This is a genomic window from Kitasatospora sp. NPDC004745, from assembly GCF_042873275.1.
GTDB lineage: Bacteria > Actinomycetota > Actinomycetes > Streptomycetales > Streptomycetaceae > Kitasatospora.
In genome coordinates, this window is sequence record NZ_JBIALK010000042.1 from 1 (window position 1) to 52,923 (window position 52,923).

The 52,923-nt window shown below is 73.5% G+C and carries 49 protein-coding genes and 1 tRNA gene; 10 read left to right on the forward strand and 40 right to left on the reverse strand.

From position 1 onward, the window contains the following. Nucleotides 1-172: 172 nt before the first annotated feature. From ACFYUY_RS37940 to arc, 19 genes are all read right to left on the reverse strand, one after another. Nucleotides 173-1,108 (reverse strand): dihydrodipicolinate synthase family protein, encoded by a 936-nt coding sequence (locus ACFYUY_RS37940; RefSeq protein ID WP_387907763.1) that lies wholly within the window; start codon nucleotides 1,106-1,108, stop codon nucleotides 173-175. Nucleotides 1,109-1,166: 58 nt separating this feature from the next. Next, nucleotides 1,167-2,618, reverse strand: coding sequence for an NAD(P)/FAD-dependent oxidoreductase (locus ACFYUY_RS37945; protein WP_360208637.1), 1,452 nt, complete (start codon nucleotides 2,616-2,618; stop codon nucleotides 1,167-1,169). After that, complete coding sequence (locus tag ACFYUY_RS37950; RefSeq protein WP_360208635.1) at nucleotides 2,599-2,916, reverse strand: (2Fe-2S)-binding protein; 318 nt, start codon at nucleotides 2,914-2,916, stop codon at nucleotides 2,599-2,601. Before ACFYUY_RS37950 ends, ACFYUY_RS37945 begins: the two co-directional genes overlap by 20 nt. A gap of 124 nt (nucleotides 2,917-3,040) precedes the next feature. Further along, a complete protein-coding gene (locus tag ACFYUY_RS37955; protein WP_387907767.1) occupies nucleotides 3,041-4,216 on the reverse strand; it encodes an NAD(P)/FAD-dependent oxidoreductase in 1,176 nt (391 codons plus the stop codon). A gap of 204 nt (nucleotides 4,217-4,420) precedes the next feature. Continuing rightward, nucleotides 4,421-5,311 (reverse strand): twin-arginine translocase subunit TatC, encoded by an 891-nt coding sequence (gene tatC / locus ACFYUY_RS37960; protein WP_387907803.1) that lies wholly within the window; start codon nucleotides 5,309-5,311, stop codon nucleotides 4,421-4,423. A gap of 127 nt (nucleotides 5,312-5,438) precedes the next feature. Further along, nucleotides 5,439-5,738, reverse strand: coding sequence for a Sec-independent protein translocase subunit TatA (gene tatA, locus ACFYUY_RS37965; protein ID WP_360208627.1), 300 nt, complete (start codon nucleotides 5,736-5,738; stop codon nucleotides 5,439-5,441). A gap of 202 nt (nucleotides 5,739-5,940) precedes the next feature. Beyond that, complete coding sequence (locus ACFYUY_RS37970; RefSeq protein ID WP_360208624.1) at nucleotides 5,941-6,117, reverse strand: hypothetical protein; 177 nt, start codon at nucleotides 6,115-6,117, stop codon at nucleotides 5,941-5,943. A 20-nt stretch (nucleotides 6,118-6,137) separates the two neighbouring features. Further along, nucleotides 6,138-6,368, reverse strand: a complete 231-nt coding sequence (locus tag ACFYUY_RS37975; RefSeq protein ID WP_387907770.1) for a hypothetical protein — start codon at nucleotides 6,366-6,368, stop codon at nucleotides 6,138-6,140. A 3-nt stretch (nucleotides 6,369-6,371) separates the two neighbouring features. Continuing rightward, on the reverse strand, nucleotides 6,372-7,346 hold the full coding sequence (locus ACFYUY_RS37980; protein WP_360208619.1) for a WYL domain-containing protein: 975 nt from the start codon (nucleotides 7,344-7,346) through the stop codon (nucleotides 6,372-6,374). Further along, nucleotides 7,343-8,329, reverse strand: a complete 987-nt coding sequence (locus tag ACFYUY_RS37985) for a helix-turn-helix transcriptional regulator (RefSeq protein WP_387907773.1) — start codon at nucleotides 8,327-8,329, stop codon at nucleotides 7,343-7,345. Before ACFYUY_RS37985 ends, ACFYUY_RS37980 begins: the two co-directional genes overlap by 4 nt. Before the next feature lie 165 nt (nucleotides 8,330-8,494). Next, complete coding sequence (locus ACFYUY_RS37990) at nucleotides 8,495-8,869, reverse strand: FKBP-type peptidyl-prolyl cis-trans isomerase (RefSeq protein ID WP_360208614.1); 375 nt, start codon at nucleotides 8,867-8,869, stop codon at nucleotides 8,495-8,497. Between the two features lie 159 nt (nucleotides 8,870-9,028). Beyond that, nucleotides 9,029-10,345: an FKBP-type peptidyl-prolyl cis-trans isomerase gene (locus ACFYUY_RS37995; RefSeq protein WP_360208611.1), complete on the reverse strand. Its 1,317-nt coding sequence runs from the start codon at nucleotides 10,343-10,345 to the stop codon at nucleotides 9,029-9,031. 261 nt (nucleotides 10,346-10,606) lie between these two features. Then, nucleotides 10,607-11,596 carry an FKBP-type peptidyl-prolyl cis-trans isomerase gene (locus ACFYUY_RS38000; RefSeq protein WP_387907777.1) on the reverse strand — a complete coding sequence of 330 codons (990 nt, stop codon included), beginning with the start codon at nucleotides 11,594-11,596 and terminating at the stop codon, nucleotides 10,607-10,609. Nucleotides 11,597-11,718: 122 nt separating this feature from the next. Further along, nucleotides 11,719-13,080, reverse strand: a complete 1,362-nt coding sequence (gene pafA, locus ACFYUY_RS38005; RefSeq protein ID WP_360208606.1) for a Pup--protein ligase — start codon at nucleotides 13,078-13,080, stop codon at nucleotides 11,719-11,721. Nucleotides 13,081-13,201: 121 nt separating this feature from the next. Further along, on the reverse strand, nucleotides 13,202-13,957 hold the full coding sequence (gene prcA, locus ACFYUY_RS38010) for a proteasome subunit alpha (protein WP_360208603.1): 756 nt from the start codon (nucleotides 13,955-13,957) through the stop codon (nucleotides 13,202-13,204). A gap of 28 nt (nucleotides 13,958-13,985) precedes the next feature. After that, nucleotides 13,986-14,828, reverse strand: a complete 843-nt coding sequence (gene prcB / locus ACFYUY_RS38015) for a proteasome subunit beta (protein ID WP_360208600.1) — start codon at nucleotides 14,826-14,828, stop codon at nucleotides 13,986-13,988. Between the two features lie 165 nt (nucleotides 14,829-14,993). Beyond that, nucleotides 14,994-15,212 carry a ubiquitin-like protein Pup gene (locus ACFYUY_RS38020; protein ID WP_360208597.1) on the reverse strand — a complete coding sequence of 73 codons (219 nt, stop codon included), beginning with the start codon at nucleotides 15,210-15,212 and terminating at the stop codon, nucleotides 14,994-14,996. Between the two features lie 174 nt (nucleotides 15,213-15,386). Further along, nucleotides 15,387-16,898, reverse strand: a complete 1,512-nt coding sequence (dop, locus tag ACFYUY_RS38025; RefSeq protein ID WP_360208594.1) for a depupylase/deamidase Dop — start codon at nucleotides 16,896-16,898, stop codon at nucleotides 15,387-15,389. Nucleotides 16,899-17,127: 229 nt separating this feature from the next. Next, nucleotides 17,128-18,894 (reverse strand): proteasome ATPase, encoded by a 1,767-nt coding sequence (gene arc, locus ACFYUY_RS38030; RefSeq protein ID WP_360208591.1) that lies wholly within the window; start codon nucleotides 18,892-18,894, stop codon nucleotides 17,128-17,130. Nucleotides 18,895-19,177: 283 nt separating this feature from the next. Here arc and ACFYUY_RS38035 point away from each other — a divergent pair, with 283 nt between their 5' ends. Next, nucleotides 19,178-19,480 carry a ferredoxin gene (locus ACFYUY_RS38035; RefSeq protein ID WP_360208588.1) on the forward strand — a complete coding sequence of 101 codons (303 nt, stop codon included), beginning with the start codon at nucleotides 19,178-19,180 and terminating at the stop codon, nucleotides 19,478-19,480. A gap of 25 nt (nucleotides 19,481-19,505) precedes the next feature. Here ACFYUY_RS38035 and ACFYUY_RS38040 read toward each other — a convergent pair whose 3' ends face one another. The 3 genes from ACFYUY_RS38040 to ACFYUY_RS38050 all read right to left on the reverse strand — a co-directional run bounded on the left by ACFYUY_RS38040 (nucleotide 19,506) and on the right by ACFYUY_RS38050 (nucleotide 22,523). Next, the gene (locus ACFYUY_RS38040; RefSeq protein WP_360208585.1) at nucleotides 19,506-20,114 is read right to left on the reverse strand and encodes a hypothetical protein; all 609 of its coding nucleotides are present in this window, start codon (nucleotides 20,112-20,114) and stop codon (nucleotides 19,506-19,508) included. A 137-nt stretch (nucleotides 20,115-20,251) separates the two neighbouring features. Next, a complete protein-coding gene (locus ACFYUY_RS38045; RefSeq protein WP_360208583.1) occupies nucleotides 20,252-21,208 on the reverse strand; it encodes a tRNA (adenine-N1)-methyltransferase in 957 nt (318 codons plus the stop codon). Between the two features lie 82 nt (nucleotides 21,209-21,290). Next, nucleotides 21,291-22,523: a site-2 protease family protein gene (locus tag ACFYUY_RS38050; protein WP_387907806.1), complete on the reverse strand. Its 1,233-nt coding sequence runs from the start codon at nucleotides 22,521-22,523 to the stop codon at nucleotides 21,291-21,293. Nucleotides 22,524-22,685: 162 nt separating this feature from the next. On the opposite strand from ACFYUY_RS38050, the gene ACFYUY_RS38055 reads away from it, so the two are divergent. Beyond that, the gene (locus ACFYUY_RS38055; RefSeq protein ID WP_360208578.1) at nucleotides 22,686-23,594 is read left to right on the forward strand and encodes a RecB family exonuclease; all 909 of its coding nucleotides are present in this window, start codon (nucleotides 22,686-22,688) and stop codon (nucleotides 23,592-23,594) included. Further along, nucleotides 23,595-24,266, forward strand: coding sequence for a response regulator transcription factor (locus ACFYUY_RS38060; RefSeq protein ID WP_063346919.1), 672 nt, complete (start codon nucleotides 23,595-23,597; stop codon nucleotides 24,264-24,266). It abuts the gene before it with no gap. 105 nt (nucleotides 24,267-24,371) lie between these two features. Here ACFYUY_RS38060 and ACFYUY_RS38065 read toward each other — a convergent pair whose 3' ends face one another. The 3 genes from ACFYUY_RS38065 to metH form a co-directional block, all read right to left on the reverse strand. Then, entirely contained in the window at nucleotides 24,372-25,988 is a 1,617-nt protein-coding gene (locus ACFYUY_RS38065) for an ABC transporter substrate-binding protein (protein WP_360208574.1), read from the reverse strand. A gap of 356 nt (nucleotides 25,989-26,344) precedes the next feature. Further along, on the reverse strand, nucleotides 26,345-27,049 hold the full coding sequence (locus ACFYUY_RS38070; protein WP_360208572.1) for an HAD family phosphatase: 705 nt from the start codon (nucleotides 27,047-27,049) through the stop codon (nucleotides 26,345-26,347). A 151-nt stretch (nucleotides 27,050-27,200) separates the two neighbouring features. Beyond that, nucleotides 27,201-30,710, reverse strand: coding sequence for a methionine synthase (gene metH, locus ACFYUY_RS38075; protein ID WP_360208569.1), 3,510 nt, complete (start codon nucleotides 30,708-30,710; stop codon nucleotides 27,201-27,203). A 142-nt stretch (nucleotides 30,711-30,852) separates the two neighbouring features. Between metH and ACFYUY_RS38080 the strand changes: the two genes are divergently transcribed. Then, the gene (locus tag ACFYUY_RS38080) at nucleotides 30,853-31,944 is read left to right on the forward strand and encodes a hypothetical protein (RefSeq protein ID WP_387907786.1); all 1,092 of its coding nucleotides are present in this window, start codon (nucleotides 30,853-30,855) and stop codon (nucleotides 31,942-31,944) included. Between the two features lie 255 nt (nucleotides 31,945-32,199). Here ACFYUY_RS38080 and ACFYUY_RS38085 read toward each other — a convergent pair whose 3' ends face one another. After that, nucleotides 32,200-32,718 carry an SRPBCC domain-containing protein gene (locus ACFYUY_RS38085; RefSeq protein WP_387907789.1) on the reverse strand — a complete coding sequence of 173 codons (519 nt, stop codon included), beginning with the start codon at nucleotides 32,716-32,718 and terminating at the stop codon, nucleotides 32,200-32,202. Between the two features lie 381 nt (nucleotides 32,719-33,099). Between ACFYUY_RS38085 and ACFYUY_RS38090 the strand changes: the two genes are divergently transcribed. Then, the gene (locus ACFYUY_RS38090; protein WP_360223435.1) at nucleotides 33,100-34,056 is read left to right on the forward strand and encodes a PAC2 family protein; all 957 of its coding nucleotides are present in this window, start codon (nucleotides 33,100-33,102) and stop codon (nucleotides 34,054-34,056) included. 79 nt (nucleotides 34,057-34,135) lie between these two features. Here the strand turns inward: ACFYUY_RS38090 and mshC are convergent, their stop codons facing one another. The 6 genes from mshC to ACFYUY_RS38120 all read right to left on the reverse strand — a co-directional run bounded on the left by mshC (nucleotide 34,136) and on the right by ACFYUY_RS38120 (nucleotide 39,913). Next, nucleotides 34,136-35,365 (reverse strand): cysteine--1-D-myo-inosityl 2-amino-2-deoxy-alpha-D-glucopyranoside ligase, encoded by a 1,230-nt coding sequence (gene mshC, locus ACFYUY_RS38095; protein ID WP_360223225.1) that lies wholly within the window; start codon nucleotides 35,363-35,365, stop codon nucleotides 34,136-34,138. A gap of 207 nt (nucleotides 35,366-35,572) precedes the next feature. Next, the gene (locus ACFYUY_RS38100) at nucleotides 35,573-36,478 is read right to left on the reverse strand and encodes a carbohydrate-binding protein (protein ID WP_387907792.1); all 906 of its coding nucleotides are present in this window, start codon (nucleotides 36,476-36,478) and stop codon (nucleotides 35,573-35,575) included. A gap of 65 nt (nucleotides 36,479-36,543) precedes the next feature. Beyond that, entirely contained in the window at nucleotides 36,544-37,473 is a 930-nt protein-coding gene (locus ACFYUY_RS38105; RefSeq protein ID WP_360223231.1) for an AraC family transcriptional regulator, read from the reverse strand. Nucleotides 37,474-37,549: 76 nt separating this feature from the next. Next, nucleotides 37,550-38,323, reverse strand: a complete 774-nt coding sequence (locus tag ACFYUY_RS38110) for an SCO1664 family protein (RefSeq protein ID WP_387907808.1) — start codon at nucleotides 38,321-38,323, stop codon at nucleotides 37,550-37,552. 68 nt (nucleotides 38,324-38,391) lie between these two features. Beyond that, the gene (locus ACFYUY_RS38115; protein WP_360223234.1) at nucleotides 38,392-38,961 is read right to left on the reverse strand and encodes a DUF3090 domain-containing protein; all 570 of its coding nucleotides are present in this window, start codon (nucleotides 38,959-38,961) and stop codon (nucleotides 38,392-38,394) included. A gap of 259 nt (nucleotides 38,962-39,220) precedes the next feature. Continuing rightward, a complete protein-coding gene (locus ACFYUY_RS38120; RefSeq protein WP_360223237.1) occupies nucleotides 39,221-39,913 on the reverse strand; it encodes an MSMEG_4193 family putative phosphomutase in 693 nt (230 codons plus the stop codon). 128 nt (nucleotides 39,914-40,041) lie between these two features. On the opposite strand from ACFYUY_RS38120, the gene ACFYUY_RS38125 reads away from it, so the two are divergent. After that, entirely contained in the window at nucleotides 40,042-41,034 is a 993-nt protein-coding gene (locus ACFYUY_RS38125) for a magnesium and cobalt transport protein CorA (protein WP_360223240.1), read from the forward strand. Between the two features lie 116 nt (nucleotides 41,035-41,150). On the opposite strand, the gene ACFYUY_RS38130 is transcribed toward ACFYUY_RS38125, so the two are convergent. After that, nucleotides 41,151-42,197 carry an LLM class F420-dependent oxidoreductase gene (locus ACFYUY_RS38130; protein ID WP_360222987.1) on the reverse strand — a complete coding sequence of 349 codons (1,047 nt, stop codon included), beginning with the start codon at nucleotides 42,195-42,197 and terminating at the stop codon, nucleotides 41,151-41,153. Nucleotides 42,198-42,458: 261 nt separating this feature from the next. On the opposite strand from ACFYUY_RS38130, the gene ACFYUY_RS38135 reads away from it, so the two are divergent. Continuing rightward, nucleotides 42,459-43,439, forward strand: coding sequence for an aldo/keto reductase (locus ACFYUY_RS38135; RefSeq protein WP_360222990.1), 981 nt, complete (start codon nucleotides 42,459-42,461; stop codon nucleotides 43,437-43,439). Nucleotides 43,440-43,485: 46 nt separating this feature from the next. Next, nucleotides 43,486-45,648 carry a helix-hairpin-helix domain-containing protein gene (locus ACFYUY_RS38140; RefSeq protein ID WP_387907796.1) on the forward strand — a complete coding sequence of 721 codons (2,163 nt, stop codon included), beginning with the start codon at nucleotides 43,486-43,488 and terminating at the stop codon, nucleotides 45,646-45,648. A gap of 120 nt (nucleotides 45,649-45,768) precedes the next feature. Here ACFYUY_RS38140 and ACFYUY_RS38145 read toward each other — a convergent pair whose 3' ends face one another. Continuing rightward, complete coding sequence (locus ACFYUY_RS38145; protein ID WP_360222996.1) at nucleotides 45,769-46,374, reverse strand: hypothetical protein; 606 nt, start codon at nucleotides 46,372-46,374, stop codon at nucleotides 45,769-45,771. A 331-nt stretch (nucleotides 46,375-46,705) separates the two neighbouring features. On the opposite strand from ACFYUY_RS38145, the gene ACFYUY_RS38150 reads away from it, so the two are divergent. Further along, nucleotides 46,706-46,915: a DUF5703 family protein gene (locus ACFYUY_RS38150; protein ID WP_280681853.1), complete on the forward strand. Its 210-nt coding sequence runs from the start codon at nucleotides 46,706-46,708 to the stop codon at nucleotides 46,913-46,915. 137 nt (nucleotides 46,916-47,052) lie between these two features. On the opposite strand, the gene ACFYUY_RS38155 is transcribed toward ACFYUY_RS38150, so the two are convergent. The 3 genes from ACFYUY_RS38155 to ACFYUY_RS38165 all read right to left on the reverse strand — a co-directional run bounded on the left by ACFYUY_RS38155 (nucleotide 47,053) and on the right by ACFYUY_RS38165 (nucleotide 50,104). Continuing rightward, the gene (locus ACFYUY_RS38155) at nucleotides 47,053-47,877 is read right to left on the reverse strand and encodes a chaplin (RefSeq protein WP_360222999.1); all 825 of its coding nucleotides are present in this window, start codon (nucleotides 47,875-47,877) and stop codon (nucleotides 47,053-47,055) included. Nucleotides 47,878-48,262: 385 nt separating this feature from the next. Further along, nucleotides 48,263-48,505: a chaplin gene (locus tag ACFYUY_RS38160; RefSeq protein WP_387907810.1), complete on the reverse strand. Its 243-nt coding sequence runs from the start codon at nucleotides 48,503-48,505 to the stop codon at nucleotides 48,263-48,265. 267 nt (nucleotides 48,506-48,772) lie between these two features. After that, entirely contained in the window at nucleotides 48,773-50,104 is a 1,332-nt protein-coding gene (locus tag ACFYUY_RS38165; protein WP_360223005.1) for a M20/M25/M40 family metallo-hydrolase, read from the reverse strand. A gap of 290 nt (nucleotides 50,105-50,394) precedes the next feature. Between ACFYUY_RS38165 and ACFYUY_RS38170 the strand changes: the two genes are divergently transcribed. Further along, nucleotides 50,395-50,479: transfer RNA gene (locus ACFYUY_RS38170), tRNA-Leu, on the forward strand. Nucleotides 50,480-50,725: 246 nt separating this feature from the next. Here the strand turns inward: ACFYUY_RS38170 and ACFYUY_RS38175 are convergent. The 3 genes from ACFYUY_RS38175 to ACFYUY_RS38185 all read right to left on the reverse strand — a co-directional run. Next, nucleotides 50,726-51,433, reverse strand: coding sequence for a DUF2278 family protein (locus tag ACFYUY_RS38175; protein ID WP_387907799.1), 708 nt, complete (start codon nucleotides 51,431-51,433; stop codon nucleotides 50,726-50,728). Between the two features lie 203 nt (nucleotides 51,434-51,636). After that, the gene (locus ACFYUY_RS38180) at nucleotides 51,637-52,344 is read right to left on the reverse strand and encodes a TetR family transcriptional regulator (protein ID WP_360223011.1); all 708 of its coding nucleotides are present in this window, start codon (nucleotides 52,342-52,344) and stop codon (nucleotides 51,637-51,639) included. Nucleotides 52,345-52,476: 132 nt separating this feature from the next. Further along, nucleotides 52,477-52,923 (reverse strand): acyl-CoA dehydrogenase family protein (locus tag ACFYUY_RS38185; protein WP_387907801.1); only part of this gene is annotated, 447 nt, incomplete at its 5' end.

Below are 52,923 nucleotides of genomic sequence, written 5' to 3' on the forward strand. Positions count from 1 at the left end.
CCGCCCGGGGGGGGGCGTGGCCGGGGGGGTCACCCGGTGCGGGGGGGCTTTGGCTCCCCACCCGGGGGGGGGGGGGGGGCCCGGCGGGGGCCGCCCCCCCCCCCCCCGGGTTGGGGGGGGGGGGGGGGGGGGGCCCGGCTGCCCCCGCAGCCGGCCTGGTGACTGCGTCCTGCTACGCGAGGCCCTCGGCCAGCGCCTTCTCGGTGGCCGCGCGGACGGCCGCCTCGATCTCCGGGGTGAGCGGCTGGCGCGGGGCGCGCACCGGGCCGCCGGGGCGTCCGGCGATGTCCATCGACAGCTTGATGGCCTGGACGAACTCGGTCTTGGAGTCCCAGCGCAGCAGCGAGTGCAGCGACTTGTACAGCGGGAGCGCGGTGTCCAGGTCGTGCGCGACGGCGGCCTTGTAGAGCGCGACGCTGGCCTCGGGCAGCGCGTTCGGGTAGCCGGCGATCCAGCCGACCGCGCCGGCCAGGGCCAGCTCCAGCAGCACGTCGTCGGCGCCGATCAGCAGGTCCAGCCCGGGGGCCAGTTCGGCGATCTCGTAGGCCCGGCGGACGTCGCCGCTGAACTCCTTGACCGCGACGATCGAGCCCTCGCCGTGCAGCTGCGCGAGCAGTGCCGGGACGAGGTCGACCTTGGTGTCGATCGGGTTGTTGTAGGCGACGATCGGCAGGCCGGCCCTGGCGACCTCGGCGTAGTGCGCGCGCACGGAGGCGTGGTCGGCCCGGTAGGCGTTCGGCGGCAGCAGCAGGACGGATCCGGCGCCGGCCTCGGCGGCCTGCTCGGCCCATCGGCGGGACTCGGCGCTGCCGTACGCGGCCACGCCGGGCATGACCCGGGAGCCGTCGCCGGCCGCCTCGACGGCCACCTCGACGACGCGGGCGCGCTCCTCGGCGGTGAGCGTCTGGTACTCGCCCAGCGAGCCGTTGGGGACGACGCCGTCGCAGCCGGACTCGATGAGCCAGCGGACGTGCTCGGCGTAGGCGTCGTAGTCGACGGAGAGGTCCGGGCGCAGCGGGATCGTGGTGGCGACCATGACGCCGCGCCAGGGGCGGGTGGTGTCGTTCGGGGTGATGGACACGGTGAGCTCCTTGGTGAGGTGTGACATTTTATTAGACGGGACGGGCCGGAGACAAGGGTCCCCGGCCCGCGCGTTCGACGACGGGCTACGCGCCGGCCGGGCCGGCCTCTCCCGGATCCCCGCCGGGCCCCGCGGCCAGCTGTGCCAGCGGCACCGGGCAGGCCAGCGGGCGGCGGTCGGCCCCGGGCTCACCCGAGCCGGAGAGGCAGGCCACGGCCGGACCGCACATCCGGCCCTGGCACCACCCCATCCCGGCCCGGGTGAGCAGCTTGACGGTGCGCGGATCGCCCGCGCCCAGCTCGTCCACGGCCTCCCGGACCCGCGCCACCGGGACCTCCTCGCACCGGCAGACCTCGGTCTCCGGCGTCAGCCAGCCGGTCCAGCCGGGGCCGGGGCGGTGCGCCGCGGCCATCAGCTCGGCGAAGTCCCGCAGCCGGGACCGGCGGCGCAGCAGGGCCGGCGCCGGAGCCCGGTCGGCCACGGCGTGCGCGGCGAGTTCGCCCTCGACGATCGCGAGGTCCGCGCCGCCGACGCCGTTGGTCTCGCCCGCCGACCACAGCCCGGGCACGGTGGTGCGCAGCCGGGCGTCGACCCGCAGCGCGACCGCGCCGTCGGGGGCGGTGCGGGTGGCCGCGCCCAGCTCGGTCGCCAGGTCGATCTGCGGCAACAGGCCGTGGCCCACGGCGACGGCGTCGCAGTCGATCCGGCGCCCGGTGCCGGGCACCGGACGCCAGTCGGCGTCCAGCCGCGCCACCGTGACGGCGGTGACCCGGTCGGTCCCGTGCGCCTCGACGACGGCGCTGCGCGGCCGCAGCCGCACGCCGTGGCGCAGCAGCGCGCTCCCGTGCCCGGCGCCCTCGACGAGCTTGGCGGGGACGGCCGCCAGCACGCCGGGGCGCCGGGCGTAGCCGAGGTAGGCGGTGGCCTCGACCACCGCGGGCACCTCGGCCCCGGCGGTGACCAGCGAGGACGCCGCCGCGAGCAGCAGCGGGCCGCTGCCGGCCACCACGATCCGCCGCCCGGGCAGCACCAGCCCGGACTTGAGCATGGCCTGGGCGCCGCCCGCGGTGACCACCCCGGGCAGGGTCCAGCCCGGGAAGGGCAGCTGCCGCTCGTACGCGCCGGTGGCCAGCAGCACGGCGGTGGCCCGGACGGTGGTCCGGTCGGCCGACTCCGGCCCGCACGTGACGTGCACGGCGAAGCCGTCCCCGGTGCGCTCCAGCGCCCACACCTGGTGGCCGGTGCGCAGCCGCACGCGGCCGGCCTCCTGGTGGGCGGCGAGCCGGCCGGCCAGGCCGGTGTAGACCGACCAGCCGTGGTGGAGGCGGTCCGGGCGGGCGGCGCCGAGCCCGGGCGCAGGGTGCCGGTAGTACTGGCCGCCGGTGTCGTGCCCGCCGTCCAGCAGGGCGCAGTGCAGCCCGAGGTCCGCGGCGGTGACGGCGGCGGCGAGGCCGGCCGGCCCGGCGCCGACGACCACGAGGTCGTAGCGCGGGGGCTCCCCGGCAGCGGTGGACCGGTCAGACGGCGAGGTCGGCACGGCCGTTGCCCTCCTGGGTGGTGACGGTGGTGCCGGGCTCGGCGGGGAGCAGGCAGGTGCGCTGGTTGGGGCGGCCGTCGACGGTGGCCAGGCAGTCGAAGCAGGCGCCGATGCCGCAGAACGCCCCGCGGGGGCGGCCACCGATCCGGGTGGTGCGCCAGGCGAGCACGCCGTCGGCCCAGAGCGCGGCGGCGATCGACTGCCCCGGCAGGGCGGGGACGGGCCGGCCGTCGAACTCGATGTGGTGGGCGGGGCCGGGCTCGGCCCCGACCAGTTCGGCGGGGGTGCGGCGGCGCATCGGCGGCTCCTCCGTTTCGGTGGCGTTCGGGTGGTCGGGGAAGGGGGGGCGGGCGTCGGGCCCGGCGCGGCCGCTCACGCGGGCCCGGCCGTACGGGCCGGGCCGCGCGGGCCGGGCGCGGCGCTCAGGCCCCGGCCGCGGACTCCGCCGGGAAGCGGTCCGGCCGGAAGGGCGTGAGGTCCAGCTCCGGCTGCTTGCCGGTCAGCTGTTCGCTGATCAGCAGCCCGGTGGCCGGGGCCAGCCCGATGCCGGCGCCCTCGTGGCCGCAGGCGTGGTACAGCCCGGGCACCCGGGGGTCCGCCCCGACGGCCGGCAGGTGGTCCGGCAGGTACGGCCGGAAGCCGCGGTAGGTGCGCAGCACGGTGACGTCCTCCAGCACCGGGAAGAGTGCGGCGGCCTGCCCGGCGAGCCGCCGCAGCACCTCCTGGGAGAGCGTCCGGTCGAAGCCGACCCGCTCCCGGCTGGCGCCGATCAGCACCGGCCCGCCGGGGGTGCCCTCCACCACGGCGGAGGTCTGCAGGGCGGCCGAGCCGCTGGCGACGTCGGCGACGTAGTCGGCGGCGTAGACCTTGTGCCGGACGATCCGCGGCAGCGGCTCGGTGACCAGCACGAAGCCGCGCCGGGGCATCACCGGCAGGTGCACTCCGGCGAGCCCGGCGAGCTCGCCGCCCCAGGTGCCGGCCGCGTTGACCACGGCGGGGGCGGTGAGCCGGCGCCGGTCGGTGCGCACGCCGCGCACGACGCCGTCCGGCCCGCGGTCGACGGCGGTCACGGTCTCGCCGGTGAGCAGCTCGGCGCCCAGGCGGCGGGCCTCGCGCAGCAGGTGGGCGGCGGCGAGGGCGGGCTGGACCTGGGCGTCCTGCGGGTAGTGGAAGCCGCCGGCCAGGCCGCGGGCGAGGTGGGGCTCCAGCTCGCGCAGCCGCTCGGCGGGGACCTCCTCGGCGGTGACGCCGGCGGCGGTCTGCCCGGCGGCGAAGGCCCGCAGGGCGTCCTGTCCGGCCGGGGTGGCCGAGACGACCACGCCGCCCTTGGGTTCGTACTCCACGGCCGGGCCGAGGTGTTCGGCGAGGTCGCGCCAGAGCCGGGTGCTGAGCAGGGCGAGGTCGAGTTCGGGCCCGGGCTCCTTGTCGGAGACCAGCAGGTTGCCCTCGCCGGCGCCGGTGGTGCCGCCGGCCACCGGCCCGCGGTCGACGACGGCGACGGCGAGCCCGGCGCGGGCGGCGTAGTAGGCGCAGGCGGCGCCGACGACACCGGCGCCGACCACGACGACATCCAGTGGAGGTCTCTGGGTCTTGAGCACGTCAGTAATATGTCACATGCCATCCACCCTGCCAAGACCGCCCCGCCGGAGTCCGCGACCGGCCCGCCGGCCGGCCCCGGGACCTGCCGGATCCGCACCGGAGCCGGGCCGGAACCGCTCCGGACCAGCGCGAAGGCCCCGGCCCGCCGCGTCGGGCGGCGGGCCGGGGCCTCACGGTGCACTACCGGGTCCTGCGGCCCCGGATCAGGTGATGTCGTCGATCTGCTCGCCGCGTGCGGCGGGCACCGGGGCGCTCGCCGTCGGCGCGCTCGACGCCCGGACGGTCTCCACTCCGGCCACCGGCTGCACCGAGAGGTCCAGCTCCGAGGCCTCCTCGTCGCTCAGCCCGGCGTCGGGGTTGCGGCGGGCCTTGCGCCGGTCGTTGAACAGCGCGATCGCCACGGCGATGAAGTACAGCGCCCAGATCGGCGCGGCCAGGGTGAGCATGCTGACCGGGTCGGCGCTCGGCGTCGCGAAGGCCGCGAAGACCGTGATGGCCATGACCATCCCGCGCCACCAGCCGAGCAGCCGCTTCCCGGTGACCATCCCGACGACGTTCAGCATCACCAGCAGCAGCGGGAACTCGAAGGCCAGGCCGAAGACCAGCACCATCCGGGTGGCGATGTCGAGGTAGTCCTCGGGCGGCAGGATCGGCGTGGTGTTGTTCGGGGTGAACGAGATCAGCACGTCGACCGTGGTCGGGAGGACCAGGATCGCGCAGCCCACGCCGGCCAGGAACAGCGGTGCCCCGGCCGCCATGAAGATGATCGAGTACTTCTTCTCGTGCTTGTGCAGACCGGGCGCCACGAAGGCCCACACCTGGTAGAGCCAGATCGGCACGGTCGCGACCACGCCGGCCGTCAGCGAGACCTTGAGCATCCAGGTGAAACCGGCGGTCAGACCGATGTTGGAGACCTGGGCGCACTTCCCGTGGTACTGGCCAGCCGTCTCCGCGGTGCACCGCGGCAGCGGCTTCAGCAGGAAGTCCTCGAGCTGCTTGTGGTAGACCGCGGCGATGATCGTGATGACCACGATCGCCAGGACCGACTTGACCACGCGGTTCCGCAGTTCCCGCAGGTGGTCGGCGAGGGCCATCCGCCCCTCAGGATCCTTGGGCGCGTTCGACGCCTTGGAGAGCTTGCTCAACCCCGGTCCTCAACTCGTGCGTCGAGGCCCGCCGGTCGGCGGGCCTTCGTGGTCGCGTGCGTCACGTGCGCCGCGCTCAGTGCGGGCGGTCGCCGTCGGGCGCGGTGGCCCCCGCGGCCGGCTCGTTCACCGGACGGGCCGTCGCCGACGCCCCGGGGGCGGACTGGATGGTCCGCGCCGCGGCGCCGTCGACCTGCTGGGGCGCGGGCGCCGGGGTGTCCGCGGACTCGCCGTCCGAGCGCATCGCCTTGGCCTCGCTCTTCAGGATCCGCATCGACTGACCGAGCGAACGCGCCAGATCGGGCAGTCGCTTGGCACCGAAGAGCAGGACGGCGAATACCGCGACCACCACGATCGCGGTCATCGAGATGCGCATGTGCGACCACCTTCAGTCATGGCGGCCCGACGGGCCGTCCGCCGCGGATGCTAACCGCTGCGGATGACGCCACGACGACGGCCGCCCGAACAGGACAGCGGCCCCCTTCGCAGGTGCAGGAGCCTCCTGAGAGCGTAACCCGCGCGCCCCCGCACGCAGCAGCCCCCGTACCGCCGACGCTTCCCGCCCCCGCCGGAGCGCGCTACCGGCCCGGTACCGCGGCGGCCAGCTCGCCCGCCGCGTCGGCCAGCGCCCGGGAGGCCGCGTCCACTCCCTCGGCCAGCGCCCGCACGGCCAGCCAGAGCCGGATCGCGAGGACCCCGAGGACCAACAGGCCCGCGGTGGCGAGCAGGACGGCGGCGACGAGCATCCAGGACATGGCCCCACCCTATCGGTGTGCTACCCCTCGGCCGGGACGAGCCGCATCGTGCGGACGCCGGCCCCGGTGAGCGCCGCGACGATCTTCTCCCCGGCGGCCTTGCGCACCGACGCCCCGCAGAGCGGGCAGCCGAAGCTGTAGTGCGCCTGGGCCGGGGTGCGGCCGAAGGTCAGCCGGAACTCCTCGGCCGGCAGCTCCACCTTCTCCCGGCACTCGGAGCAGTACACCTTGAATCTGGTCCCGGGTTCCACCGATCAGGCCCGCCCCTCCCCCTCGGCCGCCGTCCCCTCGTAGGCGGCCAGCGCGGCCAGCGCCGCCGAGCGCGCCTGCCCGGCCAGCTCCGGCGGCGAGACGATCCGGCCGTCCCGGCCCAGCCGCAGCGCCAGCGGGCGCAGCTGCGAGGGGTCGGCGCTGCGCAGGGTGATCCGCAGCCCGCCGTCCGGCAGCTCCTCGGCCCGGTCGTGGGTGTAGTACTCGGCCACCCAGCGCCCGCCCGAGGAGACCTCGACGACCACCTCGGGGTCGTCGGCGGAGGGGTTGACCAGCCCGCCGCTGAGGTCGCGCGGCTCGCGCCGGGGCGGGTCGGCCGGCACGTCCAGCACCCGGATCTCGGCGACCCGGTCCAGCCGGAACATCCGGTGGTCCTCGGAGGTCCGGCACCAGGCCTCGAGGTAGGTGTGGCCCTCGGTGAGCAGCCGGATCGGGTCGACCTCGCGCTCGGTCATCCCGCCGCGCCCGTGCGAGTAGTAGCGCAGCCAGAGCCGGCGCCCCTCGCTGAGCGCGCGGTCGATGTCGGCGAACACGTGGCCCTCGGCCTCGAAGGTCACGCCGACCCTGGCGCTGCCGGCCGCGCTCTCCCCGGCCGCGTTCTCGATCTTGACGACGGCCCGGGTGAGCGCCTCCCGGTCACCGGCCCGCAGGCCGGGCAGGCCGGCCACCGCACGGGCGGCCACCAGCAGCGCGGTCGCCTCGTCGGCGGCCAGCCGCAGCGGCTGGGCCACGTCGTCGACGTTGTGCCACCAGATCCGCTCGCCGTCGGTGTCGATGTCGAGCAGGTCGCCGCCGCGGAAGCTGGTGCCGCACATCGGCAGCACGTTGAGGTCGCCGATCAGCTCGCGCTCGGAGATCCCGAACGCCCGGGCCACCTCGGCCACCTCGGCGCCGGGCCGCTCGCGCAGGTAGGTGACCAGCGACAGCATCCGCCTGGTCTGGTCGATCGCGTTGCTCATGCGTGGACCCCTTCGGTCACAGCGTCCAGCCCGGCCACGGCCCGCAGCCGGTCGATCACGTCGGCCCGCAGCTCCTCGGGGCCGAGCACCAGCACGTCCGGGCCGAACTCGGCGAGGTCCGCGCCGAGCCCGTTGCCGTACGGGATCTCCAGCTCGTCCCAGCGGTCGTCGACCCGCGTGCTGGCGAGCGCCTTGGTGCGCAGCGGGAAGCCGGCCCCCCGGCGGACCCGGACGGTCGCGGTGGCGGTGGCGCCCTCACCGGCGAACTTGGCGACGGTGGCGCGGACGTCCACGTGCTCGGGCACGGTGCCGAGGAAGGCTCCGCTCCTGGCCCGGACCTTGCCGGTGATCCGGCTGAGCCGGAACACCCGGGCGTCGCCGCGGTCGCGGTCCCAGCCCGCCAGGTACCAGTGCCCGCGCCAGCACTCCAGCGCCCACGGCTCGACGCTGCGCAGCTCGACGGCGGCGGCACCGGCCTTGCGGTACTCGAAGCTGACCGCGCGTCGGTCGCGGGCGGCGGTGAGCAGCGGCTCGAACGCGGCCTCCCGGGCCGGGATCCGCGGCTCCAGGGCGGTGCGGCCCTCGGGCTCGGCGAACGGCACGCCGGCCGCGCGCAGCTTCTGCAGCGCGCCGCTGGCCGCACCGGACATCTTGGCCTGCTGCCAGACCCGGGCGGCCAGGGTCAGCGCGGCCGCCTCCTCGGCGTCCAGCGCGATCTCGGGCAGCCGGTTGCGGTCGGCGCGGGCCAGGTAGCCGAGCTCGCCGTCCAGGGCGTTCTCGTCGACGTCGATCACCAGGCCGAGTTCGCGCAGGTCGTCCTTGTCCCGCTCGAACATCCGGTTGAAGGCGTCCTCGCTGCTGTTCTGCCAGGCCTCGCGGTACGCCTCGATGGATTCCCGCAGCTCCTTCTTGGAGAGCGGACGTCTGGTGTTCATCAGGCACAGGGCGAGATTCATCAGCCGCTCTGCCTTGGCGATCGCCATCGCTGACCCTTCCGGTGTGCCGCGCCGCGCGCGGGGTGTGCCCGCCGGGTGGTCGTCACCCGGCGGGACCGACCGTACCGGTCGCGGTACGCACTGCAAAAGCCGCCTCCGGAAACGCCCGCGGGCCGGGCCCCCGGAGGGGTCCGGCCCACGGTCGTGCCCGGGTCAGACGCCCAGCAGGTCGACCACGAAGATCAGGGTCGAGCCGGCCGGGATGGCCGGGGTCGGCGACTGGTTGCCGTACGCCAGGTGCGGCGGGATGACCAGCTCGCGGCGGCCGCCGACCTTCATGCCGACGACGCCCTGGTCCCAGCCCTTGATGACGCGGCCGCCGCCCAGCGGGAACTGGAAGGCGCTGCCACGGTTCCAGCTGGCGTCGAACTCCTCGCCGGTCGCGAAGGTCACGCCCACGTAGTGGACCTTGACGACCTGGCCCGGCTTGGCCTCCTCGCCGTCACCGACGACGATGTCGCGGATCGTCAGCTCGGTCGGGGCGTCGCCGACCGGGAAGTCGATCTCGGGCTTCTCGTTGAGGCTCACAGTCCCTCTTCTCGTATTCGCTTGCAGTCACGACCAAGCGGCGGGCGCCCGCACCCGGTCCGTTCCCGGACCACGGTACGGGCGCCCGCCGCCCGTCCGGGTCCGGCCACGCGGCCGGACCCGAAGGTCACACGCACACCATTGTCACCCGAAAGTGGATCAGCCCTGACCCGCGTCGAGGATGTCGACCACGAAGACCAGCGGCGCGTTGGCCGGGATGTCGCCCTGGCCCTTGTCGCCGTAGGCCAGCGCGGCCGGGATCACCAGCTCGACCCGGCTGCCGACGGTCTGGCCGACCAAGCCCTGGTCCCAGCCCTGGATGACCTGTCCGCCGCCGACCGGGAAGGAGAACGCCTGGCCCTTGCTGAGCGAGGAGTCGAACATCTTGCCGTCCTTGAACAGCGCGCCGGTGTACTGGACGACGACCTTCTCGCCCTTCTCCACCTTCGGCCCGGTGCCCTTGATCAGCACGTGCGTCTTCAGCTCGGTCGGGTCGGCCGCGCCGGCCACCGGAGTGATGTCCGCAGGCTTCTTGCCGTTGTCCTTGACCTGCGGGAAGTCCGCCGGCGGCGGCGTCACGGTGCCGCTCACCACGGCGTCCGGCGCGTTGGCGTTGCGGATGTCGATCACGAAGATCAGGTCGTCCTTGGGCCCGATCGACATGTCGGACTTGCCCTGGGAGCCGAACGCGGCGGCCGGCGGGGCCACCACGAGGATCCGGCTGCCGGCCTTCTTCCCGAGCACGGCCTGGTCCAGCGCCGGGATCAGCGCGTCGGTGCCGGCCTGGAAGATCTGCTGCTTGCCGTTGTTGTCGTACGAGCTCGGGATGTCCTTGCCCGTGTTCCAGTCCTTGGCGGTGTAGTCCACCGAGGTCCAGGAGTTCTTGTCCACCTTGGCGCCGGTGCCCTCGGACAGCACCTTGACCACGAAGGAGCCGTCGGAGGCCTCGCCGGGCACCTGGATGTCGGCCTTCTTGCCGAAGTCACCGGTGATCGTCGGCAGCACCTTGGCGCTGTCCTTGATCGGCGGCACCGGGTCGGCGGTCGGCGTGGGAGGCGCGCTCTGGGCCGCGTCCGGCTTGGCCGCGGTGTCCGACTTGGAGCCGCCGTCCTTGTTGACCATGTAGAGCGTCACCGCGCTGCCGGCCAGCAGCACGGCCAGCACGGTGCCGAGGATCACGCCCAGGCGGCCCACGCCGGGCGGGTTCTCGTCGTACCCGGCCTCCGAGGTGTCACCCCGGCGCACCGTGGAGGCGAAGATCTGCGGGGTGTCGTCGGTCTTCGTCCCGCCCGTGGCACGCGGCCTGTCGCCGGGCTGCGCCCAGCCGGCCTGCTGCTTCAGGATCGACGGCGGGACGACGATCGACTCGCCGTCCCCCGGAAGCGGGCCGCCGGGGCGCGAGGCGGCCGGGTCACCCGCAGAGCTGTCGTTCGCCGCGGTGCCGGCCCCGCCCGGGCTCGGCGTCTTCTCAGTCATGACTCCCCATCCATCTCGCCACGAGGTCTTCCAGGTCTGCTCCCGGCGTCGTGAGCGCCGGTGTGCCGCCGCACCGTCCGCCCCGGACCTCGGCGCCGGGCGGCACCTGCCACAGTGCGAGGGCAGTATGACAGCTCAGGATGAGGGCGGACGCTTCGGTGTACGAGCGTCCGCCCAAGCGTACGGAATCCTGCGGGGGACTTCCTAGCGCGTCTCTGACAATTCCCGCCGGGCGTGCGACGCGAATGGTTCAGACACGCCCTAAACCGCTTCCAGAATGTCGATCACGAAGACCAGCGTGGAGTTCGCCGGCACCGAGCCCTGCGCCTGGTCCTTGTAGCCGAGCGCGGGCGGCACCACGAGTTCGACCCGGCTGCCGACGGTCTGGCCGACCAGCCCCTTGTCCCAGCCCTCGATGACGCTGCCGGTGCCGATCTGCACGGCCTGGGCGCCGCCGTGGGTCCAGGAGGAGTCGAACTGCTGGCCGTTGCTCCAGAGCACCCCGGTGTACTGCACCACCAGCGTCTGCCCGCTCTTGACCTGCTTGCCCTCACCCTTGATCAGCACCGCCTGCTGCAGGTCGGTGGGCGGCGCCTGCCCGGCCGGGACGGTGATCGTCACCGGGGCCTTGCCGTTGTCCTTGACCTGCGGGAGGGTCGCCGGCGGCTGGGTCATGGCGCCGGACAGCGTGGAGTCCTGCGGCAGGCTCTCCATGATGTCCAGCACGAACACCACGGTGTCGTTCTTGTCGACGCCGAGCTGGGTGCTGCCCTGGTCGCCGAAGGCCGCCGCCGGCGGGGCCACCACCAGCAGCCTGCTGCCGACCTTCTTGCCGATCACGCTCTGGTCGAACGCCGGCACCAGCTGCCCGCTACCCGCCTGGTACAGCTGCAGCTTGCCGCCCGGGTCGTAGGAACTGGGCAGGTCCTTGCCGGTCGTCCAGTCCTTGGCCGTGTAGTTGACCGTCACCCAGTCGCCCTTGTTGACCGTCGACCGCTCGCCCTCGCTGACCGTGTTCACCACGAACTGGCCGCTGGGCTGCTGCCCCTCGGGGATGGTGATGGTGGCCTTGCTGCCGAACCCGCCGCCGGACAGGGTGGGCATCGGGGAGGCCTCGGTCACCGGCGCCGGCACGGTGGGCGGCGCACTGGCCGCGGACGGCGACGCCGGGCCGGCCGCCTTGGGCGAGCTGCTGCAGGCGACGGCCAGCAGCAGCGGCAGGGTGAGAAGCAAACCGGCGGTGCGGCGCACGGTGGTCCTTACTGTCGATCGAGGTCGGCCCTGACTCGACGGACAGCGTATGCCCGGACGGTGTCCGGCCCCGGTAGACACCACCACCGGGGCCGGACACCGCCCTGATCACGACCCGGGGACTACATCCCGGCGATCAGCTTCTCGACGCGCTCGTCCACCGAGCGGAACGGGTCCTTGCAGAGCACCGTGCGCTGCGCCTGGTCGTTCAGCTTCAGGTGCACCCAGTCCACCGTGAAGTCCCGGCGCTGCTCCTGCGCCCGGCGGATGAAGTCCCCGCGCAGCCGGGCCCGGGTGGTCTGCGGCGGGATCGACTTGGCCTCGAAGGTCTTGAGGTCGGTGGTCACCCGCTGCGCCTGGCCCTTGCCCTGGAGCAGGTAGAAGAGGCCGCGACGGCGGTGGATGTCGTGGTAGGCGAGGTCGATCTGGGCCACCCGCGGGTTGGACATGCTCATCTGGTGCTTCTCGCGGTAGCGCTCGATGAGCTTGTACTTCATGATCCAGTCGATCTCGGTGGCCACCCCGTCCAGATTCTCCGTCCGGACGGCCTCCAGGGTGCGGCCCCACAGGTCGAGGACGCGCGCGATGGTGCCGGTGTTGATGCCCTTGCGGTCGGCGAACTCCAGCGCCTTGCTGTAGTACTCCTCCTGGATGTCCAGCGCGCTGGCCTCCCGGCCGTTGGCGAGCCGCACCTGGTGGGTACCGGTGAGGTCGTGGCTGACCTCGCGGATCGCCCGGATCGGGTTCTCCAGGGTGAGGTCGCGCATCACCACGCCCGCCTCGATCAGCCGGAGCACCAGGTCGGTGGCGCCGACCTTGAGCAGCGTCGTGGTCTCGGACATGTTGGAGTCGCCGACGATCACGTGCAGCCGGCGGTAGCGCTCGGCGTCCGCGTGCGGCTCGTCGCGGGTGTTGATGATGGGGCGGGAGCGGGTGGTGGCGGAGCTGACCCCCTCCCAGATGTGCTCGGCGCGCTGGCTGACGCAGTAGACCGCGCCGCGCGGGGTCTGCAGCACCTTGCCCGCGCCGCAGATCAGCTGGCGGGTCACCAGGAACGGGATGAGCACGTCGGCCAGCCGGGAGAACTCGCCGTGCCGGGCCACCAGGTAGTTCTCGTGGCAGCCGTAGGAGTTGCCGGCCGAGTCGGTGTTGTTCTTGAAGAGGTAGACGTCCCCCGCGATGCCCTCCTCGTGCAGCCGGCGCTCGGCGTCGACGAGCAGGCCCTCGAGGATCCGCTCGCCCGCCTTGTCGTGCGTCACCAGCTCGGTCACGTCGTCGCACTCGGGGGTGGCGTACTCGGGGTGGGAACCGACGTCCAGGTACAGCCGGGCGCCGTTGCGCAGGAAGACGTTGCTGCTGCGCCCCCAGGAGACGACCCGGCGGAACAGGTACCTCGCCACCTCGTCCGGCGACAGCCGTCGCTGCCCGCGGAACGTGCAGGTCACGCCGTACTCGTTCTCCAGCCCGAAGATCCGGCGGTCCATGAGCACTCCATTCTGTGTCGGAGCTGTCCGAAACCGCCTCCACGGCGGCCGGGCCGCCGCAGGGGCACCGGAGTCCCGTACGGCCTCCGTCCGGCCGCCGTACGGGACTCCGCAGGCACTGCTACTCCGGCGCGGTGTCCGCCGGGTCGTCCTCGTCGTCCGACTCCGCGGACTGGTCCCCGTCGAGCAGCCGGCCGAGCTGGCCGCCCAGGATGCGCTTGAACTTGCGCTGCTGGAACCGCTGGCGGTCGAGGACCGCGACCTCCAGCTGTTCCGGGGTCAGGGTGCGCGGGCTGCCGCCGTTGGGGTCGCGGGCGAGCGAGTCCACGGCCGCCCGGACCACCTCGGTGAGGCTCATCCCGGCGCGGTGGCGCTGGCCCAGGTAGTTGCCGATCGAGTCGGCGTTGCCGCCGACCACGACGTAGTTCTTCTCGTCGACGATCGAGCCGTCCGGGGTGAGGCGGTAGATCTGGTCCTCGTCCGGGGTCCGGCCGACCTCGGCCACGACCAGTTCGACCTCGTACGGCTTCTCGCCGACCGAGGAGAAGATGGTGCCGAGGGTCTGGGCGTAGACGTTGGCCAGGCCCCGGGCGGTGACGTCGGCCCGGTCGTAGGAGTAGCCGCGCAGGTCGGCGTAGCGGACGCCGCCGATGCGCAGGTTCTCGAACTCGTTGTAGCGGCCGACCGCCGCGAAGGCGATCTTGTCGTAGATCTCGGAGACCTTGTGGAGCGCCCTGGAGGTGTTCTCCGCGACGAAGACGATGCCGTCGGCGTAGGTGAGCACGACCACGCTGCGGCCGCGCGCGATGCCCTTGCGGGCGTACTCCGCGCGGTCCGCCATGGCCTGCTGGGGCGAGACGTAGAACGGTGTCGACACCGGCGGTCGTCCCTTTCCTGAGAGGTGGCTAGAGCAGCGGGGCCTGCGGGCCGTTGGGGTGCGAGAGGCGCTGGTCGGTGATCGAGACGGCGATCGCGGAGACCTCCGGCTCGGTGAGGCGGCGGAAGCCGTCCTCGGTGATCAGCGAGACGATCGGGAAGATCTTGCGGGCGAGGTCGGGGCCGCCGGTGGCGGAGTCGTCGTCGGCCGCGTCGTAGAGCGCCTGGACGACCAGCGTCGAGGCCTGCTCGGCCGTCAGGCCCTCCCGGTAGAGCTTCTTCATCGCGCCCCGGGCGAACACCGAGCCGGAGCCGGTGGCCGCGAAGCCGCGCTCCTCGGAGCGCCCGCCGGTGACGTCGTACCCGAAGATCCGGCCGCGGCGGAGGTCCAGGTCGTAGCCGGCGAACATCGGGACGACGGCGAGGCCCTGCATCGCCATGCCCAGGTTGCCCCGGATCATGGTGGTCAGCCGGTTGGCCTTGCCCTCCAGGGAGAGCGTGGCGCCCTCGATCTTCTCGTAGTGCTCCAGCTCCAGCTGGAACAGCCGGACCATCTCGACCGCGAGGCCGGCGGTGCCGGCGATGCCGACCGCGCTGTACTCGTCGGCGGGGAACACCTTCTCGATGTCGCGCTGGGCGATCACGTTGCCCATGGTGGCGCGGCGGTCACCGGCGATCACCACGCCGCCGTCGAAGATCGCGGCCACGATCGTCGTCCCGTGCGGGGCCTCGACGACGGAGCCCTCGGGGAGCCCCCGGTGGCCGGGGAGCAGCTCCGGCCGGTGCTCGGAGAGGAAGTCGAGGAACGACGACGACCCCGGGGTCAGGAAGGCAGCCGGTAGACGCCCGGTGCCACGAGTGTTGGCTTCCACACGATTCCTTCCAGGTGGGTTGAAGCGCGCGCTGCCCGCACCCTACCCGCCCGACGATCACTGTCCAGGCGGGCCGGGGGCCGGTGCCGGGCGGCCGGGCGGACATCGCCGCCCGGCCGCCCTCGACGGTCGCGACCGTGAATTCCCGATGACCGGGGGGACGGGCTATTGCCCGCCCTTCTGAACGAATCCCCGGACGAAATCCTCGGCATTGGATTCGAGGACCTCGTCGATTTCGTCCAGCACCGCGTCGACGTCGTCGCTCAGCTTTTCCTGGCGCTCCTTGAGGTCGTCGGAATTCTGGGTTTCCGCGGCCTGCTCCTCGACCTCCTCGGAAGAGCGGTTCGCCCGCTGCTGGCCGCCGCCGGTGTCCTTGGTCGCCATTTCCCTCACCCCGCTCGATTCGTCTGGCACGGTTCGGTCGGTGCTTGCTGCACCGACCCTATACACAAGGTGCGACAACCGCTCCCGGTTTGCCGGTGGCGCTTCCTGTCCGACACCCGCTGTCACCCCGGATGATTCCCATTCGGCGGGCGTTCACCCGTGGTGATCGAAAAGTTACCCGCCGGCCAGGACGCGGAGCAGGTCCTCCGCGGTCCGGCAGCGGTCGAGCAGTTCCTTGACGTGGTTGCGGGTACCCCGCAGCGGCTCCAGGGTGGGCACCCGCTGCAGCGAGTCCCGGCCGGGCAGGTCGAAGATCACCGAGTCCCAGGAGGCGGCCGCGACGTGGTCCGCGTACTGCTCGAGGCAGCGGCCGCGGAAGTACGCCCTGGTGTCCTCCGGGGGCTTGGAGACGGCCCGCTCGACCTCGTCCTCGGTGAGCAGCCGCTCGAACCGGCCGCGGGCCACCAGACGGTTGTAGAGGCCCTTCTCGGCCCGCACGTCGCTGTACTGGAGGTCGACCAGGTGCAGCCGCGGGTTGTCCCACTCCAGGGCGTCGCGGCTGCGGTAGCCCTCCAGGATCTCCCGCTTGGCGATCCAGTCCAGCTGCCTGGACAGCGACATCGGGTCGCGCTCCAGCCGGCCCAGGACGTCCTCCCAGCGGGCCAGCACGTCCACGGTCTGCTCGTCGGCATCGGTGCCGAAGCGGTCCTCGACGTACTTGCGGGCCAGCTCGAAGTACTCGAGCTGGAGCTGGACGGCGGTGAGTTTGCGCCCGTTGCGCAGGGTGATCAGGTGCTTGAGCGTCGGGTCGTGGGAGACCCGGTGCAGGGTGCGCACCGGCTGGTCGACGGCGAGGTCGGAGGCGATGAAGGAGTCCTCGATCATCGAGAGGACCAGTGAGGTGGTGCCCAGCTTGAGGTAGGTGGAGATCTCCGAGAGGTTGGCGTCCCCGATGATCACGTGCAGCCGGCGGTACTTCTCGGCGTCGGCGTGCGGCTCGTCGCGGGTGTTGATGATCGGGCGCTTGAGGGTGGTCTCCAGCCCGACCTCGACCTCGAAGTAGTCGGCCCGCTGGCTGATCTGGAAGCCGTGCGCCGAGCCGTCCTGGTGGAGGCCCACCCGGCCGGCGCCGGTGACCACCTGGCGGGAGACGAAGAACGGGGTGAGGTGGCGGACGATGTCGGCGAACGGCGTCGCCCGCTTCATCAGGTAGTTCTCGTGGGTGCCGTAGGAGGCGCCCTTGTTGTCGGTGTTGTTCTTGTACAGGTGGATGTTCTGCCCGTTGGGCAGCTCCAGCGCGCGCTGCGCGGCGGCGGCCATGATCCGCTCGCCCGCCTTGTCCCAGAGCACGGCGTCGCGCGGGTTGGTGACCTCGGGCGAGCTGTACTCGGGGTGCGCGTGGTCCACGTAGAACCGGGCCCCGTTGGTGAGGATGACGTTGGCGAGACCGATGTCCTCGTCGGTCAGCTGGCTGGCGTCCGCCACCTCGCGCGCGAGGTCGAAGCCCCGGGCGTCGCGCAGCGGGTTCTCCTCCTCGAAGTCCCAGCGGGCCCGCCGCGCCCGGTGCATCGCCGCCGCGTACGCGTTGACGATCTGGGACGAGGTGAGCATGGCGTTGGCGTTGGGGTGCCCGGGCACGGAGATCCCGTACTCGGTCTCGATGCCCATCACGCGCCGTACGGTCATGCGGCCCTCCTTGCCCGGTGCCCCGCCCCCCACGGGCGGCGCACGCCGACGTACCGCTGAAACAACACCGGCGCCGGCGTTCTGCCCGCGAACGGTGGGTCGAGCCTAGAACCCGGCACCGACGGGCGGGCCCCGAGACGCGCCGTCCGGCTGCGGGGCCGCGAGGCGCCACAGCCGGACGGGTGCGTGCTGTACCGGGGACCGCCGGGGCGGCCCGGTCACCGCGCGCCTACAGGTACTGGCCCGTGTTGGCGACGGTGTCGATCGAGCGGCCGGACTCGGCGCCCTGCTTCCCGGTGACCAGCGTGCGGATGAAGACGATCCGCTCGCCCTTCTTGCCGGAGATGCGGGCCCAGTCGTCCGGGTTGGTGGTGTTCGGCAGGTCCTCGTTCTCCTTGAACTCGTCCACGCAGGCGGCGAGCAGGTGGGAGACGCGCAGACCGCGCTGACCGTGGTCGAGGAAGTCCTTGATGGCCATCTTCTTCGCGCGGTCGACGATGTTCTGGATCATCGCGCCGGAGTTGAAGTCCTTGAAGTACAGGACCTCCTTGTCACCGTTGGCGTAGGTGACCTCCAGGAACCGGTTCTCCTCGGTCTCGGAGTACATCCGCTCCACGACCGACTGGATCATCGCGGCCACCGTCGCCCCCAGGGAGCCGTCGTGCTCCTTGACGTCGTCCGGGTGGAACGGCAGCGACTCCTTGAGGTACTTGGAGAAGATGTCCTTGGCGGCCTCGGCGTCCGGGCGCTCGATCTTGATCTTGACGTCCAGGCGGCCGGGCCGCAGGATCGCCGGGTCGATCATGTCCTCGCGGTTCGAGGCGCCGATGACGATGACGTTCTCGAGCCCCTCCACGCCGTCGATCTCGGCGAGCAGCTGCGGGACGATGGTGTTCTCCACGTCCGAGCTGACGCCGGAACCGCGGGTGCGGAACAGCGACTCCATCTCGTCGAAGAAGACGATGACGGGCGTGCCCTCGCTCGCCTTCTCCCGGGCCCGCTGGAAGACCAGGCGGATCTGCCGCTCGGTCTCGCCCACGTACTTGTTGAGCAGCTCGGGGCCCTTGATGTTGAGGAAGTAGCTCTTCCCCTGGGGGCGCCCGGTGACCTCGGCGACCTTCTTGGCCAGCGAGTTGGCCACCGCCTTGGCGATCAGCGTCTTGCCGCAGCCGGGCGGGCCGTAGAGCAGCACGCCCTTGGGCGGGCGCAGCTCGTACTCCTTGAAGAGGTCGGCGTGCAGGTACGGCAGCTCGACCGCGTCGCGGATCAGCTCGATCTGGTTGCTCAGGCCGCCGATCTGGCGGTAGTCGATGTCCGGGACCTCCTCGAGGACCAGCTCCTCGACCTCGGCCTTCGGCACGACCTCGTACACGTAGCCGGAGCGGGGCTCCAGCAGGAGGGCGTCCCCCGCCCTGATGGTGGTCTCGCGCAGCGGCTCGGCGAGCCGCACCACCCGCTCCTCGTCGGTGTGGCCGATGACCAGGGCGCGCTCGCCGTCCTCGAGGATCTCCTTGAGGGTGACGATCTCGCCGATGCGCTCGAAGGCCATCGCGTCCACGATGTTGAGGGCCTCGTTGAGCATCACCTCCTGGCCGCGCCGCAGTTCGTCGAGGGCGACGTTCGGGCTGACGTTCACGCGGAGCTTGCGCCCGCCGGTGAAGATGTCGGCGGTGCCGTCCTCGTTGGCCTCGAGGAAGGTGCCGAACCCGGCCGGGGGCTGTGCCAGCCGGTCCACTTCCTCCTTGAGGGCCACGATCTGGTCGCGGGCCTCGCGCAGGGTGGAGGCGAGCCGTTCGTTCTGGGCGGTCACGCCGGCCAGGTTGGTCTGGAGCTCGACGATCCGCTCTTCGAGGATCCTCGAATTGCGCGGCGAGTCGGCGAGCTTGCGGCGCAACACGGCGATTTCCTGCTCGAGGTACGAGAGCTGAGCGGTCTCGTCGGAACCACGAGCGGGCCTGCCGGTGCTGCGGTTGTAGTCGTCATCGTGGGCTGCCACGGTCCTCACCTCCTCCGGGGAGCTGGACGCTTCCAGACCCTACCTGGGACCAGGGGTCCGTAAACCCCTAGATCAAGAAAGATGGAACGGGCGTGTCCGATCTTCGCCCCAGCGTGCTTCCCCTCTGCTAAGGAGATACCCACCGCGCACCACCCAAAGCGGGCCAGATGTATCGTCGAGCGAAGTGATATCCGATCGCGACCGCGGCACCGGGTCCGATCGTTGTACGAATGGCGGGATTGCCCGGAAATAGGGCGACCCGGGACAGAAACGGCAGGGAACCATGTCGGAGACCGAGCAGACGGCGGCGGCCGAGCAGCTGGAGGTGTGGATCGACCAGGACCTGTGCACCGGCGACGGCATCTGCGTGCAGTACGCGCCGGAGGTCTTCGAGCTCGACATCGACGGCCTGGCGTACGTGAAGGGGCCGGACGACGAGCTCCGCCAGCAGCCCGGGGACAGCGCCCCGGTGCCGCTGACGCTCCTTCAGGACGTGGTGGACTCGGCGAAGGACTGCCCCGGCGACTGCATCCACGTGCGCCGGGCGTCCGACCTGGTCGAGGTGTACGGGCCGGACGCGGAGTAGCGCCCGGGGCGGGCGCGCGCCCGCATCAGGTCAGACTCACCGGGGCGGCGGTCTGGGAGCGTTCCCAGCCGCCGCCCTTGCGCGTCCAGGTGAGGTCGAGTGAGATGTCGGGGCGGAAGCGCGGCACGTCCTCGCTCGAATACCCCTGCGCGTGGCCGGTGATGGCGCCGTCGGACCGCAACGCCAGCCGGCCGACGGTGAGGTTCTCGCGCTCGGAGAGCAGGGTGCTCACCACCACCGGGCGGTCGCCCGGGCCGAAGCCGAGCAGGTAGACGGCGTCCGGCGGGGTGCCGTTGGCCGCGTCGCAGTGAGCGGCGACGACGGTGCCGGGGCGGCCGTCACCGAGCACGGCGGGCATGCTGAGCACCGCCTTCACCGGGAAGGGGCCGCAGTCGAGCGGCAGTTGGGCCGCGGCCGGGTCGGGGGCGGCGCTCGCGCCGAGTGCCCTGGGGGCGCCGTGGAGGGGCACCGGGCTGCCCGAGGCCGGCCCGGCCGCGAGCCCGGCGGCCACCACCGCGCCGCAGCCGGCCAGGGCCAGCGCCCAGTGCCAGGGGGCGGTTCGCGCGTGCCCGGGCCGGCTGCCGCCCCGCGGTGTCGTCTGCTCTCCAGCCGTCGTCCCGACCGCGGTCTCCACCAGGCGTCCCCTCCAGTGGTCTGTGTGAGCGAGCATCGTCCCACACGGGGCGGGCCGGCGGAGGGCTCGGGTGTACGGAGACGGCGAAGGGGTGGTACGCGTTTCGCGCACCACCCCTTCGCGGGTCGGTCGTCGGTTCAGCCGAGGTCGGGCTGCCCGGCCTCGGCGCGGGCGGCGGCACGGGCCGCGGCGCGCTCCTGGAGGGTCGGCTCGGGGGAGCCGTTGTCGTAGTCCTCGCCGTACGCGCCCTTGGCCGGGCGGCGGCGGCGCAGCGGCGGCTCGACGCCGTCGGCGAGCCGGCGGGCGGTGAGCAGGAAGCCGGTGTGGCCGATCATCCGGTGGTCCGGGCGGACGGCCAGGCCCTCCAGGTGCCAGGTGCGGACCATGGTCTCCCAGGCCTGCGGCTCGGTGAAGGTGCCGTGCTCGCGCAGCGCCTCGACGGTCTTGGACATCTGCGTGGTGGTGGCCACGTAGCAGCAGATGAGGCCGCCGGGGACGAGCGCCTTGGACGCGACGTCCAGGCACTCCCAGGGGGCGAGCATGTCGAGGATGACGCGGTCGACGTCGGTCTCGACCAGGTTGTCCTGGAGGTCGCCGACGGTGAGCTTCCACGCCGGGTGCGGCCCGCCGAAGTAGCGCTCGACGTTGCCCTTGGCGATGTCGGCGAAGTCCTGGCGGCGCTCGTACGAGGCCAGCATCCCGGTGTCGCCGACGGCGCGCAGCAGGTAGCTGGAGAGCGCTCCGGAGCCGACGCCGGCCTCGACGACGCGGGCGCCGGCGAAGATGTCGGCCATCGCCAGGATCTGCCCCGCGTCCTTGGGGTAGATCACGGCGGCGCCGCGGGGCATGGACAGGACGTAGTCGGGGAGCAGGGGGCGCAGCGCGAGGTACGGGACGTTCCCCGTGGTGCGCACGACCGTGCCCTCGGGGGCGCCGATCAGCTCGTCGTGCGGGAACGCACCCTTGTGGGTGTGGAACTGGTTCCCGGCCTGGAGCGTGAACGTGTAGTGGCGGCCCTTGGGGTCGGTCAGCTGGACCTGGTCCCCGACCTGGAAGGGCCCGCGTCGGCGGGTGGCACCGGTCGGTTCGGACATGCCGACAATCCTAAGGGAAGCGGACGGCCCCGCCTGACCGGGGTGATCACCGGCGGCCTCCGGGGCGTGGCGCCGGGCGCCGTCAGCGCCCCGTGACGGCCGCGGTCAGGCGCTGCTCGATGTCGGTGAGCGCGACGACCCCGTAGACCCGGCCGTCCGCCTCGACCACCAGGTACTCGCCGGACGGGGTGGCCTGGACGGCGCGCAGCAGGTCCTCGCCGCCGAGGTCGGCGTCCAGCCGCAGCCCGGGTTCGAGGTCGCGGGCGAGCGGGCCGACGGCGACCCACGGGCGGCGGTGCTCGGGCACCGCGCGGACGGCGGACTCCCGGACGACGGCGATCGGCTCGCCCCGCCCGTCCACCACGACCACCGCACCGGCCTGGGCCTCCCGGGCGCGGCGCAGCGCCTCGCCGAGCGGGGTGTCGGCGGTGACCTCGACGGCGCGGCGGGCGAGGTCGCGCAGCCGCAGCCCCGGCAGCACCTCCTTGAGCCGGGCGTTGCGCAGACTGGCGGTGGCGCCGTTCCAGATGATCGCGGCGAGGACGGCGGCCAGCACCGCGTCCACCAGGGTGTCGGTGGTGCTGCGCTCGATCCCGCGGGCGGAGCTGACCAGCGGCAGCCCGATCAGCACGGCGACGGCCAGCCCCCGGCCGACCCAGGCGGCCGCGACCGTGCCGGTCATCGCCCGGCCGCTGACCGCCCAGACGACGGCCCGCAGCATCCGGCCGCCGTCCAGCGGCAGGCCCGGCAGCAGGTTGAAGGCCGCGACGACCAGGTTGGAGACCATCAGGCCGGCGAGCAGCACCCCCGGCACGGTGGAGGCGTCCACGGCCCGCAGCGCGAGGTAGAAGACGCCGCCGAGCGCCAGGGAGAGCAGCGGCCCGACGAAGGCCAGCCAGAACTCCCGCCAGGGGCTCTCGGCCTCGTTCTCGATCTCCGACACCCCGCCGAAGAACTGCAGCTGGATCCGGCGCACACCGAGGCGGTAGCGCAGTGCGACCAGCGTGTGGGCGAGCTCGTGCACCAGGACGGAGGCGTAGAACGCCACCGCGAAGGTGAAGGCGAGCAGGTATCGGGGCGCGCCGCCGAGGTCCGGCAGGACGTCCCCGAGCTGGCCGCCGAACACCCAGGTGATCAGAGCGGCGATGACGAACCAGGAGGGCGTGACGTAGACGGGCACGCCGAAGGGGCGGCCCATCAGGATGCCGCCGCCGCGCTCGGGCGGCTGGGGCGGGCGCCCGGCCCCGCGGCCGTCGTCGTCGCCGTGCGGTGGCTGGTCGGAGGTCTGCTGCCCCCTGCTGTCGCTCACCGTGATCCCTTCGGTCGTCTGCCCCGTCGTGCCCCGGTGCGCCCACGCTACGTGATCTCGGCCGCCCGGAGCCGTGCGCCCCTCTGTCGGTGTTCATACCCACTGCGCCGGGCGGTGTGGCAGCCCGGTGGCAGCGGGATGACAGCGAAGGGCAATAGGGTCGGGGGCATGCAGCAGACCGACACCACCAGCGCCGCCGGGGCACCGGCGCGCCCGGCGGCGCCCCCGACCGGCCTGTCCCCGTCCCGTGCGGGGGACTTCCTCACCTGTCCCCTGCTGTACCGGCTGCGGGTGATCGACCGGCTGCCCGAGCCGCCCAGCGCGGCGGCGACCCGGGGCACCCTGGTGCACGCGGTGCTGGAGCGGCTGTTCGACAGCCCGGCGGGCGAGCGGACCCCGGAGCGGGCCCTGGGCCTGCTGCGCCCGCAGTGGGAGCGGCTGCTCGGCGAGCGCCCGGAGCTGGCCTCGCTCTTCCCGGGGGATCCGGACGGCGCGGCGCTCACCCGCTGGCTGGCGGACGCCGAGAAGCTGGTCGGGCAGTGGTTCCGGCTGGAGGACCCGACCCGGCTGCACCCGGTGGAGCGCGAGCTGTACGTGGAGACGGCACTGGAGTCGGGGCTGCTGCTGCGCGGCTACATCGACCGGGTGGACGTCGCCCCGACCGGCGAGGTCCGCCTGGTGGACTACAAGACCGGCCGGGCGCCCTCGCGGGACTTCGAGGGCAAGGCGATGTTCCAGATGAAGTTCTACGCGCTGGTGGTGTGGCGCTGGAAGGGCGTGATCCCCAGGCGCCTCCAGCTGGTCTACCTGGGCGGCGGCGGGGACGTGGTCAGCTACGACCCGGACGAGGCCGACCTGCTCGCGGTGGAGCGCAAGCTGCTGGCGCTCTGGGAGCGGATCACCCTCGCGGTGGCGACCGGGGACTTCCCCGCGACCCGCAACCGCCTCTGCGACTGGTGCGACCACCAGGCCAGCTGTCCGGAGTTCGGCGGCACTCCCCCGCCGTACCCGCTGCCGCTGGCCCGTACGTCTGACGAAGACGATCCCACGGGGGATCCGATGAGCAAGGAGTCCTAGGTGACGATCCGAGTGTTGCTGGTCGACGACCAGCCGCTGCTTCGCACCGGTTTCCGGATGATCCTGGAGGCCGAGTCCGACCTGGTGGTGGTCGGTGAGGCCGGCGACGGTCAGCAGGCGCTGGACCAGGTCCGCGCGCTGCAGCCCGACGTGGTGCTGATGGACATCCGGATGCCCAGGATGGACGGCGTGGAGGCCACCCGCCGGATCGCCGGCCCGGGCCGGGACGGCCCGGCCAAGGTCCTGGTGCTGACCACCTTCGACCTGGACGAGTACGTGGTGGAGGCGCTGCGCGCGGGCGCCAGCGGGTTCCTGCTGAAGGACGTCCCGGCGGAGGAGCTGGTCCAGGCGATCCGGGTGGTGGCGGACGGCGCGGCGATGCTGGCGCCGAGCATCACCCGGCGGCTGCTGGACATGTACGCCACCAAGCTGCCCTCCGGCGAGGAGGCGCCGCCGCAGGCGCTGAGCGCGCTGACCGAGCGCGAGCTCGAGGTGCTGAAGCTGGTGGCCCGCGGGCTGTCGAACGCGGAGATCGCGGCCGAGCTGTTCGTCAGCGAGACCACGGTGAAGACGCATGTGGGCCACGTGCTGACCAAGCTCCAGCTGCGCGACCGGGTGCAGGCGGCGGTGTACGCCTACGAGAGCGGGCTGGTGCGTCCGGGCGCCCTCTGAGGCCGGTACGACGGTGGCCCGTCCGCCTCCCCCGGGTCCGGGAGGAGGTGGACGGGCCACCGTCGTGCGGAGGGGGTCCCGGTCGCCCGGTGCCGCCCCCGTCGGCTACTTGCCGCCGACCCGGCCGATGTCCCAGAAGCGGAACACGCCGGTGGTGTCGACGGTCGACTCGACACCGGTGATGTACGAGCGGGCCGCGTAGAAGGCCTTGTTCTGGAACAGCGGGATGAGCGGCACGTTCTCGGCGGCTATCTGCTGGATCTGGGCGTAGCCGGAGGCCGCGGCGCTGCGGTCGGCCTGCTTCACGCCGTCCGGCACCAGGCGCTGGCTGATCCGCGGGTCGTCCCAGCCGGTGTGGTACGCGCCGCCCTGGACGAGCAGCGGGGCGATGTAGTTGTCGGCGTCCGGGTAGTCGGCGAACCAGCCGACGATGTACGCCTGGTACTTGCCGTCCGCCCAGCCCTTCTTGAAGGCGTCCCAGTCGGCCTCCTGCTGGACCGTCACCTGGAAGAGGCCGCCGGCCTCCAGCTGCTTCTTGAGCATCTCGGGCTCGGCGCTCTCGGCCCGCGAGCGCGACCAGGTGAGGCTGATCTTGACCGGGGTCTGGACCTTGGCGTCGGTGAGGATCTTCTTGGCCTTGGCCACGTCCTGGTCGCCGTAGCGGTCGAAGTAGGCGGTGGTGTGGCCGACCACGCCGGCCGGGACCAGCGCGTACAGCGGCTGGACGGTGCGGGCGAAGACGTCGCGGGCGAGCGCCTTGCGGTCGAGCAGCTGCGCGGCGGCCTGACGGACGGCGACGTTGCCGGTGACCGGGTCCTTGGTGTTGAAGACCATCGAGCGGGTGTCGTTGCTGTCGCCCTCGACGACCTGCAGGTCGGTCTTGCCGCCCTGCTGGTCGGCGTGGATCTGGGCGGCGGTGTTCGGCTCGAGGCTGTTGTCGGTGAGGTCGACGTCGCCCTTGTCGAGCGCGGTCTTCAGGTCCGCGGCCTTGTCGTAGTACCGCACGGTGAACTTGCTGTTCCGCAGCTTGGCGTCGCCGTTGTACTTGTCGTTGGGCACCAGGACGACCTTGCCCAGCTGCTTGCCGGCGTCGCCGCTGCCCAGGGCCGCGAGCGAGTCGACGCGGTACGGGCCGGAGCCGACCACCTTGTCGTTGGAGAGCGCCTTGTCGGCGGGGAACACCTGGTGGTCGACGATGGCGCCGGCCGGGCTGGCCAGCTTGGCCGGCAGGGTGGCGTCCGGGGCGGTGAGGTGGAAGATCACCTCGTTGTCGCCCTTGGCCTCGACGCTCTTGATCGAGGTGAGCAGGTCGGACGGGCCGTTCTCGTCGCTGATCTTCTTGGTGCGCTCGATCGAGAACACCACGTCGGCGGCGGTCAGCGGGTGGCCGTTGGAGAACTTCAGGCCGGGCCGCAGCGTGCAGTGGTACTGGGCGGCGTCGCCGCTGGTGAACTCGCAGGACTGGGCGGCGTCCGGCGAGGGCGCGCTGGAGGCGGCCGGGAAGGCGAGCAGCGACTGGAAGGTGTTGCGCAGCACCAGCCAGGAGCCGGAGTCGTAGGCGATGGCCGGGTCCAGCGAGCTGGTGAGCTGGCTGGTGCCCATGGTGACCGACTTGCCGCTGTCCCCCTTGACGGCGTCGGTGACCGATCCGCAGCCGGCCACCGTCACGGCGACCAGACCGGCGCAGCCGAGTGCTGCCAGGCGTTCAGCTGAAGTTCTCACGGGGCGCGTCCTTCTGGGTGCGGTCCGGCGGGGGCCGGTGGCCCGCGCCGAGGACGCCCCAGGGTGCGGGGGCGCGTGCGCGGACCGGGCGCCCGGACGACCGCGCGCAGGACGGGGTTGCCCGTCGTCGGCGGCGGCAGGGCGCGTGGGGAGGGGAACGAACCCGAGTAGCGTGCCATATCGAACACGCACGACCGATACCCGTGCAGATGACGTTTGGGACACGGCGGTTGAGGGCAGCGCGTTGCACCCGACGAGTTGTCAGGCAATGCCCGATTTCTCCCCGGGCCACCGCCGCCGACAGCCGGGCGGGAGTGCTTACCCGCGAGTAGCCCCACCCTGCAATGAGATGACAATCACACTCGCGAGGCCACCAGCGAGCGGAGCAGTTCAAGATCGACCCGCTCCAGCGAGGGCAGCACCAGCCGGCCGGGAGCCGGCTCGATCGGCGCCACCGAGGGCACCGCGATCACCGGGCAGCCGGCCGCCTCGGCCGCCCGCACCCCGGTCGGCGCGTCCTCGACCACCACGCAGCGGGCCGGCTCCGCGCCCAGCCGGCGGGCCGCCTCCAGGTACGGGTCCGGGTGCGGCTTGGTGCGCGGCACCTCGTCCCCGGCGACCGTGAAGGCGAAGTGCCGCTCCCCGAGCGAGCGCAGCACGATGTCGACCACGTGCCGGTGCGAGGCGGTCACCAGCACCGCCGGGATCCCGTGCGCGGCAAGGGTGTTGAGGAGCCGCTCGGCGCCCGGCATGAGTGGCACGCCGCCGGCCAGCAGGTCGACGAAGCGCTGGTTGATCAGTACGGTGAGGTCGGCCGGCGCGAGGTCCACCCCGGTGGTGCCGACCAGGTAGTCGATCACCCGGGTCATCGGCCCGCCGACCACCTGGGCCCGGTCCTGCTCGGTCAGCGCGTGGCCCAGCTCGGCGAAGAGCGTGACCTCGGCCTGCCACCAGAAGTCCTCGGTGTCCACCAGCGTCCCGTCCATGTCCAGCAGCACCGCCTGCAGGCCGCGGCCGTCCCCGTGGTCGAGGACCCGGGCGGCGGTGGAGATGGTGGTCATGGTGGGAGTCCTTCCGTCGGTCCCCCGGGGCCGCCGGGCGGCCCCTGGGGATGGCACGGGCCGGCCCGCTGGTGAGCGGACCGGCCCGTTCAGGATCATCAAGGATACGCCCGGTCCGCCCGGAGGGAGCGAACGCGGCGGGGCGTTCGGGTTACCGGGCGTTGAAGTACTTCGCCTCCGGGTGGTGGATCACGATCGCGTCGGTGGACTGCTCCGGGTGCAGCTGGAACTCCTCGGAGAGCACCACGCCGATCCGCTCGGGCTTGAGCAGCTCGGCGATCTTGGCGCGGTCCTCCAGCTCGGGGCAGGCCCCGTAGCCGAGCGAGAAGCGGGCGCCCCGGTACTTGAGGGCGAACATGTCCTTGACGTCCTGCGGGTCCTCGCCGGAGAAGCCCAGCTCGTAGCGGACCCGGGCGTGCCAGAACTCGGCCAGCGCCTCGGCCAGCTGCACGGAGAGGCCGTGCAGCTCCAGGTAGTCGCGGTAGGAGTTCTCGGCGAACAGCTCGTTGGCCGCCTCCGAGATCCGGTTGCCCATGGTGACCACCTGCAGGCCGACCACGTCCCGCGCCCCGGACTCCTCCGGGCGGAAGAAGTCCGCCAGGCAGAGCCTGCGCCCGCGCCGCTGGCGGGGGAAGGTGAAGCGGGTCCGCTCGGTGCCGTCCTCGTGGAAGACGATCAGGTCGTCGCCCTTGGAGTTCGCCGGGTAGTAGCCGTAGACCACGGCCGCCTCCAGCCAGCCCTCGGTCTGCAGCCGGTCCAGCCACATCCGCAGCCGCGGCCGGCCCTCGGTCTCCACCAGCTCCTCGTAGGAGGGGCCGTCGCCGCTGCGGGCCGCCTTCAGGCCCCACTGGCCCTTGAACAGCGCGTCCTCGTCCAGCCAGGAGGCGTAGTCGGCGAACGGCACGCCCTTGACGATCCGGTCGCCCCAGAACGGCGGGACGGGCACGGTGTTGTCGACGGTGACGTCCGAGCGGACCTGGCCGAGGTTGACCTCCGGCTCCTCCTCCACCTCGACCCGGGCGTGCCGGCGCTGCTTGAGCTCCGGCAGGGTCGCGCCCGGCACCCCGCGCTTGACCGCGATCAGCGCGTCCATCAGCCGCAGGCCCTCGAAGGCGTCCCGGGCGTAGCGGACCTCGCCCTCGTAGATCTCGTGCAGGTCCTGCTCGACGTAGGCGCGGGTCAGGGCGGCACCGCCCAGGATCACCGGGTAGCTCGCGGCCAGCTTGCGCTGGTTGAGCTCCTCCAGGTTCTCCTTCATGATCACGGTGGACTTCACCAGCAGGCCGGACATCCCGATGACGTCCGCCTTGTGCTCCTGCGCGGCGTCCAGGATCGCCGAGACCGGCTGCTTGATGCCCAGGTTGACCACGTTGTAGCCGTTGTTGGACAGGATGATGTCGACCAGGTTCTTGCCGATGTCGTGGACGTCGCCCTTGACGGTGGCCAGCACGATGGTGCCCTTGCCCTCGCTGTCGGACTTCTCCATGTGCGGCTCCAGGTGGGCCACCGCGGTCTTCATCACCTCGGCGGACTGGAGCACGAACGGCAGCTGCATCTGGCCGGAGCCGAAGAGCTCGCCGACCACCTTCATGCCGGCCAGCAGGGTCTCGTTGATGATCTCCAGCGCGGGGCGCCCGGCCAGCGCCTCGTCCAGGTCGGCCTCCAGGCCGTTGCGCTCGCCGTCGATGATCCGGCGCTGCAGCCGCTCGTCCAGCGGCAGCGCGGCCAGCTCCTCCGCCTTGGAGGCCTTGACCGAGGCCGAGGAGACCCCCTCGAACAGCTCCAGCAGCCGCTGCAGCGGGTCGTAGCCGTCCCGGCGGCGGTCGTAGACCAGGTCGAGGGCGGCCTCGCGCTGGTCCTCGGGGATCCGGGAGATCGGCAGGATCTTGGAGGCGTGCACGATCGCCGAGTCCAGACCGGCCTCCACGCACTCGTGCAGGAAGACCGAGTTCAGCACCACGCGCGCGGCCGGGTTGAGGCCGAAGGAGATGTTGGACAGGCCCAGGGTGGTCTGCACGGCCGGGTGGCGGCGCTTGAGCTCGCGGATCGCCTCGATGGTCTCGATGCCGTCCCGGCGGGACTCCTCCTGGCCGGTGGCCAGGGTGAAGGTCAGGCAGTCGACCAGGATCGAGCCCTCGTCCACGCCGTAGTCGGCGGTCAGCTCGGCGATCAGCCGCTCGGCGATCTCGACCTTGGTGCCGGCGGTGCGGGCCTGGCCCTCCTCGTCGATGGTCAGCGCGATCAGGCCGGCGCCGTGCTCGCGGGCCAGCGAGGCGATCCGGCCGAAGCGGGAGTCCGGGGCGTTGCCGTCCTCGTAGTTGACCGAGTTGAGCACCGCGCGGCCGCCGAGCGCCTCCAGGCCGGCCCGCAGCACGTCCGGCTCGGTGGAGTCCAGCACGATCGGCAGGGTGGAGGCGGTGGCCAGCCGGCCGGCGATCTCCCGCATGTCGGCGACGCCGTCGCGGCCGACGTAGTCGACGCACAGGTCCAGCAGGTGGGAGCCGTCCCGGATCTGCTCGCGGGCGATCTCCACGCAGGCCTGCCAGTCGCCGGCCAGCATCGACTCGCGGAACTTCTTCGAGCCGTTGGCGTTGGTGCGCTCGCCGATCGCCAGGTAGGAGGTGTCCTGGCGGAACGGCACCGCCTGGTACAGCGAGGCCGCCGAGGGCTCCGGCTGCGGGGTGCGCGGCGAGATCGGGCGGCCCTGCACCCGCTCGACCACCTGGCGCAGGTGCTCGGGCGTGGTGCCGCAGCAGCCGCCGACCAGCGAGAGGCCGTACTCCCGGGTGAACACGTCGTGCGCGTCGGCCAGTTCGGCCGGGGAGAGCGGGTAGTGGGCGCCGTCCTTGCCGAGCACCGGCAGGCCCGCGTTCGGCATGCAGGACAGGCCGATCCGGGCGTTCTTGGCCAGGTAGCGCAGGTGCTCGCTCATCTCGGCCGGGCCGGTGGCGCAGTTGAGGCCGATGTAGTCGACGCCGAGCGGCTCCAGGGCCGTCAGCGCGGCGCCGATCTCGGAGCCGAGCAGCATGGTGCCGGTGGTCTCCACCGTCACCTGGACCAGCACCGGCAGGTCCAGCCCGGCCTCGGCGAGGGCGCGCTTGGAGCCGAGGATGGCGGCCTTGGTCTGCAGCAGGTCCTGGCTGGTCTCGACCAGCAGCGCGTCGGCGCCGCCGGCGATCAGGCCGGCCGCGTTCTGCTGGAAGCCGTCGCGCAGCGTCCCGTACGGGGCGTGGCCGAGGGTCGGCAGCTTGGTGCCGGGGCCGATCGAGCCGAGCACCCAGCGGGTGCGGCCGTCGACGGCGGAGTGGGCGTCGGCGACCTCGCGGGCGATCCGGGCACCGGCCTCGGACAGCTCGAAGATGCGCTCCGGGATGTCGTACTCGCCGAGCGCGGAGAAGTTGGCGCCGAAGGTGTTGGTCTCGACGCAGTCCACGCCCACCGCGAAGTAGGCCTCGTGGACGGAGCGGACGATGTCGGGCCGGGTGAGGTTGAGGACCTCGTTGCAGCCCTCCAGGTTCTGGAAGTCCTCCAGCGTCGGGTCCTGCGCCTGGAGCATGGTGCCCATCGCACCGTCGGCGACCACCACGCGGGTGGCGAGCGCCTCACGCAACGCGTTCGCGCGGCTCTGCTGAGTGATGGACGGGTCGGCTGCAGTGGCCATGGGGCTTCTCCCTGGTGCGACGGCTGTCGGCTTTGCGTCCCGCTGACTCGGGCACGCACCTGGCCAGGGTATCCGCCTCTCGCCCCGGCCTGCGGTGGCATTCCGTATCCTGAGCGTTCGACCGCAAGGGGGGAGCAACCGCGTGGCCCGATTCCGGACCCGCGCGCGGCAGGTCGGCGGGGCCCTGGCGGCCCCCTGGCGAGCGCTGCGCGACCGCTGGCGAGCCTGGTCCCGGTGGCGCCGGGCCCTGCTGGTGCTGGCCCTGGCCGCGGCCGTACCGGTCGCCGCACTGGGCTCGTTGTTCGTCGCGATCCGGTTGCACTACACGGGTGAACCGGCACCCGAAGCGCGCACCCGGGGGCGGGACGCCGTCTGGCTCGGGCACGCCTGGGTGGACGGCCGCAAGACCGACGCGGACGTCGCCGCACTGGTCCGGCGGCTGGCCGGCACCGGCGTGCACGACCTGTACGTCCACACCGGCCCGCTGGAGCACGACGGCTCGCTGCCGCCGTCCGCCCACCCCGCGGCCCGCTGGTTCACCGGGGCGGTGCACGCCGCGCTGCCGGAGATCCGGCTGCAGGGCTGGCTGGGCGACGAGGTGAAGCCGGAGAAGGACGCCCTGGACCTGGACGACGCCCCCACCCGGGACCGCGTCACCGCGTCCGCCCGGCAGGTGCTGGACCTCGGCTTCGACGGCGTGCACTTCGACATGGAACCGATCCGGCCCGGTACGGCCGGCTGGCTGACGCTGCTCGACCAGGTCCACCCGGTGACGGCCGCCCGCGGCGCCCGGCTGTCCGTGGCCGCGCCGCAGATCGACCCGGTGCCGGGGCTGCACACCGCGGGCATCCTGCTCAGCGGCCACGGCAAGTGGTGGGACCGCGCCTACTTCGCCGAGACGGCCCGCCGGGTCGACCAGATCGCCGTGATGACGTACGACTCCTCGATGCCGACCGAGCCGCTGTTCGGGGGCTACGCCGCGCTGCAGACCGAGCTGGCGCTGGAGGCCACCCCGCCGGACGTCGACCTGCTGATGGGCCTGCCGTTCTTCTGGGACGACAAGTGGGGCCACTGGGGTGACGCCGAGACCGTCTCCGCCGCCGTCCGCGGGGTGCGGCTGGGCCTGAGCCGCGAGGACCCGGAGCGGCGGAACTTCGGCGTCGCGCTGTACGTGGACTTCGCCGCCACCCCCGAGCACTGGGCCGCCTACCGGCGCGGGTGGGTCGAGGTCTGAGCCGCGGCCGGCGGTGCCGGGCCCCGAGCACGGCCTAGGGCGTGTCTTTCGGATCACGTCGGATCAGCGGGCGTCGTTGGGGTGCGTGCATCGGCGGCGCCGAGGAGGGAGTCCATGCGGTGGGGGCACCTCCCGGCCGCCAGGCTGGGGGCCATCGGCGACTGACGAGAAGCCGGCGTGGGGGTACCCCCGGCCGAAGGCTGGGGGAGTGCGTGCCCCGGCGGCGACCGCCTGGCGTGATCCGAAAGACACGCCCTAGCCGGCCAGGCGGTGGGCGAGGGCGCCCAGGTAGCGGTGGACGGTGGCGTCCTCGCCGGTCAGGTAGTGCGAGACCGCCCGGTGCACGGGCCGGCGGACCTCGCCGCGCTCGGTGACGGTCAGCGAGCAGCCCCGGCCGGCCGGGGTCAGCTCGTACGTCCAGGTCCCGCCGTAGGGCAGGTCGGGGTCGGCGATGCCGGTCACCAGGCGGTGCGGGGCCTCGCTCGCCACCACCTCGTACGTGGTGTGCCCGTGCCGGTCGTACTCGCGCCAGCGGGCCCGGCCGCCGGCCGCGGCGGGCAGCCGTTCCACGTGGGTGAGGCCGGGACGCCAGGCCGGGTAGAGGTCGATGTCGGTGAGCACCTGCCACACCGCGCCGGGCGGCTGGGCCAGCTCCAGCCCGCCCTCGGTGACGTGCTCCACCGGCAGTCGCCGGCCGGCCCGGTCCGCCGCCAGCACCGCGGCCGCGACGGCCGCCACCGCGCCGCCCGCACCGATCCACAGCCATCGGTTCATCGGTCCGGCCCCTTCCGCCCGCGCCGCCCGCCCCCCCGTCCGCCAGCCCCCGTCCGTCCATCATCCCGCCACCGGGCCCGCGGGGCGCGCCGTCGCGCCGGGTGGCCGCCCGGCGACCGTCCGCGCCCGCCCCGGAGTGCTGACGGGCCGTCAGTGGAGGCGGTCCGGATATCCGCTGGATCGCGGCGGTCCGCTCCCCCAGACTGTCCCGGTGCCCGGCCGCGGTGCGCATCAAAGCCCGTAGGCTGGGCAGGTAGGGACCATGGAGCGAGGCGTTCCATGGGTGACGAGAGGTTCGACAGTCGGCAGCCGACCCGTCGGCGCCCCGGCAGGCCAGCCGAGGCGGCGCCGGTCCGACCGCCGACCGGAGGGAGACGCTGGGTGATCGAGCTGGAAGATGTTCCCGAGTTGATCGACCCGGTGATGGTCTGCGCCTTCGAGGGCTGGAACGACGCGGGCGACGCCGCCTCCGCGGCTCTGGCCCATCTCGACGAGACCTGGGGCGGCAAGGTGTTCGCCGCCCTGGACGCGGAGGACTACTACGACTTCCAGGTCAACCGGCCCACGGTCTGGCTGGACGGCGGGGTGCGCCGGATCACCTGGCCCACCACCCGGCTCTCGGTCGTCCGGGTCACCGAGCCGACCACCCGGGACGTCGTCCTGGTCCGCGGCATCGAGCCGAGCATGCGCTGGCGCTCGTTCTGCAACGAGCTGCTCGGCTTCGCGCACGAGCTGGGCGTCGAGCTGGTGGTGATCCTGGGCGCCCTGCTCGGCGACACCCCGCACAGCCGCCCGGTACCGGTCAGCGGGGTCACCTCCGACCCGGAGCTGGCCCGCCGGCTGGACCTGGAGGAGAGCCGCTACGAGGGCCCGACCGGGATCGTCGGGGTGCTGCAGGAGGCCTGCACGCACGCCGGGGTGCCGGCCGTGACGCTCTGGGCGGCGGTGCCGCACTACGTCGCGCAGCCGCCGAACCCCAAGGCGACGCTGGCGCTGATCAACAAGCTGGAGGACCTGCTGGACCTGCGCATCCCGCCGGGCGAGCTCGGCGAGGACGCCCGCGCCTGGCAGCTGGGCGTGGACCAGCTGGCCGCCGAGGACAGCGAGGTGGCCGAGTACGTCCAGCAGCTGGAGGAGGCGCAGGACACCGCGGAGCTGCCGGAGGCGTCCGGCGACGCGATCGCCCGCGAGTTCGAGCGTTACCTGCGGCGCCGGGAGAACGTCGGCCCGACCGGCGAGAAGCCGGTGGCCGGGCACGCCACGGCGGAGCGGCCGGCCGCCGAGCCGGAGGCGCCGGGCCCGGCCCGGGAGAGCCAGGACGGCGCCGAGGAGGAGTAGGCCCTCCCCCGCCCGCACACGCCGAAGGGGCGTCAGGACACCTGGTCCTGACGCCCCTTCGGCGTGTGCGCCGGAGCGGCTAGAGCGCGACGCCGAGCAGCGCGTCCACCGCCCGGGAGACCAGACCGGGCGCGCCGGTGTCCGTCCCGCCGTCGGCCTCCTGCGCGGCGGCCCAGCGGTCGACGGCCGCCAGGGCGGCGGGCGCGTCCAGGTCGTCGGCGAGCGCCGTGCGCACCTCGGCGAGCAGCTGCTCGGCCGCCGGGCCGTCCGGCCGGGAGACGGCGGCCCGCCAGCGGCCGAGGCGCTCGACGGCCTCGTCCAGGGTGGCCTTGGTCCACTCCCAGTCCTCGCGGTAGTGGTGCGAGAGCAGGGCCAGGCGGATCGCCGCCGGGTCGACGCCCTCGCGGCGCAGGGCCGAGACGAAGACCAGGTTGCCGCGGGACTTGGACATCTTGTGGCCGTCGAGGGCGACCATCCCGGCGTGCACGTACGCCTTGGCGTACGGGTGGGCGCCGGTGGCGACGTGGGCGTGCGAGGCGCCCATCTCGTGGTGCGGGAAGGAGAGGTCGCTGCCGCCGCCCTGGATGTCGAAGGACATGCCGAGGTACTGCAGCGCGATGGCGACGCACTCGATGTGCCAGCCGGGCCGGCCGTGGCCGAGCTCGGTGTCCCACGCGGGCTCGCCCGGGCGGGCGGCGAGCCAGAGCAGGGCGTCCAGCGGGTTGCGCTTGCCGGGGCGGTCCGGGTCGCCGCCGCGCTCGGCGAAGACCGGGCGCATGGCGTCCCGGTCGAGGCCGGAGACCTCGCCGAAGTGCGGGTCGGCGTCGACGGAGAAGTAGATGTCGCCGTCCACGCGGTAGGCGGCGCCGTCGGCGAGCAGCTTCTGGACCAGCGGGACGATCCACGGGATCGACTCGACGGCGCCGATGTAGTGGGCCGGCGGCAGCAGGCGCAGGGCGGTCATGTCCTCGCGGAACAGGGCCGTCTCGCGCTCGGCCAGTGCGGTCCAGTCCTGCCCGGTGGCGACGGCGCGCTCCAGCAGCGGGTCGTCCACGTCGGTGACGTTCTGGACGTAGAGGACGTCGTGACCGGCGTCCTTCCACACGCGCTGCGCCAGGTCGAAGGCGTTGTAGGTGGCGGCGTGGCCCATGTGGGTCGCGTCGTAGGGGGTGATGCCGCAGACGTAGATCCGGGCGGTGCCGTCCTGCGGCACGACCTCGCGGACCTTGCCCGCTGCGGTGTCGAAGATACGGAGGGGGAGCCCCTGACCAGGCAGGGCGGGAACCTCGGAGGCGGGCCAGGCATGCATGGGATCGACTTTAACCTTGCGAACATTTGAAAGCCTAACCAGTACGCAAGATCGACTGGATTCGCTTCCTTTCGTTGCCTGACCGCCTCGCGACTGGTACGGGACCGGTCCTGACGGTTTCCGGGCGGTTTCCGGGCGCGGGTGAGCGCCCGGCCGGCCCTGCCGCCGACCGGGCGCCCGGCACCCCGGGGGACGCGGCCGGAGCCGCTACGACCGCTGCCAGAGGGCCGGCACGTTCGGCGGCTCCCAGCCGGCCATGGCGGTGTGCGCCTGGAGGCAGACGTAGGAGACGCCGGAGTAGGTGACGCGGTCGCCCGCCCGGTACGCCGTCCCGGCCCGCCAGCTGCCGCTCGGCGGCGTGGTCGGCGTTCCGGTGGGCGTGCCGGTGGGCGTCGCCGTCGGGGTCGGGCTCGGCGTGCCCGGGGTCTGCGGCACGTCGAGGACGAAGTCGTAGCTGCCCTCGCGGACCGGACCGTTCTGACGGACGTTCATCAGCAGCCGGGCGTCGTAGATGGTGTCCGTGCTGTTGCGCGGCTCGCCCGGGAAGTACAGCTGGGTGGTGAGCACCGGGCGGCCGGGTGCCTGGAGCTTGACGTGGATGTGCCGGGTGCGGCCCGGGTACAGGCCCGGCACGATCGTCTCCAGCTTGAAGGCGCCGTTGGCGTCGCTGAACTGGTGGCCGCGGAAGGTGTAGCCGGAGTTGTCGTAGGCGCCGTTGTCGTCCGCCTGCCAGAAGTCCAGCAGCACGCCGGGGACGGGGCGGCAGGCGCGGCCGAAGACGTAGCCGCTGACGGTCAGGCGGGTGCCGGGCCCGTCGTTGACCATGGAGCTGCGCAGCGGGGAGTTGGGCTTGAAGTAGGGCCCCTCGGTCTGCTCGACGGTGGGGGCGTCGCCGTCGTGGCACTCGGGGGTGAGGCCGGGGGCCCGGCCGGTGCCGGCCTGCTCGCGGGCCAGTGCGACGCCGCCGCCGACGAGCAGCGGGGCGGCCCCGAGCGCGGCGGCGGCCTTCAGTACGGTCTTGCGGCTGATCATGCCGTCGGGGCTGGGCATGCGCCCTCTCCTTCGGGTGGGGGAACGGGAGGTGGGGGGCGGCCCTTGCCATGGTGGGGGCATGACAAGGGCCTGACCGGCAGCCCGTCCGCGCGCGCCGGACCGGCCACCGGTGGCCACGGGAAAAACTACGGGCCGTCCGGCGACGCCGCGATGGACGAGATCCGGGGATCGTGGTGATTTCCGTCGACCCGGGCCCGGAACTCCCCCGGCGTCATCCCGGTCTCCCGCCGGAAGAAGCGGCAGAAGTACGCCGGGTCCGCGAAGCCGGCCTCCTTGGCCACCTGCCGGATGGTCAGGTCCGTGCAGGCCAGCAGCCGCTTGGCCTCCAGGGTCTGCTGGCGCCGGATCAGCCCGCCCGGGGTGCGGCCGGTGGCCTGCTTGACCAGGGTCTGCAGGTGGCCGGGCGAGACGCCGAGCTCCTGGGCGATCGAGGCGACCGAGTGCCGCACCCCGCCCGGCCCGGCGATCAACCGGGTGAAGGCGGTGGCCAGTTCGGCCGGCCGGCCGGGCGGGGACGGCCGGTCGCCCGGCTCGGCGGCCCGCAGTGCCCGGACGATCAGGATGTGCAGGCTGGCCCGCAGCACGCCCGGGTAGCCCGGCGGCCTGGACCGGTACTCCTGCTCCATGTCGGCGAGCAACGCGCCGATCGGACCGGCCTGTTCACCGAGCCCGATCGCCGGGCGGGCGGCCAGCGCGCGCAGCCCGGCGAGGTCCTGCGCGTTGCCCAGCAGGAAGTCCTCGTTGAACAGGACGACCCGGCCGGTGAGTTCGTCCGCGTCCGCCCAGTAGTGCACCTGGCCGGGCGTGATCACGCACAACTGCGGCGGCGCCAGCGACCGGTGGACCAGGTCCAGGACGTGGGCGCCGCGGCCGCCGGTGACGTGCACGATCTCGTGGAAGGAGTGCCGGTGCGGGAAGCCCGCCCGGGAGAGCGGGCCGATCGTGTCGAAACTGCCGATGGCGAACGGGAGCAGGTGCGGCAGCGGGACCTGTAAGCGGTGCAGCGGCAGGTCCGGCGTGGCACGGGGAGTGGGGGTGGTCCGTCGCGCGTCCATCGGAGCAGTGTGCGGCCGGTTCGCGGACAGGTCCAGACCATCCGCCGGGCGGCCGCTCCGCGGGGCCGGCAGACCCCTACACGGGCGGCCAGGGGATGGCCGGCCAGTCCTCCGAGGGCAGCGGATGGCGGCCGGAGCGGCGCAATCCGGCCACCCTGGCGCGGGTCGCCTCCAGTTCGGCCCCGGTCAGGTGCGGGGCCAGGCGCTCGCCCAGCTCGCCGTCCAGCCCCTCGGCCAGGGCGGCCAGCACCTCCAGCGCCTCGGCGGGCAGCCGGTCGCCCGCCCAGCCCCAGAGCAGGGTGCGCAGCTTGCCCTCGGTGTTGAAGGTGACGCCGTGGTCGATGCCGTAGACCCGGCCGTCGGCCGCCGGGATCAGGTGGCCGCCCTTGCGGTCGGCGTTGTTGAGCACCGCGTCCAGCACGGCCAGCCGGCGCAGCCGCCGGTCGTCGTGGTGCACCAGCAGCGCGGTGCGGCCCCCGCCGACCTCGGCCTGCACGATCGGCAGCCAGCCCTCCTCCGGCCCGCGCGGGTCCTGCAGGGCCAGCAGCGGCTCGGCCTGCGGATCCGGCTCGACCCACAGCTGCACCATGCCGGGCCCGTGCGGCCCGTCGCGCAGGACGGTCGGCGGGACCAGCGCCCAGCCGGTCGCCGCGGACACCTCGTAGGCGGCGACCTCGCGGCCGGCCAGCGTGCCGTCCGGGAAGTCCCAGAGCGGGCGCTCGCCGGCCACCGGCTTGTAGACCGCCTGGGCGCTCAGCGCGCCGAGCGCGACGGTGCAGTACAGGGCGGCGTTGGAGGCCTCGGTGAGCCGCCCGTGCACCGTCAGCCCGCCCTCGCGCAGCAGCTCCAGGGCGGTGGGCACGTCGGCGGCGAGGGCGGCGGCGGCCGCCGGGTCGGCCTGCGGCGGGGTCTCGGTGTTCAGCGCCGGTAGCCGTTCGCGCGCGGGCACAGGTGGCCCTCCGGGTCGAGCGGCAGGTTGCAGAACGGGCAGGGCTTGCGCCCGGCCGCGACCAGGTCCAGCGCCCGCTTGGCGAACACCCGGGCCATCGCGCCGGTCAGCCGGACCCGCAGCATGTCCGGGCCGTTGTCGTCGTCCTCGAAGACCGCCTCGGCGCCGTCCTCGTCCTCCTCCTCGTCGATCAGCGCCTGCGCCTCGACGACCAGGCAGCCGTCCGCGCTGTCCCAGGCCAGGGCCATCGTGCCGACCCGGAACTCCTGCTCCAGCGGGAGGTCCAGCGGGGCGGTGTCGAGCAGGTCCTGCGGGGCGGTCGCCGGGATGGCGACGTCCCCGCCGCTGCGCCGCAGGGCCTCGTCCAGGACCTCCTCGATCCGCTCGGCGAGCGCCGCCACCTGGGTCTTCTCCAGCAGCACGCTGGTGATCCGGCCCCGGGCGCTGGCCTGCAGGTAGAACGCCCTGGCGCCGGGCTGGCCGACGGTGCCGGCCACGAACCGTTCGGGCTGGTCGTAGAAGTAGACCTGACGGGTCACGCTCTCGCTCCGGATCGTGTCGGTCGTGGGGATCACAGGGATCGTCGGGAGGTCACCGGGACCGGTGGGAGGTCACGGGGCGGGCAGCCGTTCGGCGGCCCTGACGGGGACCCGCCTCGCGGTGGGGCCCGTAAGTCACCCTACGACCTCCGGGGCCCGGCGGGGGAGCCGAGCCGGGCCGGGGCGCCCTGCGGGAGCAGCGCCGGTCGGACCGCACGCGGGGCGGCACCCGCCGCCCCCGGCGGTGTCGTTGACGGCGTCAGGCGGTGCCGCCGACCACCGCGTCCCCGGCCGGGGCGGCCGGCCCGGGGCCGTGCTTCGGCGCGAGGGAGGCGAGGTCGCCGGTGTCGCCCATCCTCAGCACGAAGGGCCGGTGCGCGGTGTAGCGGATCGCGGTGACGGAGCAGGGCTCGACGCTGATCCTCTGGAAGTGGTCCAGGTGCAGACCGAGCGCGTCGGCCACCACCGCCTTGATGACGTCCCCGTGCGAGCAGGCCAGCCAGACGGCGTCCTCGCCGTGCTCGGCGGCGATCTTCCCGTTCCACTCCCGGACGGCGCTCACCGTGCGGTGGCTCAGCTCGCGCAGCGACTCCCCGCCGGGGAAGGCCGCGGCGGCCGCGTGGTCCTGCACGGTGCGCCAGAGCGGCTCCTCGGCCAGCTCGGACAGCGGCCGGCCGGTCCACTCGCCGTAGTGGCACTCGCCCAGGCGCTCGTCCTCGGTGGGCGGGCCCAGTTCGGGCCGGGCCGCCAGCAGCGGCTCCAGGGTCTGCCGGCAGCGCTCCAGCGGGCTGCTCACGGCCTGCACGAGCGGGACGCCGGCGAGCCGGCCGGCCAGCGCGGCGGCCTGCGCGCGCCCGGTGTCGTCGAGCTCCACCCCCGGAGTCCAACCGGCCAGGATTCCGGCGGTGTTCGCGGTCGAGCGGCCGTGGCGGACGAGCAGCAGGGTGGGCATGGGCCTTAGCCTACGGCCTCCGGGCCCGGGCGTGGCCGGTGGGACCGGGCCCGTTCCGCCCGGGCCGGGTGCGCCCGGTGGGCCCGATCCGGTCCTGGTCCGTGCCCTCCGGCCGTCCCCGCGTCACAATGGCCCGCATGATCGTCCATTGCGCCAGCTACCACGACGGCCGCCGGATCGAGGGCCCCGACGACCTCGCGGGTGCGCTCGCCGCCGCACGGGCGGCCGGTCCTGGCGGTTTCGTCTGGATAGGCCTGTTCGAACCCACCGCCGAGGAACTCGACCACGTCGGGAAGGAGTTCGCGCTGCACCCGCTGGCCGTCGAGGACGCGGTCAGCGCCCACCAGCGGCCCAAGGTCGAGGCCTACCAGGGCTCCCTGTTCGTCACCCTCAAGACGCTCGGCTACCACCCCGGCGCGCACGCGGTGACCAGCGGCGAGGTGATGGTCTTCCTCGGCACGGACTTCGTGATGACCGTCCGGCACGGCGAGGACACCCCGCTGTCCGGCCTGCGGGCGCGGCTGGAGCGGGAGCCCGACCTGCTGCGGCTGGGGCCGAGCACCGTGCTGCACTCGGTCTGCGACACCGTGGTGGACGACTACGTGGACGTCGCCGGCGCGCTGCAGGGCGACCTGGACGAGCTGGAGGCGGACATCTTCTCCCCCGGCCGGACCGGCCGGGACACCGCCGGCCGGATCTACGGGTACAAGCGGCAGGTGATGACCGTCCGCCGCGCCACCGGGCCGCTGCTGGAACCGACCCTGCGACTGGCCCGCGGCGGCGAGCCCCACGTCCACCCGGAGACGCTGCCCTACCTGCGGGACGTCGCCGACCACCTGGCCCGGGTGAACGACCAGGTGGACGGCATGGACCGGCTGCTGTCCGACATCCTCAACGCCAACCTGGCGCAGGTCAGCGTGCAACAGAACAACGACATGCGGAAGATCTCGGCCTGGGCGGCGCTGGCCGCCGTCCCGACGATGATCGCCGGCATCTACGGGATGAACTTCGACGACATGCCGGAGCTCCGCCAGCCCTGGGGCTACCCGGCGGTGCTGGCCCTGATGGTGGTCGTCTGCGTGGTGCTGCACCGGGTGTTCAAGCGGCACGACTGGCTGTAGGCCCCGCCGGGGGCGCGCCCTCGGCCGGAGGCCCCGTCCGGGACCCGCCCTGCCGACCGCCCCCCGGGGGGGCGCGGCCCGGCGGCCGGCGGGCCGGCCGCCGGGCCGCGCACCGGTCACGCCAGGCCGGCGCGCTCCAGCGCCTCGACTCCGGTGCGCAGCGCCAGGATCCGCTCCTCCAGCGTGAACCCGGACGGTGCCAGGGTGAGCGTGGTGACGCCGGCGTCGGCGTAGACCCGCATCCGGTCGGCGATCCGGGCGGTGTCGCCGATCAGCGAGGTGGCGTCGATCAGGTCGTGCGGCACCGCGGCCGCGGCACCCGCGTAGTCCCTGGCCAGGTACTTCTCCTGGACCTCGTCGGCGGCCTGCTCGTAGCCCATCCGCCGGGCGAGCTGGTTGTAGAAGTTCTTCTCCTTGCTGCCCATGCCGCCGATGTACAGGGCGGCGTAGGAGCGCAGGGAGTCGACGCCGGCCTTGATGTCCTCGCCGACCGCGATGTTGACCGTCGGGCAGAGGTCGAAGCCGTCCAGGGTCAGCCCGGCCTTGGCGCGGCCGGCCCGCAGCGGGTCCAGCGAGAGCGCGGCGTGCTCGGGCGAGAAGAAGATGCCGAGCCAGCCGTCGGCCAGCTCGCCGGTCTGCTCCAGGTTCTTCGGGCCGATCGCGGCGATGTACAGCGGGATGTGCTCGCGCACCGGGTGCACGGTGAGCTTGATCGGCTTGCCGGGGCCGCCGGGCAGCGGCAGCGTCCAGTGCTCGCCCTCGTGGACCAGGCGCTCGCGGGACATCGCCTTGCGGATGATCTCCACGTACTCGCGGGTACGGGCCAGCGGCTTGTCGAACTTCACGCCGTACCAGCCCTCGGAGACCTGCGGGCCGGAGACGCCGAGACCGAGCCGGAACCGGCCGCCGGACAGGGTGTCCAGGGTCGCGGCGGTCATCGCGGTCATCGCGGGGGTGCGGGCCGGGATCTGGAAGATGGCCGAGCCGACGTCGATCCGCTCGGTCTTCGCGGCGACGAAGCTCAGCACGGTCGCGGCGTCCGAGCCGTACGCCTCGGCCGCCCAGCAGACCGAGTAGCCGAGCCGGTCCGCCTCCCGGGCCACCTCGACGTTGTCGGCGTCCATGCCGAGCCCCCAGTAGCCGAGGTTGATTCCGAGTCGCATGTGGCGGACCTTCCAGTCGGTAGGGGTTGGTGGCGAGGGTAACCGTGCACGCGCCGGTCATGCTACTGGCCGGTAGTGGTGGTCTGGGTCACACCGCGGGCCCTCCCCGCGAGCCCCGGCGGCGGTGATCGTTCTGCGGGTCTGCACCCCAGCCCGTGCACCGGCCGCTACGCTCAGCCGACGTGGGGACCGCTCTCCCCACCTGCGCGTTCACAGGGCTACCGGCGCTCCCGGTGCCACGGCCAGTGGAGGGCCCGTCCGATGGAACAGCGTCACCTCGGCCGTACCGGTCTGCGGGTCTCCCGGCTCGGCCTCGGCACCATGACCTGGGGCCGCGACACCGACGAGCACGAGGCCGCGGAACAGCTCAAGGAGTTCGTCGACGCCGGCGGCACCCTGCTCGACACCGCCGACGTGTACGCCGACGGCGGGGCCGAGTACCTGATCTCCCGGCTCACCGACAACCTCGTCCCCCGCTCCGACCTCGTCATCGCCACCAAGGCCGGCAGCGTCCCCGAGTCCGCCCGCCGCTTCGACGGCTCCCGCGGGCACCTGCTCGCCGCGCTGGACGCCTCGCTGCACCGGCTCGGCACCGACTACGTCGACCTCTGGCAGGTGCACTCCTTCGACCCCTCGACCCCCACCGAGGAGACGCTCGGCGCCCTCGACATCGCTGTCACCTCGGGACGCGCCCGGTACGTCGGCGTCTGCGACTTCAGCGGCTGGCAGCTCGCCAAGGCCGCCACCTGGCAGCACGCCCGGCACGGCCGGACCCCGCTGGCCGGGGCGCAGCTGGAGTACTCGCTGCTGCAGCGCGGCATCGAGCGCGAGGCGCTGCCCGCCGCGCTGGACGCCGGGGTCGGGCTGCTCGCCGCCTCTCCCCTCGGGCGCGGGGTGCTCACCGGCAAGTACCGGCACGGCGTGCCGCAGGACTCCCGCGGCGCCTCGCCCTACCTGTCCGGATTCGTCCAGCCCTACCTCGGCGAGCGCTCGCGGCGGATCGTCGACGCCGTCGCCACCGCCGCGGACGGGCTCGCCAGCAGCCCGCTCGCGGTCGCCCTCGCCTGGGTCCGGGACCGTCCCGGGGTGGCCAGCGCGCTGATCGGGGCCCGGACCGTGGCACAGCTGCAGGCGGCGCTGTCGGTGGAGGCCCTTACGCTTCCGGGTGAGATCCGTGGTGCGCTGGACGACATCTCGTCACCGGTGCACCGCTACCCGGACCAGGGGTGGAGCGAGCTCTAGCCCTCGTCGAGCAGAACACGCAGTGGAGTGACCTTTGGAGCGGACGATGAGTGACACGGAGAACGGCGCTCCGGAGGAGACCACGGGACGATCGGGCGACGCGGGCGGCCCGGCAGGCCCGACGGCCGCGGAGGGCCCGGACCGGGCCGCCGCGATCGCCGAGCTGGCCCAGCGCATCCGCAGCGTCGGGCCGCAGGCCACCGCGCCCGGGGGCGAGGACGCCCCGCCCGCCGCCGCACCGTCGCCGGCCCCCGCGGGGCCGTCCGCACAGCCCGACCGGCAGCGCGCGCAGGCCCTGCGGGACACCGCCGGGGTGCTGGCCGCCGGCGGCGCCCCGACGGACCTCGCGGCCGCCGCCGTGGCCGAGTTCGGCGACGGCGCCGCCGAACAGCTGCGCAGCGACCCGTGGTCGGTACTGGCCCTGCCCGGCGTCCGCCCCGAGCACGCGGACGGCTTCGCCCGCGGCCTGCTCGGCCCGGCCGCCGGCCCCGGGGACCCTCGCCGCGCCCAGGCGCTGGTGCCCTGGCTGCTGGAGCAGTCCGCGCTGCGCGGCCACTCCGCGGTGGAGATCGCCGAGGTCGCGGCCGGGCTCGAGCGCCACCGGCTGCCCGACTCGGCCGAGGCGATCCAGGCCGCCGTGCTGGACGGGCGCGCGATGGCGTTCCAGGAGGAGCTGACCGGCCCCGGGGCGCACGCGGCGGGCGGCGACGAGGACGAGGAGCCGCCGACCCGGACGCTGCTCGCCCTGGAGCGGCTGGCGCTGGCCGAGGAGAGCCTCGCGGACGGGCTGGTCCGGCTGATGTCCACCTTCGTGCCGGGCGAGGACGCGGAGCCCGGCGCCGAGGACGACGCAGGCCCGGCCGACGCGGACGGGGCCGCCGGGGCGGCCGACGCCGAGGGCCCGGAAGGGGGCACGGGCCCAGAGGGCTCCGAGGGCTCCGAGGGCACCGAGACCTCCGCGGGCACCACCGAGGAGGGCACCGCGGGGCCGGCCGTCACCCCCGCCGCCCCCGGCCCGGCCGCGTGGGCCGCCGCCGCCGAGGCCGCGCCCTCCTCCTCCGCGACCGCACTGATCCGGGCCGTCGCCGACAGCGCGCTGGTGCTGCACACCGGCGGCGAGGCCGCCCGGGCCGAACCCGCCGCCCTGCTGGCCGCCGCCCGCGGGCTCGGCCTGCGGGTCTGGGCCGCCACCTGGACCGACCAGGGCCGGGACTCCCTCGCCGCGCTCGCCGACGGGAGCACCGAACCGCCCGCACCCGTGGTCACCCTCGGCGAGCTGCTCTCCGGCACCGCCGGCCCCGGCCGCTCCCCGGACGGCACGCTCGCCCTGGACGTCCTGGTCGTCCTCGACGCCCCGCTGCTGGACGTCGAACTGGCCGCCACCGTCCTGGAGTCGCTCGCCGACGGCACCCGACTGGTGCTCAGCGGCGACCCGGGCCAGCTGTGGTCCGCCGGCCCCGGCCGGTTCTTCGCGGACCTGCTGGCCGCCAAGGCCTGCCCGGCGGTCGCCTCCCGCACCCCGGACTTCGGCCCGATCGGCGAACTGGTCTCCGGCGTCGGCATCGGCGAGCTCCAGCCGGTCGAGGCGCCGGACAAGGAGGTGGTCATCCTGACCGCCAAGGACGGCGGCGAGGCCGTCCACCGCGCCGTCCAGCTGCTCACCGACTCCATCCCGCGCGCCCTCGGCATCCCCGCCGAACAGGTCGTGCTGCTCACCCCCGGCCACGGCGGGCCGGCCGGCACCCGGGCGCTGAACGCCGCCGCCAAGGCCCGGCTCAACCCGGGCCCCGGCCGGTTCGGCGGCTTCGACCCGGGCGACCGCGTGGTCGACTCCCCCGCCCCCGGCCTCAGCCGCCCGGCCCGGGTGCTGGACGGCGACGCCACCGGCCTGCACCTGGAGTACGCGGACGGCTCGCACCGGACGGTGCCGCCCGCCGAGGCCGGCCGGCTGCGGCACGGCTGGGCGCTGACCGTCCACCAGGCGCTCGGCCGCCGCTGGCCGGGAGCGGTCGTGGTGATCCCGGAGGACGCCGCGCCGGTGCTGACCCGGCAGTGGGTCTACACCGCCTTCGGCCGCGGCGAGCGGCACCTGTCCGTGGTGCACGCCGCGGGCCCGGCGCTCGTGCAGGCCGTCGCCGAGCGCCCGGCGCAGCCGCGCACCACCCGGCTGCGGGCGATCCTCGCCGAGAACGCGGCCGCGGAGTACTGAGCGGCCCGGGGGCACCGGGGGTGGGCGCAGCGGAGTGCGGGGCGCCCCGCCCCCGGTGCCCCCGGAACGCGCGGCGGGCGGGTCCACGCACCGTGGGCCCGCCCGCCGTTGTCCGGCCGCTCAGTCGTCGAGGTCCTCGTCGTCGTAGACCTCGCTCACGTCGAACCGGCAGATCAGCAGCTGCGGGTCGGCGTGCTCGAAGGGCTCCGGCAGCCACTCCCCCGGTTCGGTCGGCTCCGCGGCCGCGACCCAGAGCGTCGAGTCCGCCTCCTCCAGCCCGAACTCCTCGCTGCGGGCGGCGATCTCGTCCGGCTCGTACTCGCCGAACAGCACGCCGATCGCGGCGTTCATCCCGCCGCTGCCGCCGCCGCCCGGGGTCAGCGACTCGTCGAGCCGCTCGGCCTGGGCGCGCAGCCGCTTGGGGTCGGCGATGTGGTAGTCGCGGCGGATCAGCACGCTGATCGCTTCGGGCTGTTCGGGGCCGTGGTAGCCGCCCGGGCCCTCGTCCCCGGGGATCTCGAAGGGGGTGACCTCGTCGTAGACCTCGTAGAGGAGTTGGTCGTAGGCGATAGCCGCCGTCGCGAGCTGCTCGTAGGCGGCGGACACAGCGGGATCATCCGCTGCGCTGGGGCTTGACACCGCTTCCAGATGACGGTCGATGGCGGCCTTGACCGCCTCGGCGGCGGCGCGTACCTCGGCAATGGTGGGCTGCGCGGCATCAGACATGGTGCAGACGCTATCTCCCCGCGGCGCCGGTACGCACAGCGGTTGTCACCTACACCCTCGATTTCACCGCAACTTCCCCCCTGATGTCCGATCCAGGTGGTTCTGTCCCCGCGCACCAGCGGCGCAGAGGGCGTGCGGCGGGGCCGGCGAGGCCGTTCGAGTGCCGCTTCACGCGCCGGGATCGGGGGTATCCCGTCCCCAGGAACAACGGAACTGATGCCCTGTCAGTCGAGCGGGGTCCGGCCCGGCCGGGAGGTCGGCCGGAAATACCCCGCCGGCTGTCCGGGGCAGGTCGTAGGCTTGCGTCCAGGTGATCCCCAGGAGGAGCGTCTTGACCCCACCGAAGCCGGTCCGGCAGCCGGAGTACGAGTACCAGTCGCTGCGCATGCCGCGCGGCACCACGCGCAACGCCGCGCGCCAGCTACTCACCGAGCACGCCGAGTACGGGCACTGGGAACTCGACCGGTTGCGGTTGTTCCCCGACGGCAGCCGGACGGTGCGGCTGCGGCGGCGGATCATCCGGCAGGTCCGGAGCTGGTGACGCCGTGACGTCCGCACGCTGAACGCCCGCGCGCCCGCGGCCCACCGGTGGTCCGGTGGCCGCGGGCGCGCGGTGTCCCGCGTGCGGGCCCGGCGGGTGCGGTCCGCCGGGCCCGGCGGGGCGGTCGAGCGGGTGGCTCAGCGGGCGCCGGCGCGGGCGCGGCGGTAGAGCACGCCGCCGCCGAGGAGCAGGGCGAGCCCGGCGGCACCGAGCAGTTCGACGTCACCGGCGCCGGTGGAGGCCAGCTGGCCTCCCGTGGCGGTGCCGGGGGCGGCGGCCGCCGGGGAGGCGGTGCGGTCCGCGGCCGGGACGGCCTGGCCGCTCGGGCCGGCGCCGTTGGCCACCGGCGCGGCGGCCGGGGTCGACGGGGTGACGGTGCCGCCGGAGGGGCCGCCGTTGCGCGAGCCGCCCGGGGTGGTCTCGCCACCGGTCTGCGGCGGAGTCGAGGGCGGGGTGCTCGGCGGGGTGGACGGGCCGTGCTCCTCGGGGCAGTCGTCGGTCGGCTTCGGCTTGGGCTTCGGTGCCGGGGAGTGCTGCGCGACCGACCCGCACTCGTTGCCGAAGGCGGGGTTGGCGGCGCCGACCACGTCGACGGAGTTGCCGCAGGCGTTGACCGGGACGTGCACGGGGGCCTGGATGCTGTTGCCGGAGGCCACACCGGGCGAGTGGGCGGCAGCCCCGGAGGCGGACGCACCCGAGGCGGAGGAGCCCCGGCCAGAGCCGGCGCCGCCGGGCTGGGCGGCGTCGTGGTGACCGCTGACGTTGGCGCAGCGGTTGCCGTAGGACGGGTTGAGCGCGCCGATCACGTCCACGGTGTTTCCGCAGGCGTTGATCGGCACCTCGACCGGCACCTGCACCGAGTTGCCGGAGGCGACGCCGGGAGAGCCGGCGGCACCCCCCTGGGCCTCGGCGCCCGCGTAGGCGTAGCCGGCGGTCGAGGCCAGGACACTGCCGGTGGCCACGGCCGTGAGGATCCCCTTCTTGGCTACATTCCTCATCTTTTCCCCTGACGTATCGAGCGTATCGAGAACGACGCGATGACCTTGGCGCAAACATCGTCGGAAAGTCGGAATTTCGGTATATCCGGATATCCGGCAAGGTCTTCGACTGCACAGGAGTTAACGAGAGGAGAACGGCGAGGTTGAGCCGAACGAACCATCTTCACCCGATCGAGCGATAGAACCCCATTCGGCGCCCAAACCCGGTTCACCCGGACGGGTTCGCCCGAACGGGCGGACCCGCACCCGCCCGGCCCCGGCGCGCGAACGGCCCCCGGGGGCGGCGCGTCCGCCGCCCCCGGGGGCCGGATGGGTCGTGCTCGACGAGCCTCGGCGGCTCGGAGCGCGACTAGAAGTTGGCGCAGTGGTTGCCGAACGCCGGGTTCAGCACGCCGATCACGCTGACGGTGTTGCCGCACAGGTTGACCGGGATGTGCACCGGGATCTGGATCTGGTTGCCGGCGACGACACCCGGGGAGCCGGCGGCCACACCCTCGGCGGCGGCACCGCCGTGAGCGGACGCGACACCGGCGGCGGCGATCACCAGGCCACCGGTGGCGGCGGCGACGGCGGCGATCTTCTTGACCTTCATCATTCCTCCTGTGTGGACAACGCAACCCGTTCGGCGGGCTGCACAGGGATGAACGACGGTGTGGCAAACGGGGTACGGAACAGATTTGCCATTCACTCGCAACGGTGAATGCTCGCACAGTCAATCGACCGGAATTCCCTTGCAGAATCGTTCCTGTCGATCTCCTGCGCCCATCCCACAATCATGAGCTCGGACAATGCGGACGGCCCGCCCCCGGCACCCCGGGAACGGGCCGTCCACCACCCCCGGCCGACCGGGGGCAGCCGCTCAGCAGGCGTCGAGGAACCGGTCCAGCACCCGGACGCCGAACTTCAGGCCGTCCACCGGCACCCGCTCGTCCACACCGTGGAACATCCCGGCGAAGTCCAGCTCCGGCGGCAGCTGCAGCGGCGCGAAACCGAAGCAGCGGATGCCGAGGTCCTGGAACGACTTGGCGTCCGTCCCGCCCGACAGGCAGTACGGCACCGCGCGGGCGATCGGGTCCTCGGCCCGCAGCGCCGTCTGCATCGCCTCCACCAGCGCGCCGTCGAAGCTCGTCTCGATCGCCCGGTCCGAGTGCAGGCTCTCCCGCTTCACCCGCGGGCCCAGCACGCTGTCCAGCTCGGCCAGGAACTCCTCCTCGTAGCCGGGCAGGAAGCGGCCGTCCACGTGCGCGGTGGCCTGGCCGGGGATCACGTTCACCTTGTACCCGGCGCCGAGCATGGTCGGCTGGGCGGTGTTGCGCAGCGTGGTGCCGATCATCTTGGCGATGCCGCCGAGCACCCGCAGCGTCTCGTCCATGTTCTCCGGGTCCAGCTCGACCCCGAGCGCGTCCGACAGCTCGTCCAGGAAGGCCCGCACGGTCTTGGTGATCCGCAGCGGGAACTTGTGCCGCCCGAGCCGGGCGACCGCCTCGCACAGCTCGGTGATCGCGTTGTCGTCGTTCTCCATCGAACCGTGCCCGGCCCGGCCCTCGACCGTCAGGCGCATCCAGTGCATGCCCTTCTCGGCCGTCTCCACCAGGTAGAGCCGCACCTGGTCGTTGACCGTGAAGGAGAAGCCGCCGACCTCGCCGATGCCCTCGGTCACGCCCTCGAACAGCTCCGGGTGCTTGTCCACCAGGAACCGCGCGCCGTAGGTGCCGCCGGCCTCCTCGTCCGCGACGAAGGCCAGCACCAGGTCCCGCGGGGGCTTGCGCCCGGTGCGCAGCCGGTCGCGGACCACCGCGAGGGTCATCGCGTCCATGTCCTTCATGTCCACCGCGCCGCGGCCCCAGACGCAGCCGTCCGCGATCTCCCCGCCGAACGGGTCGTACGTCCAGTCCGCGGCGTTGGCCGGCACCACGTCGGTGTGGCCGTGGATCAGCAGACCCGGGCGGGAGCGGTCCTCGCCCTCGATCCGCACCACCGTCGAGGCCCGCCCCTTGGCCGACTCGAAGATCTGCGGCTCCAGCCCGAACTCGGCGAGCTGCTCGGCCACGTACTCGGCCGCCTTCCGCTCGCCCGGGCCGGAGCCGTCCCCGTAGTTGCTGGTGTCGATCCGGATCAGATCGCGACAGATCCCGGCGACCTCCGACTCAGCCGTCACCTTCGGCGCCGCCGACTCGCTCCGCTCGCTCACGGTCACTCCTCGTCTCTGGCCCGCACCGGCACACCAGCGCGCCACCCCGGGACCTGCACCCGGGACGTACGAGCACGTCCGCCCATCCTCTCCCAGCCCCCCAGCCGGATCCACCCCCCGCACGGCCCCGAAACCCCCTGGTCACGCCCCCGCCACAGGCACCCCCTTGCCCCCGCCACCAGCCCCGCTCCCCCGCCCGGGGCCGTTTTGGGAGCTCAAGCCGATCTTTGCTACAGTTACATCTGTCAGCGCGACGGACGAGAGATCGGAAGCCGCGAGGGCGACACCCGGTCCGGGTGGCGGAATGGCAGACGCGCTAGCTTGAGGTGCTAGTGCCCTTTATCGGGCGTGGGGGTTCAAGTCCCCCCTCGGACACCGAAGATGCGGGTCAGGAGAAATCCTGGCCCGCATTTCGCGTTGGTTCGGCGGATCAGCGGGCCGGGGCGGCGGCCAGGGCGCCGGGGGCGGCGGGCGCGGGGGTGGCCCTGTCCGAGGCCGGGCGGCTCGTCCGGCCCGGGTCCACCGCCGGTCCGGGGTCCGATGCGGGGTCCGGTCCGGGGGAACGCGGCGTCCGCGGTGCGGCCCGCCGCCCCGGCGCCCCCGCGGTCCGCCGGACGCGCGCTACGGCCGGCCGCTGGCCTGGCGGTGGCTGCCGGGGTGCGGGACGGATGCCGGGACGGTGTGCCCGGTGTGGTCATCGGTGTGCCAGGACTGGGACTGGAAGGCGAGGAAGACGGCGCACCACCGCCGCTCGGCGGGCAGGTGGATGAGCAGGGCGCCGTCCTGGTAGACGCCGTCGTCGGCCTTGAAGCGGCCGGCGTTGCCCTGGTTCATGTGCACGTCGTGCACGCCGTTGCCGGGCAGAAAGCCGAACACCTTGTCCGGGACCGCGGGTTCGGGGCCGAAGCGCTGCCCGAAGACGTAGAGCGCGGCCGCCGGGTCGGCGATCGCGCGCTGGACCTGGCGGTCGAGCAGGTCGGCGAGGTCGTTGTCGGGGCCGGGGAGGTCGGGCGGCAGGACGCGCATCGTCGCGGGGTCGAAGAGGCGGCTGCGGACGTAGTCCAGGCTCGCCGTGCCGGGGCGGGACGGGAGCGGGTTCCAGCCGCTGCCAGCCGGCGGGAGGAGGGCGGTGACGGGGTGCCGGAAGTCCTCGAAGACCAGGTAGCGCAGGTCGGCGGGGGCCTGCTGGGAGAGGACGTTGACGGCGGCGCGGTAGTCGGTGCCGTGCTGGTCGCGCAGGTGGATCTGGTAGTGCGGGGTGTCGGTGGCGCCCTCGCGGCGCCGGTCGACGGCGGTGGCGGCGAGCACGCCGTAGGCACGGATCGGCATGGGTGGCGGTCCTCGGTTCTCGGGCTCGGGTTCTCGGCCCCGGCGGGCGTCCGGCCCTCCGGTCCTCGCACCCGTTATCGCGCACCGCGGGCTCCGGGTTCCGCCGAATCGACAGCTGTTCATCTGCCGTCCCCCGAACGGGGTTTCCCGTCACGGGACCTTGACGAGGACCGGCGCCCGGGCGACCCCGGAGCGCCCCGCGCTCAGACCCGGCGGACGTCGCCGAGCGCGCTCTCGATGCCCTGGACCATCCGCCACAGCGGCGCCCGGCGGCTGGCGACCAGCACCACCACGTCGTCCGCCGCGGAACCGTCGGAACCGTCGCGGGCGGCGCCGTCCGGGCCGGCCTCCGCGGGCCGGTCGTTCCAGGTGCCGGTGACGAAGGCCATCGCCGCGTCCACCTCGCCCACCCAGTCGCTCTCCCCGCCCGAGCGCAGCCAGGTGCGCAGGGCGTGGTTGTGCGCGGCGACCACGGCGGCGGCGATCACGTCGGCGCGCAGCGGCCCGTCCGGCCGGTCGGCGAAGCGGTCCCTCAGGTAGGCCGCAAGGGTGTGCTCGTAGCGCCAGACCACCGACAGCTCGTACGCCCGCAGGCCGGGCACCTTGCGGGTGAGGCGGTAGCGCTGGACGGAGAAGGAGGGCTGCTCGGCGTACATCCGCAGGACGAGGCGGGCGGCGTCGCAGGCGTGCTTGACCGGGTCCTCCTCGCCGGAGCCGGACTCCAGGAACTCCGTCATCTCGGCGAGGCTGCGCTCGTGGTCCGGGAAGACCACGTCCTCCTTGGCCGGGAAGTAGCGGAAGAAGGAGCGGCGGCCGACCCCGGCGAGCGAGACGATGTCGTCCACGGTGGTCTGCTCGAAGCCGCGTTCCAGGAAGAGCTCGAAGGCCGCGGCGACGAGTGCCTCGCGCATCGCCGGCTTGGCGGGCCCGTCGTTCATGGGCAGGTCCTGTTCTTCCTTCTCGCTCATGCCCGGAACATAGCATCGGCCCCGAACGGCCGGCCGGAGCCCGACCGGCCGTCCGGGACGCCTCGGAGGGGTGCGTTACGGCAGGTTGCGGGCCATGACGATGCGCTGGACCTGGTTGGTGCCCTCGTAGATCTGCGTGATCTTCGCGTCCCGCATCATCCGCTCCACCGGGTAGTCCCGGGTGTACCCGTACCCACCCAGCAACTGCACCGCGTCCGTGGTGATCTCCATCGCCGCGTCCGACGCGTAACACTTCGCCGCCGCCCCGAAGAACGTCAGGTCCCCGTCCCCGCGCTGCGACTTCGCCGCCGCCGCGTACGTCAACTGCCGCGCCGCCTCCAGCTTCATCGCCATGTCCGCCAGCATGAACTGCACACCCTGGAACTCCGCGATCGCCTTCCCGAACTGCCGGCGCTCCTTCACGTAACCCTTCGCGTAGTCCAACGCCCCCTGCGCGATCCCGACCGCCTGCGCCGCGATCGTCACCCGCGTGTGGTCCAGCGTCCGCATCGCCGTCGCGAA

Excerpts from the sequence above, each read along its gene's own strand:
- ACFYUY_RS37940 (WP_387907763.1), bottom strand. The coding sequence starts at position 1,108 with ATGTCACACCTCACCAAGGAGCTCACCGTGTCCATCACCCCGAACGAC.
- ACFYUY_RS38145 (WP_360222996.1), bottom strand. The coding sequence starts at position 46,374 with ATGTCTGATGCCGCGCAGCCCACCATTGCCGAGGTACGCGCCGCCGCC.
- ACFYUY_RS38045 (WP_360208583.1), bottom strand. The coding sequence starts at position 21,208 with ATGTCCGAACCGACCGGTGCCACCCGCCGACGCGGGCCCTTCCAGGTC.
- tatA (WP_360208627.1), bottom strand. The coding sequence starts at position 5,738 with ATGCGCATCTCGATGACCGCGATCGTGGTGGTCGCGGTATTCGCCGTC.
- ACFYUY_RS38160 (WP_387907810.1), bottom strand. The coding sequence starts at position 48,505 with ATGAAGGTCAAGAAGATCGCCGCCGTCGCCGCCGCCACCGGTGGCCTG.
- ACFYUY_RS38035 (WP_360208588.1), top strand. The coding sequence starts at position 19,178 with ATGTCGGAGACCGAGCAGACGGCGGCGGCCGAGCAGCTGGAGGTGTGG.
- pafA (WP_360208606.1), bottom strand. The coding sequence starts at position 13,080 with ATGGACCGCCGGATCTTCGGGCTGGAGAACGAGTACGGCGTGACCTGC.
- ACFYUY_RS38125 (WP_360223240.1), top strand. The coding sequence starts at position 40,042 with ATGGCCCGCATGATCGTCCATTGCGCCAGCTACCACGACGGCCGCCGG.
- ACFYUY_RS38020 (WP_360208597.1), bottom strand. The coding sequence starts at position 15,212 with ATGGCGACCAAGGACACCGGCGGCGGCCAGCAGCGGGCGAACCGCTCT.
- metH (WP_360208569.1), bottom strand. The coding sequence starts at position 30,710 with ATGGCCACTGCAGCCGACCCGTCCATCACTCAGCAGAGCCGCGCGAAC.
- ACFYUY_RS38085 (WP_387907789.1), bottom strand. The coding sequence starts at position 32,718 with ATGAACCGATGGCTGTGGATCGGTGCGGGCGGCGCGGTGGCGGCCGTC.
- ACFYUY_RS38135 (WP_360222990.1), top strand. The coding sequence starts at position 42,459 with ATGGAACAGCGTCACCTCGGCCGTACCGGTCTGCGGGTCTCCCGGCTC.
- ACFYUY_RS37985 (WP_387907773.1), bottom strand. The coding sequence starts at position 8,329 with ATGGCGATCGCCAAGGCAGAGCGGCTGATGAATCTCGCCCTGTGCCTG.
- ACFYUY_RS37980 (WP_360208619.1), bottom strand. The coding sequence starts at position 7,346 with ATGAGCAACGCGATCGACCAGACCAGGCGGATGCTGTCGCTGGTCACC.
- ACFYUY_RS38100 (WP_387907792.1), bottom strand. The coding sequence starts at position 36,478 with ATGCCCCCACCATGGCAAGGGCCGCCCCCCACCTCCCGTTCCCCCACC.
- ACFYUY_RS37950 (WP_360208635.1), bottom strand. The coding sequence starts at position 2,916 with ATGCGCCGCCGCACCCCCGCCGAACTGGTCGGGGCCGAGCCCGGCCCC.
- tatC (WP_387907803.1), bottom strand. The coding sequence starts at position 5,311 with ATGGCCCTCGCCGACCACCTGCGGGAACTGCGGAACCGCGTGGTCAAG.
- ACFYUY_RS37970 (WP_360208624.1), bottom strand. The coding sequence starts at position 6,117 with ATGTCCTGGATGCTCGTCGCCGCCGTCCTGCTCGCCACCGCGGGCCTG.
- ACFYUY_RS38105 (WP_360223231.1), bottom strand. The coding sequence starts at position 37,473 with ATGGACGCGCGACGGACCACCCCCACTCCCCGTGCCACGCCGGACCTG.
- ACFYUY_RS38180 (WP_360223011.1), bottom strand. The coding sequence starts at position 52,344 with ATGCGCGAGGCACTCGTCGCCGCGGCCTTCGAGCTCTTCCTGGAACGC.
- ACFYUY_RS38120 (WP_360223237.1), bottom strand. The coding sequence starts at position 39,913 with ATGCCCACCCTGCTGCTCGTCCGCCACGGCCGCTCGACCGCGAACACC.
- ACFYUY_RS38140 (WP_387907796.1), top strand. The coding sequence starts at position 43,486 with ATGAGTGACACGGAGAACGGCGCTCCGGAGGAGACCACGGGACGATCG.
- ACFYUY_RS37995 (WP_360208611.1), bottom strand. The coding sequence starts at position 10,345 with ATGACTGAGAAGACGCCGAGCCCGGGCGGGGCCGGCACCGCGGCGAAC.
- mshC (WP_360223225.1), bottom strand. The coding sequence starts at position 35,365 with ATGCATGCCTGGCCCGCCTCCGAGGTTCCCGCCCTGCCTGGTCAGGGG.
- ACFYUY_RS38070 (WP_360208572.1), bottom strand. The coding sequence starts at position 27,049 with ATGACCACCATCTCCACCGCCGCCCGGGTCCTCGACCACGGGGACGGC.
- ACFYUY_RS38055 (WP_360208578.1), top strand. The coding sequence starts at position 22,686 with ATGCAGCAGACCGACACCACCAGCGCCGCCGGGGCACCGGCGCGCCCG.
- ACFYUY_RS38130 (WP_360222987.1), bottom strand. The coding sequence starts at position 42,197 with ATGCGACTCGGAATCAACCTCGGCTACTGGGGGCTCGGCATGGACGCC.
- dop (WP_360208594.1), bottom strand. The coding sequence starts at position 16,898 with ATGACCGTACGGCGCGTGATGGGCATCGAGACCGAGTACGGGATCTCC.
- ACFYUY_RS38175 (WP_387907799.1), bottom strand. The coding sequence starts at position 51,433 with ATGCCGATCCGTGCCTACGGCGTGCTCGCCGCCACCGCCGTCGACCGG.